This window comes from Streptomyces sp. NBC_00647 (genome assembly GCF_045207245.1).
Classification (GTDB): Bacteria; Actinomycetota; Actinomycetes; order Streptomycetales; family Streptomycetaceae; genus Streptomyces.
Genome location: NZ_CP109040.1, coordinates 10,495,882 through 10,552,576, shown reverse-complemented (window position 1 = coordinate 10,552,576; position 56,695 = coordinate 10,495,882). Strand labels below are relative to the sequence as shown.

Here is a 56,695-nt window from a genome sequence, read left to right as displayed (position 1 = left end):
TGGCCACCCTGAAGTCCTGGCGACTCCTGCGGACGCCGCGGGCCCGGTCTGCGGCCTGGCGTCCGGCGCGGCCGCCCAGGAGGCGCTGGACGGTGGCGGGCGGGATCGCGGCGAGCAGGCCGATGCGGTGGACGCCGTAGTCGTGCAGGGCCTGGGCCTGGCGGGGTCCGATGCCGTGCAGGGCCTCGACAGGAAGGGGTCCGAGCCAGTCCGCGACCTCGTCGGGGGTGATGGCGAGGACGCCGCCCGGGCCGGTGATCTGGCCGGAGGCGGTGGCGGCGACGGTGACTGACGGGCCGATCCCGACGCGGACGTCGACGCCCAGCCTCGAGATGGTCCGCACGCGCAGCACCTCTCCCAGTCGGGCGGCGTCCACGCCGTGGTAGCGCAGCGCGCCCTTGAGCTCTGCCAGGGCGGCTGTCGGGGGCAGTGCCTGGACGATCGGGGACAGCTCCGCCATCTGCTCCAGCACCTGCCGGTAGAGGTCCTCCGGCAGCCGGTCCGGGCAGCGCACGTGCATCACGCTCGCCCCCTGTCGTGCTTCGGTCCCTGTCTCCACAGCACTCACCTCCTCCACTCCACGTTATCGAACTAGAATTCGAACACGCGAGGTGGCGAACCCGATGGCCTCTGGATCTAGAATCGGATGCATGTTCGATGACCTGCCGCCTGACCTGGCGCGACTGCTCACCCTGCGGGTGTGGCACGCCATGTGGCTGCAGCGCATCGACACCAAGATCGCCGCCCTCCAGGAGCGGGAGGCCGAACAAGAGCAGGGCCGCCGAAACCGGCCCGCGGAACCGGACTGGGTCGTCGAACTCGGCATCGGCAACGGCCGCCCGCCCATCGAAGTGCACGTGGGCGGCTGCTACGCCGCGGGCAAACGACGGTGCCCCGTCCCGCGCGACGAAGCCCGCCGGCTCCTCACCTCGGGCGTGCGCGCCTGCGGTCACTGCCAGCCCGACACCGCGCTGGAGATCATCGACTTATCCGCCGGCTCAGCCCTCTCCATCGCGATGCGCTGACCGGCACCCTGCATCTTCTGGCCTCAGGCTGCTTTCGCGGTGACCAATCCACCCATCACCCGAAACAGGACACCCTGATGACCAGCACTCCCCCGCCACCAGTCAGCGAACCGGACCCCTCCACCTTCACCTGCCCCAGCAGCCTGGTCGGCCCGTGCTCCGGCTGCCAGCGACGCACCCACAAGTACGGCACCGGCGGCATGCCCCTGTGCCAGTGGTGCCTGGCCCCCGTCCAGCAGAACTGGGGCTCCACCGTCCGCTTCACCAGCAGCCGCCCGTAAACACCTAATGCGACGTGGCCCGACAGCCCTGCGCATCCTCGACCAACCGCCCACGGCCGAGGCCGCCTCTCCCCCGTTCAGCGGCGATGCCTCGCCGCGCTTGGGCCTGCGCCTGCTTCTAGGCTGAAGGCCTCGGGGCTTGTCGCGGAGGTCCCCCATGCCCCGAACCATCTGGTCCGGCGCCATCTCATTCGGCCTGGTCACCGTGCCGATCCACGTGGTCAACGCCCGGGAGGACCACTCCATCCACTTCCACCAGGTCCACCTGGAGGACATGGGCCGGGTGCGGAACCGCAAGATCTGCGAGATCGAGGACCGTGAAGTAGCGCAGTCCGAGATCGGCAAGGGCTACCAGTGGGGCAAGGACACGATCATCCCGGTCCTCGACGAGGAACTGCGGGAGATACCGCTGCCCACCGCGAAGGCCATCGAGATCGAGGCATTCGTGCCCCTGGACTCCATCGACCCGATCCAGATCGGCGAGGGCTACTACCTCGAGCCCGACGGCCAGGTCGCGGCCAAGCCGTACACACTCCTGAGGCAGGCCCTGGAGCGGTCGTCGAAGGTGGCCGTCGCAAAATACGCATGGTCGGGGCGCGAGAGGCTGGGCCTGCTCCGCGTCCGCGACAACGTCATCGTCCTGCACTCGATGCGCTGGGCCGACGAGATCCGCGACCCGTCCCAGCTGAAACCCGAAGAAGTGGAACTCACCGACGACGAGATCGCCCAGGCGGAGCAGCTCATCGACCGGCTGACCCGCGACGACCTGGAAGGCGAGGAGTTCACCGACCGGTACACGGAAGCCGTGGAGCAGCTCATCGACGCCAAACGGGAGCACCGCGAACCGCCCACGGCTGAGGAGCCCGAGGCACCGGGGCAGGTCGTCGACCTGATGGCCGCGCTGAAAGAGTCCGTGGCCAAGGCCAAGGCCTCCCGCGGCGAGGACGCCACCGTCCACGACATGCCCGGAAAGAAGACTGCAGCCAAAAAAGCGACGGCAAAGAAGACGGCAAAGAAGCAGCCTGCCAAGAAGGCAGCCAAGAAGACGACAGCGCGGAAACCGCGGCGCAGCGCCTGAAACTGCTCAGTACTCCAGCAGCGTTTCGCTGTCTGGGCTGGCCCGGGGTGCGCGTGGACGAGGCCACCGATGCCTGACGCGCCGGGGCAGTTGCTCGTCAAGCTCACGGCAGGAACGGGTTCACGAGGCAGGCTGATCGGAGAGCCACGATCGTCGTCGCCCCGGGGCCAGGGCCCGTCCGGCGGCTCGTCTGGAACGCGTGTCAGAGTTGGGCGTGCATCCCGACGGCTCGCAGCAGCCGGATCGCCGCGACCCGCTGGTGGCGCGGACGATCCTCGGTCAGCAGCTCGCGCAGCAACTTCTGCGGTACGCGGTCGGCCCACGGCAAGAGGGCCGCGGTCGCCTGCTGGAGCACTGCCGCCGATGGGTCGTCCAGGAGCGGTCGTACGTCATCGACGCGCACCGCGTCCAGTGCCCGCAGCCCGGCCACCGAGGAGGCACGAACGCCGGGGACCGGGTGCGCGAGGAGCGCCCGAATCCGGTCCGTGTCCTCGCGCGTCCCACACTCGCCGAGGCCCACCGCGGCGGCGGGCCGGCCCGCGGGGCCGGCCCGCGGGGTCGGCACACAGCGCGCGGTACAGAGGCACCGGGTCCGTGCCGCCCTGCCGCAGCACCCACCGGGCGCACGCGCGTACTACGGCGGACCGGTCGGTGAGATACGGCTCGGCATCGGCGTGCCGCCCGGCCCGGCGCAGGGCGGTCACCCCCGCCGACCTGACCCTGGGCCGCCGGGACCCGAGCAACGGCACCACGACCTCTGCGAACTCCTCGAAGGTGCCCTCGCCGAGGGCGGCCACAGCCGCTTCGGCGCACAAATTCTGCACCACAACGTCGCGGTGGCGGGCGGCAATCTGAGCGAGCCGCGCGATGGGGAGCAACCGCCGCTCGAAGGCGACGCGGTACGCGAGGCGAGCCGTGGCCCGGTCGCCGCTGTCGAGCAGCGCCTCGGCTTGCGCGGCCGGGCCCGCACGCAGCGCCCCGGTCAGCAGCTCCTGGGTGAAGCCGCCCCGTGAGCGGCCGCCGACCCGCAGGATCAGCGCGGCGTGCGCGGCCAGCTGGTGCGGGGGCGCCTCGGCCAAGAGCGCGCGGGCCCGATCGCGTACCGGCCCCGCCCAGTCCGCGCAGCGGATGACGACCAGCGCAAGCAGCGCGGGCCGCACTCGCCGCGGGGGACGGGAGAGGCGGAGCCGGTCTGGGGCGATGGTCAGGACGTGGCCGGGAGAGCCCAGCTTGGTCCGTCTGTCTTCTCGTAGTGCACGGTCTGGCGGGTCGGTGTGACGGTCAGGAGGAAGGCGTCGCGCTCGGGTTCGGCCCCGAAGATTTTCGAGCTGCTCAGTGGCCGCGAACTACGGGTCGGCGGCTGCGTCCAGACGTCAACGGCCGCGATCGGTTACGGCCCCCAACTGCCCCTGGGCGTGCACGGGCGGGTTGTCAGCTGTTCGCAGGGCGGTGATCTGCGAGGAGCAGGGCCAACGGCCCTGCGGGGAGGAGGAATCGCCCGTCGTGCACGGCCTGAAGGGCATCGGGCATCGGCCACCACATCAGCTTGAAGTCCTGCTCCGTCTCGGTGAGTTCCTGGGCGCCGAGGGTGAGGTCGCGGGCTTCGTAGATGTGGACGCGCGCCGGAGAGCTCAGCGTGATTGCGTGTGAGCCAAGCTGCCGCCATTGCCCGGCGGTTACTCCGGCTTCCTCTCGCAGCTCGCGGCGGGCGCAGTCCAGCGCGGTCTCTCCGTCTTCGCGGCGTCCGCCGGGCAGGAACAGGTACTCGCCTCCGTGGGCGGGAAAGTCGGTGCTCAGCAGTGCAACTAGGCCGTTTACGTCGAGTGCCACGACCACGGAGGCGTCACGCATTGATCCATCGCTCATACGGATCGAGCGTAGCGGTCAGTTGTGTACCCATGCGGCGAAAGGCACATTCCACACGGCAGGGTGGGCGATGCCACGGCCGTGGAAGCCGTCGTCTCCGTAGGCATCGCCGTGGTCGGCGCACATGATGACCAGCCAGCACCGACCCCGGCCGTAGAGCCCGTCGAGCAGCCGGCCCAGGTGAGCGTCAGCGTAGGCGAGCGCGGCCGCCTGTGAGGCGCTGCTGTCCGTGCTGTTACCGAGGTAGTGGCCGTGGGGGACGTGTGTGGCCGAGACGTTGACGAACAGCAGTAGCGGCTGGCGACCGTCGTAGTGGTCGGCGATGGCGAGGGCCTGGTCTGTCTGGTGGCGAGTGGAATCGGGCTCCGGGGAGCAGAACTCGGGCCGCCAGTGCGCCTCGTGGAACATTGCAGGCAGGACCGAGCCGAGCGGGGTCTCGTCGGAGAAGTAGGTGACCCCGCCCACGCACACGGTGCGGTAGCCGTGCAGGGCGAGTCCGTCGAGGAGATTGGGGGCGTCGAAGACGAACGTCTGGGGCGGCACCTTCTTGAAGGCCGGTGGGCGGCACTCCCACAGGCGGGCCGGCTGCTGGGGCTGAGGCAGTTTGGGCAGAAAGCCGGAGAAGAACGCCATGTGGGCGGGCAGTGTGAAGGTTCCGGGCGTCTGTCGGCGTTCCCACTGTCCGCCCGGAAGGAGCCCGGCAAGGCGCGGTGTGCGGCCGTCCTCGAGCGCACGGTGGGCGACGTCGTGGCGCAGGGAGTCGAGCGTGACGAACAGGATGTTGGTGCCGGACTCGATGATCTCTGCTGCGTTGATCACGGGCGGGCTCCGTCTGTCGACGTGGGGGGCCAGGGCTCGATCGTGCCCTTGGCCTGGGTGTTCACGGGGATCGGGATGCGGTCCCGGGCGATGAGGTCACGAATCACTGCGAGCCCGGTGGTGTCGTCCAGGAGCGTGCCGAGCGGGGTGTAGAGGCGGATCCGTACGGTGTCGGTGCGGTTGTCGGTTCTCGCGGACACCCACGCTGCCGGGGCTTCAAGGGCGTTTGCTGCGGCCAGCAGTTCCTCTTCGGGCTGTTGCCCGAGGTGGCGGACGTGGCAGGCGTAGTGCTCGGCGTTGATTGCGCCCTGGCACAGACGGTCGGCGAATTCGACGCTGACCGGGTGTCCGTCGTGGGCCACGGCGAGACGGGGGGTCTTTGTGGTGACGACCAGGCAGGCGCCCAGCCACCAGCCGACGGCCTCGTGGATCTGGCCGGGGTAGTGCCCGACGGCGCCGCCGTCGCGGATGACGGCGGCCGTGTCGATGGGGTTAAGCAAGGGGGCGCTCCAGATCGGCGATGACCCAGTTGGCGAGCTCGTCCGGCGTTTTGTCGTCGGTGTCGAGCCAGATCGCGGTGTCGTCGGCTTCGGCTACTTTGGCGAAGTTGGCGAGGAGGCGCGGGAGCCGGTCGGGGATGTCGAGCAGATCGGTGTCGTCGCTCTTCGTGTCTGTCTTGGTGGCCAGCCGCTCGCGCAGCTCGTCCTCCGCGCAGCGCAGGTAGTAGGTACGGGTGGGCGTTGCCACGTAGGGGCGGAAGGGTGCGAGCAGCGTGGTCACCGCATCGGTGGGGACGCGGTGGACGGCGGAGTGACAGGCGATGACGGACGACAGGTAGCGGTCAGCCACCACGGGCCCGTGTGCCTGGGCTTGCCGTATCCGGTCGGACGCGTGCAGCAGTCCGGACAGGTAGAACCCCAGCTGAGGCAGCGGCCGCAGGGTGCGTTCGATGAGCGGGGACCAGTCGGTGTGCGGGTCGGGCAGCGTGTGCAAGGTGGATGCCTTCAGGCGTGCGGCGAGCAGGCTGGCCAGCGTGGACTTGCCGACGCCGGACACGCCTTCCAGAACGACGATCGGGTGGTCGGTCTCGTAGGAGAAGGGCTGGTAGGGCGGCGGGATGTGGGTCATAGCGTCCCTTCGGTGAAGGATGTGACGTGCCCGGCGACGGCTGCCACGAGCCGTTCCGGGTCGGACAGGAGCTCGGTCACGCTCAGGCGCAGGTCATCGCGTAAGAGGCACGGCTGGATGCCGCCGTTGTGGTCGACGCGCAGGGCCCAGAAGCCCTCAACGCACTGGCTGCGTAGGAGGCAGGTGCCGCACTGGCCGAGGTGGTGCCGGCCGAGGTTGCGGTGGATCACGTCGATCTCTATGCCGTCGATGCGGAAGACGCGCCGGCCCTGGCCCACCCCGGCGACTTCGACGTGCTCGTCCGAGGTCAGGGTGCGCAGGTAGGTCAGGATCGCTTCGGCCGACACGGCTGAGGCGGCCCGGGCTTCGTTGAAGTCTGTTCCGACCAGTTCGATGAACTGCACGGGCAGGCGGCGTTCCAGGGCGAAGTCGAGGATGTGCTCCACCTCGTGGGCGTTCTCCTTCTGGAGCAGGGTGTTCAGTTCCACCCGCTGGAACATCTCCCGGGCCGCCTCGATGCCGTCGAGGACGGTGTCGATGCCGATGCGGGTCCCGGCGATGGCCTTCAGGCTCTCGTCGGAGAAGTAGTGGAGCGATACCTTCACCTTGTCCAGGGGGGTGCGCGACAGCCACGCCCGGTGAGTGCGGACCCGGGTCCCGTTGGTGATCAGCGTGTAAGAGCCGTCCGGCCCTTGCGCCGGCAGACCTTCCAGGATCGGCCGGGCCATAGGAGAGGACAGCGGCTCCCCGCCGGTGAAGTACACGCGTTTGAGGCCCTCGGCCGTCAGGGAGCGGATCAACGCCAGGTAGCTGTCCGGGTCCAGTGCTCGGGTGCGCGGCTGCCGGGAGCGGTCCGCCCTGGTCAGCGGGGGCGGGACGTCACCCTCGTTGTGGCAGAACCAGCACGCGATGTTGCACCGCGGCGTGAAGGAGACGCGGAGTTGCCCGCGCAGGGCCGCGAAGTTCTTCAGTGCTGTGAAGTCGACGGCGTCGGCTTCTACAGGATGAGTCAGCGGTTGCATACTGGCCTCCAGAGCATCCGTGAGATCGGGCCCTTCGCCGCCCCGTCGGGGGGAGGCAGGGCGGCGAAGGCAGTGGACCCGGCACGGGAATTCGCTGAGCCCGAGGGGGAATAGGGGCAGCGCCCCGCGCCTGGGTCGAGTCGGGAATCAGGGGCTGATGCCCCGCTCGTATTGCCTGCGGAGGTACTCCAACCGCGCATCACCAAGCAGGGGCGCAGCGGAGAACGCTGGGTGTCCGCTGTGTGGTCACGTCGTGAAACAGACCGCTCAGCTCGGCGGCAAGGGGCCGGCCGCGAGCTGCTCGCTTCGGACCTTTCCCCGCACCCGGCCCCACTCCCTGCCGCCGGGAACTTCGCCGATGTTCGCGATCGTCTGCCCGAAAACGGTGGGGATCCTGAGGTTGGTCATTGTTCCTCCGTGGTGTGGACGGTCAGATACAGGCGCGTGGGCCCCCTTCGTCGCGCCGGGGGATGCGCGGCGAAGGGGGTGAGCACCAGCGCGGGAAGGGAGAGCCGGGCCGTAGGGGATCGGCCGTCAGCTCCCTGCGCTGGGCGTACGGCCTGCCCGATGGCCTGGGCACGGACGGTCTTCCGGGCCACCGGACAGGGGTCTATGCGGCCGTCCCGAGTTCCTCAAGCAGCTCGCCGAGGTCCAGGACACGGAAGCTCGAGAGCCGGCGGACCACCTGCGAGGCCAGGAACGTGGCCAGGTCGGGGTTCCCGTAGGGCACGGCGATGTCCGGCCGGGCGACGACGTGCAGGCCCCCGCGGACGAGACGGCCGTAGAGGACTCCGCTCACGCCGTACAGGGGGGCGCTCTGGGCGAGGAACACCATCGGCTGCTTCTCCATGTGCGGGCACAGCACCGCAACGGTGCGGACGTGCCGGGCGCACACCGGGGGCTGGTTCGTCAGAATCTCCGTCTGGGTGGGGTTCTCGTCCCTGGGCCCCGCAAGGAAGATGAAGCCGGCCTTCGTCCGGGCGGGCTGTGCGCATACCTGGCAACGGAGAGTCTGCATGGTCATCATCTGCCGGTGCGGGTGCATGAACTTCCACTGCGGCTCCCCGGTCGGCATCCCGTCCACGCCCAGCGGATTCCAGCCGACCCGCGCGAACAGCACACCGCGGGGATCACGATCCCGGGGATCTTCGTCGAGGTAGTGGAGGCGGCTTCGGCCCGGCGCGCTGCGCCTGATGACCAGGTTGTCGGGCGCGGCCTCCTCCCCCACCCGCTGGATGACGTACGGGACTACGGCCGGTCCGGCTGCGGTGGAAGGCATGGAGCGATGCGTCCTTCTCGACGGGGCGGGCGGGCTGTACGGAAGCAGGGGACCCAGCATCAGGTCACCTCCCGCAGGCACTTGATCGCGCCGAGGCGCTCGTGAAGTTCGTTGGCCGACCAGGCCATCCGGCGCAGATGCCCCACAGCCTGAAGGTGGTCACCCGGCATTGCCTCGGTGCGTAACCAGCGGGCCCGCTCGATCAGTTGTTCCGCATACGGGTCCTTCTGGCCGGCCTCCGCGGCGACGGCGATAGCGACGAGTTGCATCAAATGGCCGCGGAGCCGCAGGGCGTGGTCATCGAGGGCTTCCTCGGCGGGGGTTACGTCGTCGAGGACCGCGCCAACGTCGTCGAGGAGCGATTCACCGTCGAACGGCTGCCACCCCCGGACTTTGGTCAGCACTGATTCCAAGGCTTCGGGGTCCAACGGCGGCGCCCAATCAGGCACGGGCATGGTGCAGCGCAGGATCGTAGGGCCGCTCATAACTGGTCCCCAGACGGGATGACGAGACGGCACCAGGTCATAGCGCCGATGTCGTTAGTTCCCCATGTGCCGCCGTTCTCCTTCACCAAAGCATCGACGAGAGCGAGACCGCGCCCCGACTCGGCGTCGGTGCCGGCCGCCTGCACGGGGGACGGCACGCCCGGAATACCGTCCGCAACAGAGAGGTACAGATCGCCGTCCTGCACGGCCATGGTCAAGCTGACCGTGGTGGTTCCGCTGTGCAGGATCGCGTTCGTGACCAGTTCGGAGACGATGAAGCCCACGTCGTCCTGGAGGGCGTCCAACCCGCGGTACTGCAGGCGTGCCATGGCAATGCGGCGCATGGCTCCTACCCACGCGCAGTCCTCGGGGCTCGGCGGGGTTCCGTCGCGGCGGCACGCAATCTCGAAGCTCACACCCATGACGTCACCATCGCGGTAGCGGACCTCGCGAGGCGTTTGTACGGCTGTCGTCAACACGTCCTCGTCCTCTCGGCCCGCACATCGGGCTCACGGTCACCGGCCGCACCAAATGTCGGCTCGGCGGTTCGCGTCCAGTCAACGAGCACTGAGCGGAGGGGAACAGGAAGGGTTCCGATTGCGTGCAGGCCCCCAACCGGAAGACTTTACGTTCGCATTACCTCGGGGCTAGATCGCACGATGGCGGCAGGACTACCGTCGGCGCATGGGAGCGAACCTCATCCTTCAAGGCCGGATGCAGGAACTCGGCCTCACGCAGGACGAGCTGGCAGGTCAGCTCAACAAAGCACTGCTGGAGATCACCGGCCGTCCCGGTGAAATATCGTCACGCACCATCCGCAACCTGCTGAGCGGCAGGCACAGCCGACCCATCGGTCGTACGTGCGCTGCACTGGAGCGCGTGTTCGGCTGCCGGGTAGAGGAATTAGGGTTCAGCGCACCACGCTCCATGCAAGACCCCCCGGAGGACCCAGTGCGGCGCCGCAATTTCATCGCCTCAACCACCGGAACAGCCGCCGCAGTACTACCGATCGTCAAGCAGCGCCGCTCTGTCGGCATGTCCGACGTGTCGCGTGTTGCCGCCAACATGAACCGGCTCGTCGAAGCAGACGACCACCAGGGCGGCCATGCCGGCCTAGCCGCAGCCGCCCTGCGAGGCCGCGCCGACGTACTGACACTGCAGCAGCGAAACGCGAGCGAGCGAGTACGCCGAGCCCTGTACGCCCTTGCCGCGGAATACACCACCATCGCAGCCTGGTCCTGCATCGACCTTCGCGACCTCGACCGCGCACAGAATTACTTGCACGAGTCGACCGCATTCGCCGGCCTCTCGCAGGACCCGTCAACCGGCATGCGTGTGTGGGTCAACATGGCCATGCTCGCCTACCAGCGGCGGAACTGGCCCGAGCAACTCGCTGCGGCTCAGGCCGCCGAGGCTTCTCCGGCCGCCCGCAGAGACCCGTTCTTCGGCTCTATGGGCGGCGTCCGCGTCGCCCTGGCTCACGCAACCCTCGGCGATACCAGGGCAGCCCAGCGCTCCCTTCGGGCAGCGCAGACCACGCTCCGCAAGGCCGTAGTAGTAGACCATCCGCGGTGGACGGCCTTCTACGGAGCAGCCGAGCTCGACCACCTCGCCGCGATCATCCTCAACCACAGCGGACTGCACGCCAATGCTGAAGCCATGGCGCACCAGGCGCTTGCCAGAATCCCCGGCACATTTCGACGCAACCGTGCCCTGGCGACCTGCCAGCTCGCACTTGCCCAGCTCCGCCAAGGCGAGCCCGAACAAGCCACAAAGACGGCTGCCAACGTCTTCGCCCTCATGGAGGGCTCCCCGCTGCCTGGACGGATGCGCACGCTGATCGGAGACTTCCACCGAGATCTCTTCAGCATGGCGCCGTCCACTACGTACGCCCGGGACTGGGCGGACCGTATGCGAGATGAATGGAGTCGAGCGTGACCAGCGTGATCAACCTGCGGCAGTACCGCCACGGTGAACTTCCGGCCGACTTCACGGAGATGCTGGTCGATGTCCACGCTGACGCTTACGCCGATGCCATGGACCTGGAGTTCAACCAGCGCTTCCCCTGGTTCGCCAATCACTGGTCGAACATGGAGGGATTCACGTGCGTCGTCGGTTTCGACGGTGAGGAGCCGACCGGCTTCGCCTACGGCGCGCCGCTCCAGTCCGGCCGTGAGTGGTGGCGCTCCACGGGCTACAAGCCGAACAACGGCTACAGCGCAACCTTCGCCGTCTCCGAGGTCTTGGTGCGGCCCGGATGGCGCAAGCAAGGCATAGCTGAGCGCCTCCACGAGGCACTGCTCTCCGAGCGCCCGGAGGACCTCGCCGTGCTCCTGGTCGACGTCACCCACCCCAAAGTCCAAGACCTCTACGATTCCTGGGGCTATACCAAGGTCGGTGAGCAACAGCCGTTCGCCGACTCCCCGCTGTACGCAGTCATGATCAAGGATCTGCACTGATCTACAACCCGTAGAGGCAGCCGTAGGAGCGGTGGCCTTACGGCCCGCACGCCGGCCTCCGGCTGGGCTTGCCGCGCTGGCGAACAGCCCCTGGGGGCGCCCGTCGCTGGACGCCATGCGTCCGCCGGTGCGTCCATGCAACGGTGCGCGGCACGCACTGGAGGGGCGTGAGGCAATGAGCGGCGTGATCTTGGATGCGCCGTGTCGGTTGTGCGGCAGAACTTGAATGTGACAGCCCCTACGATGGGCTACCGCTTCGGCCCGTGCGGTGCCGTTGATCACCAGGGGGATGTACGTGTCCAACCGTGTTCAGTCACTGCAGCCGGGCGATCCGCGCCGCGTGGGGCCCTACCGGATTGTGGGACGGCTCGGCTCGGGCGGCATGGGCACGGTGTTTGCCGCGCTGTCTGCGGCAAGCGAGCGGATGGCTGTAAAGGTCATTCATCCAGCGCAGGCTGCGGACGATGAATTCCGTGCGCGTTTCCGGCGAGAAGTGCAGCTCTCTCAGCGGGTCACCGGCCCATGCCTGGTGCCGTTCCGCGATGCCGACACCGAAGCTGCCCTGCCGTGGCTCGCCACGGCCTTTATCCCCGGCCTTACTCTTGACCGGCACGTGACGCTCAACGGTCCCCTGGTCGGGGCTCATCTGTACGCACTGGCAGCCGGTACCGCAGCCGCGCTCTGCGCCATCCACGCCGCGGACGTGGTCCATCGGGACGTGAAGCCGCCCAACGTGATCCTGGCTCCGTCCGGCCCGCAGGTGCTGGACTTCGGCATCGCCCACGCTTTGGACGGCACCTCGGTCACCCGTACCGGAGTGATGACGGGTACACCGGGCTGGATCAGCCCCGAGCACTACCGCACCGGCGCCGTCGGCCCCCACGGCGACGTGTTCGCCTGGGGAGCCCTCGTCGCCTACGCCGCGACCGGCCGTCTGCCCTTCGGCAACGGCGCTGCCGACGCTGTGGCCTTTCGCGTCATGTCGGCCGAGCCGGACCTGGACGGCGTGCCGGCCGACCTGCTGCCTCTGGTCGAAAATGCCCTGTCGAAGGAGCCAGCCGACCGTCCCAATGCCACGCAACTCGCTTCTTCGGCAGCCGAATTGCTCGCCTGCCAGGCAACCGCTGTCACCACGCCCGACGACGGCTGGCAGCCCACGCTGATATCCGACCTGATCGGCAGCCTGCGCTGGGATCCGGCACCCCAGGACGATGCCTCCTGGCCCGCCCCGACACGGCATCGCAACCGGGCCCAGCTCTACGTAGCCGTCGCCGCGGCCGCTGCGATCCTCGGCAGCATCGGCGGAGCCGTGGCCGCCTCCCAGTCGTCCGACGACGACCCCGGCGCGGGCCCTGCAGCACGCAGCGGCCAAACCACCTCGGCGGCCACCGTGGACGCCGTCACCAAAGAGTCCGCCCCTCAGTCCTCGAGTCCCGCCGGGTCCACACCCTCAGCGCGAGCCGCATCACAGACCCCGCAGCGCAGCGTTGCCCCCTCCCCCGCCTACACCCGCAGCGATACCACGCAGCCCACTATTGATGAATGGGCCGACGCTCGGATACCGGTCACCGTGGCTGAGAAGAAGGCGGCTCGGCAACTGATCAACGACGCAGCCCCCGTCCTCCAGGGACAGCAGTACCTGGACGATGCCATCACTGTCACCTTCAACCCCCAGGCGCAGACCATGTTCGTCACCTTCGGCCCCGGGACCTACCCCGAGGGGCAGGACTACCGCGACGACACCGAATGGACCGACGTCGTCCGCGGCCTGATGTTCGGCAGTTGCAGCGAAGCCCAGCAGGACTTCCACAACGACCCCACCTGGCCCTACGGCCGCGCCGCCGTCGTCTACCGCGAATCCATGGCCAGCCCCATCATCACCAACTTCCGCGACGTCACCCACATCGACAGCTGCCGCGTATAGAAGACCCCTGCCCGTGCGCCCGCATCGCGGGACGATCCCCGGACGTACGGGGGAGCTCTCCCCTCAGAGGCACTCTGTCCGGTGGCTGCGCGGTCAGTTCTCCGAGGGGATGCGCGCAGCGATCTCCCGCGCCAGCCTGTCCGCCTGCGGCGACAGCGGATGGCCGTCCTGCGCGATCGTCAGCAGGAGCCGGAGCTGGTCATGCGCCTCCTGCAACGTCAGCAGGGCCAGCCGCTCAGTGGTGCCGTCCAACGGCGCGAAGTCGATCGCGTCGAGATCGAGGTGGTCGTAGTCGTCCATGGCCTGGTCAACTCCCCCGCCCGGATGCGCGTCACGGGCCGACCGTACCTGCGCGGAGCTTCATCCATCAGATGGTCAGCCCTGGGTCGGGTCTTGTAGCTCCCGGCGGACCGCTGCCCGGAATTCGAGGGCGATCTGACGCATCTCGGCCACGTTGTCGGCATCGCTGGCAGTGATCCAACGGGCTGCCAGGTCTCTTACCGTGTCGCTTCCGAAGGCCCACAGCGCAGTGGCCGCCTCGGTGGTCAGTTCCACTCTCCTGACCTTGGTCCAGTGACCTTCCACTTCCTGCAGTTTCTGCAGCTGCCCGAGTTCCTTGTACCGCTCGCGCCGCAGGTCGAGATCGATCACGCGCAGAGCCCCGAAATACGCTTCCCGGCGTTCCTGCCACAGTCTGGCCCTGCGCTCCGCCTGCTGGGTACGCGCCAGCATGCGTTCCGCGTGCCGGCGTCCCTGCGCGCCAGCCAGCCACGTGAAGGCCGTCCCTGCCACACCGAAGAGCCCAGCTGCCGTTGTCCCCACCCAGTCCCACGCCACAACGGCATGGTGAAGGGCTCACCGCGCCCCGTCCAGAGCACCCGCACCTCGCGACATTTGCCGAAGCGGTACTCGAAACAGACTCCCTCGATTGGCTGCGCACAGCACTCGGCGAAGGCAACACAAAGCAGGCCTGATCCACCTGGTGTGGTCTCTCAGATGACGCGCGGCACGAGCAGGCGACCAGGTACCCGCCTGTACCCACTGCTGGCCGGACAGCGCGCTGGGATACATCGAGGGCTGACGCTAGGCTCGGCCCGCGGCAGGCGCGTCATCTGACATCCCTCGGGATGCGTGGGCTGTAGCCATACGCCTGCCGCACCTCACGCACTCCGCGGCTTCCGGCCGGTCTTCCGGACCATCCCCACACGTGCGGGGAGCAGACGTCGTCGCCGATGCCCCAGATGATCCCTCGCCCGGTTACACCGGGCCTGCACGTGTCGAACGGCTATCGAGGGCCGGAGCTGAACTTCGCTGCCTGGTGCACAAGTTGGAGCATCAGCGTCTCTCGGGCGATCAGCGCGGGCGAGACGGAGCGGGTGTCTTGGACCTGGAGCAGCATGGCGACGTCCCACATCAGGCCGTGTCCGATTTCGGCCGCGCGCCACAGTTCGTAACGGCTGTCGGTTGGGACGTCGAGGTGGAGGAGTTGGTCCTGCAGAGTGGCGAGGCGTTGTGTGTACTGGCAGGCGGCGTCGCCCTGGATGCGGCGGACGTGCGCAGCATCCTTGGCGTCCAGGTGGTCTTCCAGTCGCTCTATGAGCAGCGGGACGAGCGCCATGGCGGGCAGGGCGACGTCGACGGCGAGGCCGGCGTGGATGGAGAGCAGGCCGACGAGCAGGCTGACGATGACGGCGTAGGCGGTGGATCGGCGTATGGATCCGGGTAGCGCACGGCCCAGGGTGATGCGCCGGCCCGGACGTCCGGCCAGCCGGTAAAGGACGGCGCGTTGGGCGCGCGTGGTGCCGGGGGTGACGACGCCGATCTCGTGGGGGATTTCGGGGAGGGTGCCGTCGCTAGGAATGGTCCAGGAGATCCAGCCCCAGCGCGTGGGTTCCATCGCGAGTACGGGTTCGCACGCGGCGGAGCATGCGGCGCTGAGCTGATGGCCGGTTCGCAGAGCGCGGGCTTGCTTCGTGTCCCACCGGTTTGGGGCGTGTGGGAACGGGCGTAGGTCCTGATGCGTGTTGCGCATGTCGCCAGCTCACTCGTCGGCCCCGACCAGATTGGCGTCCACCGGACCCGACCGCCGGTCACGGTCTGACAACAGGCCAGGGTCGGGTTCGTGGTCGGGCTCATGGTCGGGCCGACCACGGGTGCGCAGGGTGCCGCCTCGCCCACAGTGCGCGGCCCGATTGCGCACCGCGGCGGCGGTGCGCAATGACGGCAGTGCGCGGCTGTTGCGCACCGAGTGGACGCCTGTGCGCATTGGCTCGGCCCGGTGGTTGCGCAACGGCTGTGGCACTCCGATCTGATCGCTCGCCATGGTGGCTGTCTCGTGCCGAGCGTGCGCCGCCCCGGGCCTCGTTTGGGGCGTGGTGGGGTCTGTGGTCGGGCCGACCATGGGGTTTGTGTCGTCATCGAGACCGTGGTCGGGGTCGGATGGTTGGTGGTCGGGTCGGGGTCGGTGGGTCTGCTTTAGGTCATCAACAGTCGTTCTGACCTGGGAGTTTGAGCATGCCTCCTGACAAGCTGGCATCCGAGGGCGCAGCTGGCCCCGTTGCCGCGGGCGTGGCGCTGGAGAGGATGCGGCGTCGCGTACGCCTTTCTCGCTTGGCGGCCTGGACCGCTATCGCGGCCGGCCCAATCGCCCTGTGCGTCGCCGTCACCTCAGCCCCGACCACGGTGCAGGCCGCGACCCCCCGCCCGGCCCTGGTGCGCACCGGGGCACCGAGTTCCGACCCCGCCGGGTATGCGCAGCTGTTTCTCGGCGCGTGGCTGCGCAGTACCGCGGATGACGCCACCAGTGCGCAGGCCCGGCTTGCGCAGTCGATGGCGCCGAATGTTGAGCTGCCCGACCTGGCCGAGGGTGCGCAGTCACGGCCGGAGTCGGTGACGGCGGTGCGCAGTGCGCAGCGCAAGGGCGGTGTGTGGTCGGTGACGGTGGCTGCGCAGTACGCGGACGGCCGGCTGTGCAACTACGCCGTGCCGGTGGTCGCCGACCGCGCGGGTGGTTCGTTCACGGTGACCGGCGCTCCTGGTGTGGTGGCCGGACCGGTACGGGCGGACGCGCCGCAGTCGCCGTACCGGGTGAGCGTCCCTGACGGTGATCTGTCGTCCTCGGTGGGCGAGTTCCTGTCCGCGTACCTGGCCGGTGCGGGAGAGGTGGACCGGTATCTCGCGCCTGGTGTGAGGCTGTCGGCGGTGACGCCTGCCCCGTATTCGAGGGTGATGGTGCAGCAGGTGCGGGCGGTCGAGGAGGCCGCGGCTGCCGAGAAGGTGGCTGTCGACGGTACGGCGGTGCACGTCCTCGTCGAGGTGGAAGCCCGCGACGAGGACGGGCGGTGGCCGCTGGCGTACGAGCTTGCGCTCACGGCCCGGTCGGGCCGGTGGGAGGTCACCGGCCTGGAGTCCGGGACCGTTCAGGACGGGGGCCGGTCATGACGCCGGTGCGCGATCTGATGCTGGCCGGTCAGCTCAACGATCTGGGCGACAGCTGGATCACCATGTTCAAGGACTGGGCGGACAAGGGCCTGCAGGCCGGGCTGGTCTGCATCGTGGTCGTCGTCATGATTCAGCGGTTCAGTATCAAGGCCGGTATCGCCGCCCTGCTGGCGCTGGTGGTCGCGTTGGGTTTGTACAACTCGCGCAACGACCTGGCGAAGATGTTCGAGGACGAGGTGAACAACCCGTCCCAAGGCGCCCCGGCGGTGCCGGGCCCCGCACCGGCGCCGGAGCCGGGTGAGCACGTCGCCGGTACGGAGGTCCGGCTGTGAGCGGTAGCGCGGCCGCTGGACGGTCGGGCCGGTTCTACACAGCTGCGCGCCGCCACCCGTGGGTGCTGGGCAGGGTCGCCGACTGGAAGATCCCCTTGGGGCCGTACACGCCTGCGCAGATCGCGGTCGCGGTCGGCGGCGGTTTCGTCCTGTTCAAGACGATCGCGGTGTGGTCGTGGATGGGGCCGGTGCCGGTCGTGGCGTGGGTGCTGGCGATCTGGGCGGTGCGCCGGCCGAAGGTCCGGGGCCGCGCGCCGTTGCAGGCGGCTCTCGGGTGGGTGCTGCTTGCCTGGCAGCCGTCCGGTGGCCGTCTCGGCGGTCGCGCCGCGCGCGACCGCGCGGCCCGTCCGTTCCTCGGGGTTTCACCATCGAGGACGCGCCCGCACCACCTCCTCCAGCGCGGTCGCCGTCCCGCACGCCTGAGCGGTCTGCCGGTCCTCGCCGTCACGCGGCAACGGCGCCTCCCCCTCAGGCCGCCCGGCCCGTGTCGGGTGTGCAGCAGCTGCTCGCGCTCGCCGAACAGGCCGGGGGTGCGCGGTGAGAGTGCCGATCCGTCACATCGCCGGGCACCTGGTCTGGTCGGCGCAGGGCAGTGTGTGGGCTGTGTACCGGCTGCACCCCGGTCCCGACGGGCAGGGGCGCCGTGAGGAGAGCGTGCAGGGCACCTATGTGCCGGGTGCGGTCCGTGACGAGCAGCTCGCCAAGATCACGCACCTGGTTCGGTCCCTGTCTGGGGCGCCGCGTCTGTTCGGGCTGTGCGCCCAGGTCGATCCGGGCGAGGTCGCACTGCGGATGATCGAGGGCATCGAGCCCGCCGACGCCATGCAGGATGACGGGCTGCATCCGTGGGTGGAGAACGTCGAAGCCACCTTGGATCTGCTCGGCGAGCAGGAGATGCACCACCGCACCCTGTGGCTGGCTGTGCCGCTGACGACGGAGACAGCTGGCTTGCGGATGGCGGCGTCGATGGGTTCGGTGTGGGCGGAGCTGGGGCCGGCGCTGGGGGTTCGGCCTGTCCCGGTGGGACGGCGTGAGGTGAACGCCTACCGGGAGCAGGCCTCCCGGGTGGAGGCGGCGCTCGCCGGCGGGATCGCGTTTCGGCCCGCCCGCCCCGCGGAGATCGTGTGGATGGTCCAGCACGCTCTGCAGCGCGGACTGGCGGAGCCACTGCTGGCCGAGGCCGAAGCGAGCGCACTGTACGGCGGGCAGGTCCGCGATGGTGTCCTGCACTCCCCCAGCTACGCCGACCTCGGACAGGTGCGACTGCAGGAGGGCGGCATCGACCCCGCTCTGGACGACGTCGACGACCTAAAGGGCGGGGGGCAGATCGCCCGGTCGGGCCGAGGCGCCTGGTGGCGACTGAACACCTCCTCGCCACTGCGGCGGCGCTGGCTCCAAGTCGAGTCCGACGCCGGCACGGGCTACCAGGCGCAGTTGGCGCTTGCCGAGTGTCCCCCCGTCGTCAGTCAGGATGCCGCGGACCTGTTCGCCCAACTGGAGATGCTCGACTTCCCGGTCGACTACACCGTCGACCTCACGCTGGTGCCGGCGGAGAAGGCGCGCGACCAGGTGCGGCGTAAGAAGAACGAGTTGATCGACCAGGCCGACCAGTACGACGCCCGCCCCACCGGCATGCCTTCCTCGCTGAGCGACGCGGCCCGCGACCTGGGCGAGCTGGATGCCCGGCTGTCGCGTACGTCGGTCGAGGTCGAGGTGCAGTCGGTGACCGTGCTGACGGTGTGGGGTCCGACCGCGGCCGTCTGCGACGCGCGGGCCCGCGCCCTGGCTGCGCTGCTCGGAGGCGCCGACTACCGGGCGGTGCGCCCGGCCGGTCTGCAGGAGGCGCTGTTCACTCTGGGTCTGCCCGGGACGGTACGGCCGGGTGCGGTGCGGGAGTTCACCCAACATCAGGTCTCCGAGGACTGGGCTTTGGGCGGGGCCTTCACCACAACGGAGGTCGGCGACCCGAACGGCATGTTCCTCGGCATCGATCTGGACTGCGGCACCACTCGCCCCGTGATGATCAATGTTGCGGATGCGCCGAAGCAGGACGCGTCTGCGTCGATGGGCGTCGTTGGTGACCTCGGAGCGGGCAAGAGTGTCCTGCAGAAACTCGTCGCGGAGTCGGTGTGGGCGCGGGGCGGCTGCGCGATCTGTATCGACCGCACGCCCGTCCGGGAGTGGGCGACGTTTGCCCGGACCGCGGCGAAGGGCCGGGTTCAGATTATCGACGCGGCCCAGGCCGAGGTCTCCATCGACCCGTTGCGCATGTTCGCGGGCCCCGAGGGACGCCACTACGCCCTGTCCTATCTCACCCTGCAGCTCGGGATCGGCCCGATGAGCACCCATGGGGAGGTGCTGCACCACGCGGTGGAGCAGGCTGCGGCGAGCGATGCCCCTTCCATGCACCGTGTCCTTGAGGTCCTCGAGGAGATGGGCGCGAGCGAGGCGGGCAAGCGGCAGGACGCGGCCGCCACCCTGGCCGGCCTCATCCGTGTGGTGGCTGGGAACTCCCTCGCCGCGATGGTGTTCGACCCGGGCCTGCCGCCGGTGCGGCTGGACGCCTCCAGCGCCTCCGACATGATCGTCATCACGACGACCGGTCTGACGCTGCCGCCCAAAGCCGCGTTCGACAAGCCCGAAGTCCTGCACCAGCAGCCGCTGGAGGCGCTGATCGGCCGCGCGGTGCTGTACCTGATCGCCGCGATCGCCCGGCAGACCGCGTTCGAGGACCCTGACCGGTTCACCGCCGTGGTCCTGGACGAGCTGTACTGGCTCACCTCGTCGGCGGAGGGCACCGCTCTGGTCCACGAGATCCTCCACGACGGGCGCAAGCACGGCGCCGGCCTGCTCGCCGGATCCCACGATGCCCGGGAGCTCGGCCCGGACAGTGGTCTCATGGCCTACCGGGCGCTGGCCCGCACCGCGGACCGTGAGCGCGCCCGCCGGGGCCTGGAGTTCGTGGGTCTCGACCCCAACGATCCGGCGCTGTTGCGACTGGTGACCACCGGCCTGTCCCCGGTGGGACAGCGGGGCCGGGAGGGCGAGTTCCTCCTAACCTGTCCCCGGCAGAACACCGGCCGGGTGAAGACCGTCATTCCCCGCATCGACCGCATCACCGCCTCCATCACCACCACGCCCGGGCGGCGCTGACATGGTGCGTCCAGACCGCGCAACCCTGCGCTCCGCCGGCTTCGTTCTGCTGCTCACCACGGTGTTCGTCGTGGTGAACAGCCAGGTCGTCTACGCGGCAAGCAACAGCAGCAGCGAGAGCGGCGACCTGCTGGCCCCGCTGAACATCACCTCCTCCGAGGGGGTGCCGATCAACGGGTACGAGCTGAGCTCTTCAGGCGGCTCCATCATCGCGTTCAAAACTCAGGCCCTGGCCTTTGCGCTCTCCGGTCTGTTCACGCTGATCCGGCTCCTGGTCGGACTGGCTGGGTGGGCGATCGAGTTGGCCTTCCGGTTCCCGCTGCTGAAGATCCTGACCCGTCCCGCGCAGAAGGTCGCGGACAGCTACAACACCGTGGTCGTCGACACGCTCGGCCTGAAGGGGCTGCTGCTGGCCTGGGCGTTCGTGTTCGCCGGATTCATGATCGTGCGCGGCAAGGTGGGCCGGGGTCTGGGCGAGATCTTCTTGACGCTGCTGATCGCGGCGTTCGCGGCGTCGACGTTCGTGCGCCCCGACTACCTGCTCGCGCAGGACGGGCCGCTCGGTCAGGGCCAGCAGGTGGCCGCCGAGGTCGCCCAGCAAAGCGTCAACTCCTATAACTGGGGCGGCAAACTCGCCAGCATGGGGCCGTGCGACGGGATGGCCGGCAACGCTGAGCTCAAGTGCCTGGAACGTGAAGGGGAAAGCCCGGTCTCGGCCGCCGAAGTGGCCCGCCCCATCCAGGACTCGATCACCAACGCGCTGATCGTCAAGCCGTACATGCTCCTGCAGTACGGACGCATCCTCGACCCGGCCAGGACAGGCGACCGCAAGGCTTACGCCCTCCACCTGAAGTGGATCACCGGCGGGTACATGGCCCCAGAGGGACCACCCTCGGACAAGGCGAAGCGCGCCTGCAGTCTGATCCGCGGACCAGGCAAGAAGTTCTGCGAGAGGGACGCCGACGGCAAGCCGCCGACCAGCAGCCACGACATCGACGATCTCCCGGCGTTCACGCCCGGAGGCGAACTCCTCGGCGCTTCCAACGCGATCATCACCGACGAGGACCAGGCCTTCGCGGCGTTCCTCGGCGACATGAAGAAGGCTGGCCCGGTCGGCAAGTCGTGCGCCGCCTACGCGGAGAAGCCGACCTGGTGGCGGGTCGGGGGCGCCGCCCTGCTGCTGATCGCAGCGTTGTTCATCTGCGGCATGCTGCTGTCCTCCGCCATCGTGATGCTGGGCACGCAGGCCGCGTGTGCGGCGGCCGCGGCCGCCGGGGGCGTCACGTTCGTCGCGGGCATGTTGCCCGGGCCAGCCCGCCAGAGCGTGTGGAAGTGGCTGTCGGTATGGGGCATTTCCGTGCTGACGCTCGTCGGAGTCTGCGCCTTCGTCCCCTTCTTCGGTATCGCTGTGGATGCCACCATCACCGACGGGCCCGACCTGATGGTGGAGCGGATCCTGCTGATCGATGTGCTGGCCATCGCTGGTGCGGCCGGTCACCGTCGGCTGCTGACGGGCATCACGTCCTTCGGCCGGCGCATGGCGATGCGGATGCGCTACGCCAAGGTCGGCGGCTCGCACATGCCCGGCGACACCTCCGAACTCGGCGCCGCTCTCGCTATGAACTCCCCCGCTGGGCTCGGTGGATACGGCGGTGGCCTGCGCTCTTTGACCGGCGGTGGGGGCGGCCGGTTCGGGCTGCTCGGCACCCGCCACAGGCTCATGGGTGCGCTGTCCTCGCTGGCCGATGGGACGGGTATGCCGGTGGACACCGGTCGCATGGTCGCCGATGCCACGGCGGAAGCCGGGCGTGGGCTCGCCCCGCTCACCGCGGCGGCCGCCGTCGGCGGGGCCGGGGCGCGGCTCGGTATCAAGGGCGCTCACTGGCTGCTGATCGGCCGGCGGCCCGACCGGGAGCAGTTGGCCAAGTGGCGCAAGCCGACCGGCGCCGGTGACCCGGCTGCGGGCGGCCCCTCGGACGGTGGGGGAACCGGTTCGGGCGGTGGCGGTCCGCGCAGGCCTGGCGGTCCGCCCGACCGGTACCGCACTAGGGACGGCAAAATCGTCAACCGCCGCTCGGGAGAGACCCTGCACGACCAGAACAGCGACCGCACGCTGCTCTCCACACGCGCCCACAACCGGCTGGTCCGCTTTCGCGGGTATCGCATCCTGCGCCGGGGTGGCCGTACCGCGTATGGGGCGACCGTCGGTCTGCCGGCCAACGTCCGCCGGGCAGGTTCGCAGTACGCGCAGGATGCCCGACAGCAGGTACGGGTGTGGGGTAACACCGTCCGTGAGGACGGCCGCGCCTGGGGGGACACGGGCCGTCACGTCTCCCGGGTCCTGCGGGAACACACCGATGACAGCGGCGGGACCGGTCCGTTCGTTAGCCGCCGCCTACCGACCGCAACCTCGCCGACCGCAACGTCGCCAGCCGCGACTACCCGCCCGCCTGCGCCGGCACGACCTGCCAGGTACGGCGGATCCACGGGCGGCACCGTCCCGCCTGCCTCACCGACCCGTGCCCCAGCCTCTGGAGCCGATAGCACCGCGGCACCGCCGCCTGCCCCCACGCCGCCGCTGCGGGGAGGCAACCCACCGCGGCCTGCGGTGAGCCGTCGGCCGCAGGGGTCGGCTCTTCCCGGGATCGGGAGCGTACGCAGCAGTACACGCGCCGAGGCGACGGCCCAGTGGCAGGAACTGATGCGGAGGACCGCGCCGCCCGAGGCCGAACAGGTGCGGCTGAAGCAGGAGCGGGCCCGGCGGCGGGCCGAGGCCGGTGAGGACACGTGAGGCCGCCCGGGCGTCGTGTCCGGCGGTGGGGATGCATGGTGGCGCTGCTGATGTTCGCCGCCGTGTGCTGCGCCGCGCCGGTGTCGAATGCGATCAGCGCGTACGTCGCGCTGAAGACGGGTGCACAGGGCGACGGCGGAATCGCCGAGGGCGGCAGCGCCGCCGACATCCCAGCGCGCATGCTCACCGCCTATAAGAAGGCGGTCCAGCAGGTCGGAAAGCATGTGCCGAAGTGCCAGGGCATGCGCTGGCCGATCCTGGCCGGGATCGCCAAGGTCGAGTCCAACCACGCCGTGGGCCGGGGGATCGCTGACAACGGCGACATCCGCCCGCGCATCTACGGCGTCCTCCTCAATGGCTCCGGGGCCGGCGGTAACACCACCGTCTTCCCGGACACCGACAACGGCCGCTGGGACGGCACCGCGAATGGCGAGCGGGCGGTCGGCCCGTTCCAATTCCTGCCCTCCACGTGGGAAGGGATCGGCAACGACGCCAACGGGGACAAGCGAGCCGACCCGCACAACGCCGACGACGCCGCCCTCGGTGCCGCCATCTACCTGTGCGGAGGCGGCCGTGACCTCGCCCAGCGCTCTCAACTCAAGTCGGCGATCTTGCAGTACAACCACTCCGACGAGTACGTGGCCAACGTGCTGGGCTGGATCGATCAGTACACGGCGGCCGCCAAAAGTCCGGACCTGGGGAACGTGTCTGGGAAGGCCCGCACCGTCATCGATGCGGCGCTCTCCCAGCGGGGGGTGCCCTACTCGTGGGGCGGTGGCAACGCGGCCGGCACGTCGTACGGGATCTGCTGCTCCCCGAGCGGGAAGAGCGGCGCGAGCATCAAGGGCTTTGACTGCTCCGGGCTGACCAGTTACGCGTTTGCCCGGGCCGGGATTCGGCTGCCGCGTACCGCGGCCGCGCAGGCCGGTGTCGGCACTCGCATTCCCGCCAGCCTCGGCAAGAGCGCCCTACGCCCCGGCGACCTTGTCTTCTACGCCTACGCGCCGGGCCGCGATTCGACGATCTACCACGTCGGGATCTACGTCGGTGGCGGCCAGATGGTCAACGCGCCTCGCCCGGGCACGGTCGTGCGCCTGGACGCGGTCGCCGCCATGTCCGGCTATGCAGGAGGGGCCCGCCCGCTATGACCATGACAGGCTGTTTCCGGCTCACGATGGCGGCACCCCAGGTGCCGTGTTGCCAGCCGGTTGGTCGACCGGCCTTCCCTGCGCTAGCGGTCCCAGCCGGGTCCCTCCCGACAAGAGTCGGGGTCCTTCCTGGCTCAGCGACAGAGCGCCATGATCGTGTCGTCGAAGTTCGGAAATTCCTGGGTGGCCTGCTCGATCACCGTCGCGGCCGGCTGTTCCCGATCCGGGGCGAAATGCCTTGCCACGGCCGCGAATGTCTCGTTGGGATGCGGAGCCCAGTCGGGTTCGTAGTCGGTGGCCGCCTCCCAGGGGCCAAACCCGCCGGCAAGCAGCCACAGGAGATCACCCAGGCTCCGAGCCACCACGCCGGTCTCGCCTTCGGAACCGAGGAAGACAACAGGCTGGCTGACGAGCGGCTCACCGGAGCGCACCAGCCAGAGCGCCGCGTATCCGCCCGAGCCGTCCTGGCCGAACACGCGAAAGGCGTCCCCGTTCAGTTCCGGGTTACCGGTCCACGCCCGGAACCAGTCAGTGGTGTCCTCGGCGGTCAAGAAGGCCGGGAAAGGCTCGAAGTCGATCCCCTCGCCGCCGTTGTATGCGAAGGGCACGGCAAGGGCAGCCGCAAGCGCGGCGGGAACCTGACGATCATCGGTGGAAGGCACGCCGTCAGGCTAGCGATCACCACTGACACCAGCCGAGGGGCACCCGGTGCGACGGTGATCAGCCAGGCAGTCGCCTGTCCGAGGGCCCCGAGCTGGCGTGCTCGAACGCGAAAGTGCTCCCCTCCGCACGCGCCTCGGACGGCGACAGACCACGCAGACATAGCCGCTCACAACTCACCTGGACACCTGCTCATCGCCGCACGCCACGGAGCACGGCGATGAACCGTGAAAGCGAAACCCCCACCTCGCCGCGCTCTCGGCGCCTGCTCATCATCGCCACCGTGCTCCTGACCCTGACCGGACTGTTCATCCTGCTCCTGCCACCCAACAGCCCACGTCCTACCGCTGCCTCGCCCAGACCGCCCGCCACCGTCTCACCCCTGCCATCCGGCTCCGACCCCGCGAAGGACGACACCTTCGGGGCCGCCCGGCCAACGAAACCATCCAGCGCCAACGCATCGGCACTGCCTGCCCACGGCGAGGGCGTCGCCGGTGATCGAGCCATCCAGCAGGCGCTGGACAAAGCATGGCCCGCGGACCTCTCCCCCACTGACGAACGCCAGCTGTGCACGCAAGGCCGATCCCTGCTCCGCGCGGACGCCACCGGGATCGGCCGGGCCCACTGGCCGCACATCTTCGACGACCTGGATCAGGCGCTCGCGCCCGCGTTCGCCAGCGCCCGCTTCCGCGTCCAGGCCGTCATCGCCCGCCGAAACGGAGCGACCGGCCGGGCGGTGGTGCATCTGGTGTGGGCGGGCGCCGACCGGGGCGGCACCTTCACCGACGGCCGCATCACCGACTGGTACTTCACCCGCACCCTCTCGAAGAAGGGAGCCTCGACGTGGAATCCGCAGCCCCGGCACTAGGTGCAACGGCAACCGGCCCTGTCGTCGACCTGCTCACCGAGCTGCTCGCCGCGGCCGGCTGGCTGAGCACGCACTGGTACCTGCTCGCGGCCGCCGCCGCCCTCACGACGATGGTCGGGGAGGCCGTGGTGCGCCGGTACGCGGCGCGGGCATCGTCGCAGCGCATGGCGCTGGAACTGGTGGCGAACCGGCACTTCGAGCCGACTATGGAGGAGATCTTCCGCCACGGTCTGCAGCTCGCCCGTGCATCGGCCGCCCTGCCGTGGTGGGCGCCCCGGCGCGCGAGGGCGGTGCAGATCCGGCTGCGGGCGGACGGCAGCACTCCGCTGCGCTACCGCCTCGAGGGCCCGGCGAGCAGCGAACGGCTGCTGTCCATCAACCCGTTCGGACCGGACGTCACGGTCACGAAAGCCAAGCCGATCGCTGACACGCCGCGCAAGCACACGGTACGCGCGGAGTTCGTCTTGCGTGGCAGGCCGGTGGCGCCGCTGCGGGAGGTGCCGCTGGAGCCGGATCCGTTGCAGCCGCTCATCGACGCGGTGTCCGACCTGAAAGCAGAGCTCGGCGAACTTGCCGAGATCCGGCTCGACATTCAGCAGCCGCCCCGGTGGGCGCTGCGTCTACGCCGCCGTCAGCTGCTCGCCGGCGCGCACCAGGCTGCCCGCGCCGAGGCACAGCGCTCTGCCCGCTGGCTGCGTCAAGGGGCCGGCGGCCAGGATTCGGTGCTCGCGCATCTTCAGGAGCAGCTCAGCAACAGGGCCTCGGGGGCGGGATCGTCGCGGCGGTTGTTCGTCGCGCCGGCGCCGCAGCGGGTGGATGAGAAAGAGGCGTTGGGCAAGCTCGCCGAAGACGACCAGCTGATGCGGGTGCAGTTGCTGGTGGTGTGCGCGGCAAACCAGGAGGGCCGCGCCACGGAGCGGCTTGCGCAGGTGCAGGCCGGACTCGACGTGTTCGGGGGCGGCTCGCGGTGGTTGATGCGCGGGTGGCGGCTGGGTCCGTGGCGGATAGCCGGTGACCACTGGCTCTACCGGTCCAGCTTCGAGCGGCGTTGGCGGCTGGGTCACTGCCGGCCGCCGCGGGCGAACTGGGTGCGGATGCAGGAGCTGACCGGCCTGCTCAAGCCCCCGACCATGCATTGCAGGCTGCCGCTGCTCGCCGCGGAGTTGCCCTCGTTCGCTTTCGGGGACCCGCAGTTGCTGTTGCAGGGCACCTACCGCAGTCCGGACGGGCGGGAGCGTGTGGTGGCCACATACGCGCAGGAGACGTTCTTCGAGGTGGGGGTCGGCAAGGCCGGCGGCGGGAAGACGGAGCGGGCCTTGGCGCAGGCGATCGGCTGGGCGCATGCCGGCGGCGGGCTGATGTTCGTCGATCCGCACCGCGACTCCTGGCCGCGCGCGACCACGTTCCTGGCTCACGAGTCGCTGATGGAGCGCACCTCGCTGATCGACCTCAACGGGCTCGGTCCCTCGCCGCGGGTGAGTTCGTGGAATCCGCTGGGCATGCAGCACGGCCAGGAGGCGCACGAGGTCGTCGAGGCGATCGCAGACGCCTATGCGTCCGCGTTGGGTTGGGACGACGCGACAGCCCCGCGCGCGATCACCATCCTGACCGCTGCGCTGGCCGTCCTGGTCGCTGTCAACGCGGCCGCCTGCCAGGCCGGGCGACCAGAGGACCAGGCCACGCTCTTTCATGTGCGGGCGATGGTCACCGACCCGGCGTTTCGTGCGCTGGCGCTCGCGGTCGCACAGGACCGGCTCGATGAGGAGATCCATTCCTGGTGGCGGACGGTGTTCCCCACCCTGCCGCCCGACGCGTGCGCGGTGGTCCTCAACCCGATGGTCCGCCTGGCCGCCAATCCCGTCACCCGCGCGTTTTTGGGGCAGCCCGTCGGGGTCTACGACATCCGTACGGCGATGGACTCCCGGATGATCGTGTGGGTGTGCCCGGGCGGCAGCGGGCCCACCGACCGGCTGCTGACCGCGCTGCTGGCCCGTGATCTGCTGCGGGCCGGGCGCTCGCGCCGCGACATTCCCGAAGCCCAGCGAGTGCCGTTTCGCCCGTACTTCGACGAGCTGATCACGCTGACTGGTTCGGCGCCGGAGACCATCGCCGCCATGTTCGAGGACTTCCGCAAGTACAAGGTGCACGTCCACGGCATGACCCAGCTACTGGCCCGCCTGCCGACGCCGGTACGGCTGTCTCTGATGCAAAACGCCTCCACCCTGGCCACCACTGCAGGATCGACCTCCGCGATCGCGCCGGTCACCGCCGAGTGGGGCGATGACCCCAGCCCCGAGCGGGTCGCCACCATGGAGCGCTTCGCGCACTACGTGTCCATGAACGTGCACGGCCGCCGCGTCGGCCCGGTGAAGGTACGCGGTCCGCACCTCGACACCGTCTTCGCCGCCCAAGCCCGACCGAAGCAGGTCCCCGATCTGGAACAGGCCGCCCTCACAAACGCCGGCGCCCTTCCCCTGCACCAGCTCACCGAGCGCGCCACCGGCCAGCTCGGACGCGTCCGCTCCTTCCTCGCCGAACACGCCCCCGCCGCAAGCCGAGTCCATCTGTCGAAGGGATACGAATGACCACCGCCCAGCCCCCGCAGAACATCGTGGCGGGGTTCACGCCCAGCCCCGTCGAGCCGCTCGCCCACCAGCTGCTGGCCACCCTCGCCCAGCACCGCATGGCCACCACCCACCAGCTGCACGTCCTGCTCCGCCCGGACCGCACCCGCCAGTCGGTCTCCCAACAGCTCAACACCCTGCGCCGCGAGCACCTGGTCGACTTCGCCGTGCTGCCCCAGGCCCACCGCACCCGCGTCTGGTTCCTCACCCCGAAAGCCGCACGGCTGACGCGGGACTGGCCCGCGCTGCGGGGCCGCCCGCCCTATCCGATCGCCTCGGGCTCCGCCGCCTCGCTGAAAACGCCACACACGCTCACCGTGCTCCGTGCCCACCTGGCGTTCGTTGCCGACGCTCGCCGGCGCGGTGACGAACACGGGCACCTGGACTGGACCCCCGAGGTCTCCCACACGATCGGCGAGGGAGAGCGCGTCGTCGCCGACGCAGTCATGCACTACACCGTCACCAGCGGCGAACACCGCCGCAAATTAAGGGCGTTCGTGGAGGTCGACCGCACGACCATGAGCAGTGAGCGTCTCGCGGCGAAGCTGATCGAGTACGCGCGCCTGTGGTCCTACGAGCCCCCGCCCATGGGCCGGCGCCGGGCAGCCGGGCCGGGATGGCTGCGCTGGTATCCAGTCTTCCCGCGCGTCCTGTTCGTGCTCACCGGAGCCACCCCTTACGTCCTGAACAACCGGATCAGCGATCTGCAGGCCATGGTCGCGCAGCACCCTCTCGTGGGCGCGCTGGCCCAGCAGGTGCCGCTCGGCGCAGCAGTCCTGGACAGCCTCGAACACCAGGGCCCCAGCGGCGATGTCTGGGTGCCTCTGGTCGGCGGCCAGCCGCAGCCATGGACCCAGCTGTGAGTCGGCGGCCTGCCGCGATGGAGTGTCGCAGCCTTGCAACTGCCCCACAAACCACTTGATATTTGCTTTCGCGAACTAGTAATTTACATCCGTACAACGCAGAGCGCGATCCCAATCGCCGCACATGCGCTGAACTTAGGGGATGCCGGATGAAGCAAGCCACTGACACCATTCGCAACCATGAAGGGTGGGCCGAGGATGGATGGCCTGCCGGGACGCGGGCCGTCTCGCACATCGGGAGCGCCTGCGTGGTCTAGGGGATCGGGGACTTCAACCTGGACGACCTGAACCTGGTACGCCACCGATTCCCGGGCCGGCGCGTCACGCTCGACGGAGACGTGATCACCGTGTGGCCGACCCGCGCACCGACCGCACGCCCCCTCCGCGAGGGCACCATCACGCCATACCGCCCCTCGTACGAAAAAAACCGGACGGCCGAAATTTCCGAGCAAAGGGACACGACTACAAATCGACTTCCAGTTTCGGAAGTGACCGAATACGTCCCGAGTTATGCATGTGAACTCGCTTACTCAGGTGGGAAGTTGACTGGCATATGCGTAACCTTGCGATCACTCAGCATTACCGCGGCTGGACCAGGCCGCGGTTCTGGGCCCCCTCACGTCGGAGGCCCAGGGGCAGCGGTCGACCGCACCGCGTCGTACGGGGAGACAACGTGACAGCTACACAACGACGCTCATCAGAGCCCAATAGCGCCGCTGTTCCCGCTAGGAAGCAGGCAACCGCACTGCTGCTCGCCGGAAGTCTGCTGGTACTGGCCGGGTGCAGCGACAGTAACGGCGACTCGGACGCGTCGTCCAAGCCCAGCACTAAACCGTCAGACGTCTCGCCGTCCCCCAGTTCCACCGTCGGTGCCGAAGATGCCGCCGTCCTCGCGGCGTACACCAGGTCCTGGGATGCGCAGACTCAGGCCTACAGCAAAGCCTCGTCCGCGGGCACCGACTTGAAGAAGACCACCACCTTGAGGGCGCTGTTCGATATTGAGCACGACCTCACGGTCATGCGGAGTGACGGACAAGTGACGACCGGAAAGCCGGTGATCAATCCGAACGTCGTCAAGGTGACCAAGGCCAAGATCCCCAAGGCCACGCTCACGGACTGCGTCGACACGACCCACTGGATCCTGATCGACAAGGCCTCGAAGAAGCCGGTCCCGCTGCCCACGACGCGGCTCATCAAATACGTCAGCACCGCAACGCTGGAAAAGTGGGGGAAGACGTGGATGGTCACGAAGTTGACCGCTCAGGAGCAAGCCTGTTAGTCCGACGTCTCGCCGCTGTCACCGGCGCTCTTGCCCTGGCCTCGGCGGGCGTCGCACACGCTGACGGTGATCCCGACATCGGTGCCGGAAAGTGCAAGGTCGTCAAGTTCTGCGTCGACGTCGGCGTCGATGACAAGACCGGAGGCAGCGGCGGGCAGGCGGGCGGCTCACAAGGCGGTAGCGAAAGCGGCGATAGCAACGTGAAGTGCAAGTACACCAAAGTCGATCCGAAGCCGCCGGCTGAATTCCCGGCCTGGAAGGGCGCCGACCCCAAGAAGAACGACCTGTACTTCTACGGGTGCACGGACGGCGGCCTCGACAATGCGGACGGCTTCGTCGTCGTGCCGACGGGTCAACAACCTCCGGTTGCGCAGGTTGACCCTCAGGTGCTGGCCCAGCGGGCGGCGGACTCCATGACTCTGCTCGGTCCGGACATAGCCAGTCCGCGCGCGGCCGGGAAGTACAGCGTGGGTGTCCCGATGTGGATGTGGGTCACCCAGAGCACCACGACGTACGGGCCGAACACCGCGTCGGCCTCGGCGGGCGGAGTCACCGTCACCGCGACCGCGAAGGTGTCGAAGCTCGTGTGGACGATGGGCGACGGCGCCTCCGTGACGTGCACCGGCCCCGGCACGCCCTACACGTCATCCGAGGGCATGGCCCAGTCCCCGACCTGCGGACACCAGTACTCCAAGACCTCAGCTGTTGGCCAGAGCGGCAAGTTCCCGGTGACTGCGACCTCGACGTGGACGATCAATTGGCAGGGCGGCGGACAAGCCGGCCAGCTCACCGAGATCCGGCAAACCAATGTGCAGGTGGCGGTCGGCGAAGTCCAGGTCGTCAGGTAACGCGCCCGGGAGGATTACGACGTTGAGTAAGACCCAGGAAACAACAGCGGTGGCCGACCGCGGGCTGCTGCAGTCGGCCGGTGTAGCCGGCCCTCTCAGTCCGTCCCGGGTGTCGGCCTGCCGCCGACCGGGCGTGATCGCCCTGTCGACGGGGCTGATCGCGGCCGGGCTGATGGCGCTGTCGGCGTGCAGTTCATCCGACGGAAAGGATGAGGCGACGGACAAGCCCTCGACGGTCTCGAAGTCGTCGACAGCGCCCGCCACCTCTGATCCGAAGGAGGCTGCGCAGAAGGAAGCGATCGCAGCGTACGAGGCGTACTGGCGGGAGATGGAAAAGCTCTACGCCGACTCCAGTGGCAAGGGCGCACGTCTTGATAGGTACGCGGCGTCCGCGGCCTTGAAGAAGGCCGAGACAGACGCCAAGCGCGCTCGTGACGGCGGCCTCATCTACGTCGGCCACGTCACGGTCACCGACCCTACGGTCACCAAGGTCGACGTCTCGGGGAAGATCCCGAACGCGACCATCTCCAACTGCCTGGACATCTCACGTTGGCGGACCGTCGACGCCAAATCCAAGAAGCCGGTGAAACTCCCGGCCAACCGGCTGACGAAGTACGTAGTCGTCTCCACCGTCGAGAAGTACCCGGCAGGCTGGCGGGTCACCAGTGATGATCCCCAGGGGAAGTCATGCTGACCGCCCGTATCGCGATCACCACGGTGACTGTCTTAGGCGCAGCGCTCGCCGCCCCCTCGACAGCTACGCGGCAGGCACCGCGGAGGGCGACGGCGGAGTCAAGTGCGGCAGGTGGAACTGCGAGGTCGAGGTCGACATCCCAGGGCAGGGCTCCGGTGGCCAAGCCGGTGGCAACGGCAGCACGGGAGGAAAGAACGGCTCGTCACACGGCAACGACGACGGTTCTGACGAGAACGCTGACGGTAACCGCCAAAGTGTCGAAATCGTCTGGACGATGGGCGACGACTCCATCGTGACGTGCACCGGCCCCGGTACGCCCTACACAGCGTCGAAGGGCATGGCCGAGTCTCCAACCTGCAGACACCTGTACTCCAAGACCTCGGCTGGTAGCCAGAGCGGCAAGTTCCCGGTGACCGCGACCTCGACGTGGACGATGCAATTGGCAGGGCGGCGGACAAGCCGGCCAGCTCACCGAGATCCGGCAAACCAATGTGCAGGTGGCCGTCGGCGAAGTTCAGGTCGTCAGGTAACGCGCCCGGGAGGACAGTACAGTGCGCAAGACCGAAGAACGTGTAGGTACAGCCCCGAACGACGTCCCTCAGCAGGGATGCGCGACAGGACCGGTGGCACCGCCCCGGGTGTCGGCCCGCCGCCGTCCGGGCGTGTTTTCCCTATCGCTGGGGCTGATCACGGCTGGCCTGATGGCGCTGTCCGCGTGTAGCAGTGACGGGGGTTCCGACAGCCCCGCAAAGCAGCCATCGGCCACGAGCAGTTCGGCACACCCGTCGGCGTCGCCGAGCGCCGACCCCCAGACCGCTGGACGCAAGGATGTGCTGGCGACCTACAGCGCGTTCTGGGACGAGCAAGTCAAGGCCTACAACCAGGCGGACATCAAAGGCACCGACCTGAAGAAGTACGCCACCAAGAAGGCGCTAGGCCAGGCCATGGTCGACGTCCTGGTCATGCAGCAGGCGGGCACCGCCACTAAGGGCGCCCCCACGCACCGGGCCGAGGTCACGTCCCTGACGCTGACCGAATCGGTCCCCAAGGCGACTGTGCGGGACTGCCTGGACATCTCTCACTGGAACACGATCAAGAAGAAGTCGGGGCAGGTGAAGCCATTCCCGTCGGCGCAGCCCCTGCGCTACATGACCACGGCCAAGGCGGAGAGATGGGGGAAACAGTGGCTGATCGCAGAGGTCACACCGGATGGGAAGCAGACATGCTGAGACGCCCCGTTTTAGCGCTCTTCTTAGCGGATGCCGCCACCGCCGTCTGCATCGCCCCCAGCGTCGCGAGTGACGACGATCCTGTCATCGGCGGTGACTGCGAGGGCGTGGGCCAGTACGTAACCGTGTGCCGGGAGCAGCCCGGATCGCCAGGCGGAGCCCATCCCAGCGGAGATCCGGGCAAGCATTCTGGCAAGAGAAGCCCAAGCCGCAGATCTGTGCGGTGGAGCGCCTCGATCCCCAGCCTCCCGCGAGCGGTCCGGCGTGGAAGGGGCACAAGCCGGGTGACGGCGCCATCTACACACGGGTCTGCATCAGTGATGCCCTCGGGGCGAGGAATTGGACGTTGAGCGAGCGGTGCCGGGACGCGGGCCGTCTCGCGCATCGGGAGTGCCTGCGTGGTCGAGGGGATCGGGGACTTCAACCTGGACGACCTGAACCTGGTACGCCACCGGTTCCCGGGCAGGCGCGTCACGCTCGACGGAGACGTGATCACCGTGTGGCCGACCGCCCACCGACCACTCATCGCTTCCGGTGAATGCTCGCGTTCATCCACCCCCTTCATTCGACATTCAACTGCCGAAATTCCCGAGCAAAGGTACACGACTACAAATCGACTTCTGGTTTCGGAAGTGACCGAATACGTCCCGAGTTATGCACGTGAACTCGCTTACTCAGGTGGGAAGTTGACTGGCATCTGCGTAATCTTGCGGCTACGCAAACGCATCACCGCAGCTCGACCAGGCCGCGGAGGGTGCACCGTCGCCCTGCCCAGGCGTTCAGGGCAGCGGCCATCTCGCACCGCGTCTCACGGGGGGACAACGTGACACAAGCACCACGACGCCCGTCAGGGCCTGCTTCTGTTCGCATCCAAGCGACCGCCGCGCTACTCGTGAGCGGGCTGATGGCCTTGGCCGCCTGCGGAAGTGGCGACGACTCCGGGAGAACCGAGGAGAGTCCCTCCACGCGAACCAGCGCCCCGGCCCCCGCAACATCTTCGGCCGACCCAGAGGCGACCGCCAGGCTGCAACTCCTGAGCACCTATCGGCACTACTGGGACGAGAAGGCCGCCGCCTACTCCAAGGCGAGCATGAGCGGCACCGAGCTGGAGAGGTACGCCAAGGGCAACGCGCTGGGCCTGGCGCAGAGCGATCTGAAGAACCTCAAGACGTCCGGGCAGATAACGGCGGGCAAACCCCGGATCGATCCGAAGGTCACCAGCCTGGATCTGCAGAAGAAGGTTCCACTGGCAAAGATCACCGACTGTGTTGACGTCTCGACATGGAAGGTCCTGGACGCCAAGACGAAGAGCGAAGTGGCCCTGCCCAAGAACCGCCGCACCAAGTACGTGAGCAACGTGACCGCAGAGAAGTGGGGGAAGCGGTGGATCGTTCTGGACGTCAAACCGCAAGACCACGCATGCTGAGCCACATTGCAGACACCGTCGGCGCCGCGCTCTTACTGGCCGCGGCGGCCACGACGACCGCGGCCGCCGCTCCTGATCCGAAGCCGTCGACCGGCGTCGGTAGTTGCACCATCGTCGAGATCTGCGTCGGCGCCGGGGTCGGCGGATCGCAAGGATCGGACGACGGCAAATCCCCGCCCCCGGGCAAGGGCACTGGCAAGCCGCCCGTGCCGGGACCGTGCATCGTGACCCGGATGGATCCGCAGCCCCCGGCCGGAAGTTCGGTGTGGGATGGGCACGATCCCGGCGACGGCGCCATCTACACCCGGATCTGCCCGCTGGCCATCGCCGGCGCGGGAGCCGCCGGAGGTCTGATGGGACCGCCGGAAACCTTCTGGTCGGCCACCCCGCCCGCCGCCACCATCGACCCTGCACAACTGGCACAGCAGGCGCTCGACAAGATGACGCTCCTAGGACCGGACATCGCCAGCCCGGCCACGGCCGGCAAGTACGTCGTCGGTCTGCCGATGTGGATGTGGGTGAACAAAAGCCAGACCTCTTACGGCCCGAACACCGCCAGTGCATCCGCTGGCGGTGTGACCGTGACCGCAACCGCCACCGTCGCAAAGATCGTCTGGAAGACGGGCGACGGCTCAGCCGTCACCTGTAACGGGCCTGGCACGCCGTACAAAGCCGCCTACGGCAAACAGGAGTCCCCTACCTGCGGCCACACCTACACCAGTACCTCGGCCTCGCAGGCCGACGGCAAATACACGGTGACCGCTACGTCGACGTGGACGGTGGACTGGCAGGTGGCCGGCGGCGGCGAGACCGGCCAACTCAGCGCGATCAGGCAGTCTCAGGAACAGGTAGCGATCGGCGAACTGCAGGTCGTCAGGTAGGGCCGCCGGAAGGAATACGACGTTGAGCAAGACGAAGGAATCAACAGCGGTGGCCGACCGTGGGCTGCCACCGCAGGGCAAAGCGGCTGGCCCCGCCAGCCCGCCCCGAGTGTCGGCCCGCCGCCGTCCGGGCGTGATCGCTCTGTCGCTGGGGCTGATCACGGCCGGCCTGACGGCGCTGTCTGCGTGCAGCAACGACAGAGACTCGGGCGACAGCGCCAAGCCGTCAGCCATGCCGCCGTCTGCCGTGTCGCCGAACTCGCCGTCGCCGAGTCCGAGCACTTCTGAGTCGGTAGACCAAGCCGCCGTCCTTAACGCGTACAGCCGTATGTGGGACGAGCAGGTCAAGGCGTATGCGAAGGGTGACACGAAAGGAACAGACCTCAGCCAGTACGCCGCGGCGCTCGCATTGTCGGGCACCGAGGACGATCTGAAGGACCTGCGGTCGAAGGGCATCGTGACCACCGGCGCGCCTGCGCACAAGACCGCGGTCGACGCGCTGGAGATGGACAAGAAGGTTCCCCACGCGATGCTGACGGACTGCATGGACAGCGCCAACTGGGAGTTCGTCTACCGCAAGTCCGGCAAGCCCGTGGAAATGCCGAAGGACCGGCTCGTTCGCTACGTGACGAAGGTCGAAGCAGAGAAGTGGGGGAAGCAGTGGAAGATCGTGGACGTCGTTCCACAGCAGCGCGCCTGCTGACACACGTTGGCCTCGGTCTGGCCACTGCGGTGGTGGCGTCGCTAGTTGCTCCGGCGCAGGCCTTAGCCAGCCCGCCGGAAGGCGGCGGCTGTGGCAGCGCGGGCAAGTGGGTGGTGTGCGAAGCGGACGACGGCTCATCGGCCTCGGGATCTGGTTCACAGCCTGCCGATACCGGAAGTGGCAACACCAGCAAACCCGTATGTAGCGTCAAGAAGCTGCAGCCGCAGCCCCCGCCGGGAAGCATGTATTGGGAGGACAAGTCCTCCAAGGACGGGGCCGTGTACGAGCGCAGATGCGAGAACGGCCCAGGCGGAGCCCCGGTCATCGACACGTTCGTCGCCGACACACCACCAGGTGAACCCGCCGTCGACCCTGCCGTGGTCGCGCAACAGGCCGTCGCAAAGATGAAACTCGCCGGCCCCGAGATCGCCAGCCCGCGCGCAGCCGGCACGTACATCGTGGGCGTCCCGATGTGGATGTGGGTGCACAAGGGCCCCACCACGTACGGGCCGAATACCGCCTCAGCCACGGCGGGAGGCGTGACGGTGACCGCGACAGCCAAGGTGACGAAGATCGTCTGGCGGATGGGTGACGGATCAACCGTGACCTGCAACGGACCCGGTACGAGGTACACGGCTTTCTACGGCAAGCAGGCGTCGCCGACCTGCGGCCACACCTACAGCCGCACGTCCGCCGACCAGAAAGGTGGGAAGTACCCCGTCGCCGCGACCGCTACCTGGGCGGTCGACTGGCAGGTCAACGGCGGTGGTGGGACGGGCCAGTTCACCGAGGCCAGGCAGTCGCAGGCGCAGGTAGCAATCGGCGAGGTACAGGTCGTCAGGTAGGCCGCCGGAAGGAATACGACGTTGAGTAAGACGAAGGAATCAACAGCGGTGGCCGACCGTGGGCTGCCACCGCAGGGCAGAGCGGCTGGCCCCGTCAGCCCGCCCCGAGTGTCGGCGCGCCGCCGCCGTCCCGGCGTGATCGCCCTGTCTTTGGGGCTGATCGCGGCGGGCGGTGCTGGCGTGGCGGTCCTGCTGCTCCAGGTTGGGCACCGCACCGAGGTCGTCACTGTGGTCCGTGACGTGCAGGTCGGCCAGGTTCTCACCGAGCAGGACCTGGGCAAGGCGTCCATCGCCCTGGACCCGGCGGTGAAGGCGGTTCATGCCAGTGACCTGGACCAGGTGGTGGGCAAGCGGGCCGCCGTAGAGCTCAGGCCCGGCTCGATTCTGGCCCCGTCGCAGGTGACCAAGGACAGTCTCGTGAAGGCGGGCGAGCAGCTGGTGCCGATCGGGCTCAAGCCGGAGCAGATCCCGGCGACGGTGCTGGTGCCGGGCCAGAAGGTCCAGCTGGTCCATGTGCCCGTCCAGGGCGAGACCGGGACGGGCAAGGCATCGGATAGCCCGCCGCAGACGCTCCCCGGCCGCGTGGTGAAGGCCTCCGGCGCAGCCCCGGGTACTGGGGTCGTGGTCGTCGACGTCGCGACGTCGGCCGATGATGGGCCGACTGTGGCGGCGTGGGTGTCGGCTGGCACGCTGCGTCTGGTCCTCGCTGCTCCGGACGGCCGCTGATGGCGGTGATAGCACTCGCCGGGTGCAGCGGGGCGCCTGGTGTGACGACGAGCGCGCTCGCGCTGCTGCTGGCCTGGCCGTTGGAGCCGGGGCGGCGGATGATTTTGGCCGAGTGTGATCCGGACGGCGGGGCTGTGTTGCACGGGTTGTTGCAGGGCACGCTCGGTGACCGGTACGGGCTGCCCAATCTGTCGGTGGCGGCGCGCAAGGGCGAGTTCGGTGAGGCGTTCTGGCGCCAGTTGATCGACTTGAACGGCGAGGACGGTCCGCGGGACTCGTCGCCTGACCGGCTGCTGCTGCCGGGCATCACCGATCCCGGGCAGGCCGCGAGTCTCGGTTCGGTGTGGAAGGCCCTGGCGCAGATGTTCCGCGGTATCGAAGCGGAGCACGGCCACGATGTCCTGCTCGACCTCGGCCGCCGCGGCGCGTTCGGCCCGTCCGGTGTCCTGGCCGAGCAGGCCGACGCGGTGCTGGTGGTGGTGCGCAACACCTTGCGCTGCCTGCAGGCGGCGCAAGGGCGGGTGCGCCAGTTGGAGGAGCGGGTCGGAGACGTGGGGCTGTTGGTCATCGATGAGGGTCCCTACCCGGCGGGCGAAGTCCAGCGGGTGCTGCAGGCTCCGGTGGTGGCGACGCTGCCCTACGCGCCGAAGGACGCCCGTGTTCTGTCCGATGGTGATGAGCAGTCGCGGCACTTCACCAGGTCAAATCTGATGAAGGCGGCTCGAACGACTGGCGCCCTGCTGGTGCAGCGGGCTGCTGTCCGGCGTGCTCGCCTCGATCCGCGTGCCGCGTTCGCTTCGGGGGTGCCCGGTGCGCGGTAGGCCCTTGCACGCCGACCCTACGGTGGCCCCGCCGCCCGGTCCTCGCCCGGCCAAGGCGGCACCTGCCGGTGCCGGTGCTGCCGCAAGTACGCACGCACTCGGCAGCTCAACGCCGCAGGTCACGGTGGACTATCGGGTTGCCCGGCACATTGCCGCCCAAGTGGCCAAGCAGCGTGAGGAACTGCTGAAGAGCACGCCGGACATGGACCGGGCCGGCGAGGAGCAGCGCTGTCTGGACTGGATCAATGAGGCGGTCGCGCTGTGGTCGGATGCCCAGGCGATGACGCCGCAGCAGGACGAGGCTCTGCGCCGTGGCGTCTATGACCTGCTCTTTAGGGCGGGCCGGCTTCAGCCGTACTTGGACGATGAGCGGGTCGAGGACATCATCATCCAGGGCCCGAGTGAGGTGTGGCTGGACTACGGCGACGGTGAGCGCCGCATGGTCGGGCCGATCGCCGACTCGGAGGAGGAATTGCTCGAGTTGTTGCGGGAGTTGGCTCGGGGTTCGGGGCACAACGAGCGGACTATCTCCACCGCGAACCCAACGCTCGCCCTGTCGTTGCAGGATGGTTCTCGCCTTCAGGCGATTACGGGTCTGGGGCCGATGACGTATGCGGTTATCCGCCGGCACCGGGTCTCCCAGGCCGATCTGGATCATCTGGTTCGTCTCGGCACGATCGATCCGGTGCTGCGGGAGTTCCTCGGGGCGTGCGTGCGCGCGGAGAAGAACATCATGATCGCGGGCAAGCAGAAGGCGGGTAAGACGACTCTGCTGCGGGCGATGCTTAAGGAGTTCGACCCAGAGACGCGGTTCGCGACCATTCAGACTGAGGATGAGCTGTTCGCCCATGCCAACGGCTATCACCGCCAGGTCGTCTCCCTGGTCGGCCGCGAGTCCAACGGCGAGCGCGACGTCACCGGTCGCAGTGCCGGTGAGGTCACTCTGCTGGACTTGATGCATCCGGCTTTGCGGATGTCGTTGGAGCGGATTGTGGTCGGTGAGGTCCGTGGCCCCGAGGTCGTGGCGATGATGCAGGCGCTGACGAATGGATCCGGCGGCAATCTGTGCACCATCCACGCTCGCCGACCCGACATCGTCTTCGACAGGATCGCCGAGCTGTACGCGCTCGCCCAGGAGAACCTGTCCGAGGCTCTGGCCTACCGGCAGACTGCGAACGGTCTGGACTTCGTCGTGTACGTCGACATGACTGATGAGACGCAGATCGGTGGCCGCCGTCACCGTTACGTCTCTCACGTCTTGGAGTTGACCGGGATCGGCGAGAACGGACGCCCGGCTACGAACGAGATCTTCTCCCCCGGCGCCGAGTTCGGTGAGTTGCGGGCGGTGCCGCGGATGGACCCGGGGTGCGTCGACGATCTGCGCCGCGTCGGCTTCGATTCCACCTTGCTCCAGCAGCCCTACGGGGCCTGGTCTGCGCCCTTGCCGCTCAGGGTGGTGGCTGGGCGATGACGCTGCTGTGGGCGCTGCTCAGCGGCATGACCCTGGTTGCCGGGCTGATCGGTGTCGTGGCGGGCCTGGTGGGTACAACGGCTCCGCGTCGGGCTCCGCTGCGCCAGCGATGGCTGGGCAGGCGGAACGGGCCCGGCCAGAGCGAGAATGCCCGGCTGCGCCGGCGGACTTTCACTGCCGCGGCGGTCGCTGTGTTCGTTGTGGTGTGGCTGGTCTCGGGGAACTTCGTGGGCGGTGCGCTGCTCGGTGCGGCCACGGTCGGCGTGCCGTGGCTGATCAGCCCGGCGCAGCTTGCGCAGGAACGCATCGGTGCGCTGGAGGGTTTGTCCGAGTGGACTCAGCGGCTGGCGGGTCTGCTCCGTCTGGGCATGGGCCTGGAGCAGGCGATGATCACCAGCCGTCAGGGGGCGCCGGAGGAACTCGCCGGGCAGATCACCAACCTGTCGGATCGGCTGAGGCTGGGCTGGCGGCCGCAGGAAGCGCTCCGCGCGTTCGCTGAGGAACTCGGCGACGTCACTGCGGACAAGGTGGTTGCCGCGCTCATCTTGTCGGTCAACGACCGGGGGCCGGGTCTGGCGCAGGCGTTGGAGGACCTGGCGGGCACGGTCCGTGAGGAGGTCGCCAAGAAGCGCGCCATCGAGGCGGACCGGGCGAAGCCTCGCACGACGGTGCGGTGGATGACCATCATCACGGTCGGTGTGGTGGTGGCCGGGTTCTTCGTCCCGTCCTACACACGCCCCTACTCCACGCTTCTCGGGCAGCTCGTACTCGCCTTCTTGACGGCCGGGTTCGTCGGTGTCCTCGCTCTGATGCGGCAGTTGGGCAACTTTCGCCGCATCCCGCGCTTCCTGGTCGCCGACCCGGCAAGCACCGTTCGGCTGCCCGCCCCCGCCCCCGCCTCGGAGCCGGACCAGCTGCAAAAGCCTGGCCGGTTGCCCGAAGGAGCCACCCCGTGAATCTGCTTCCTGTCGTGGCGTCCGGTGGCACAGTCGGCGCGGGCCTGGCCCTGCTGATTCGTGAACTGCTGCGCCCTCAGCCCGCATTGGCGCCGGCTCTCGCACGCAGCGCCCCGGCGACGTTGACCATGCCGGAGCCGGAGCTGGACCGTGACGAGGTGTGGGGCCGGTGGCTGCTGGCTCGCCTTGAACGGCTTCCGGGTGTTCGGGTGCCTGCCGTCAATCTGGCGTTGATCGGGCAGGGTCCGGGTCAGTTCATGCTCAAGAAGGTGGCGTTGGCCGCGCTGGGCCTGCTGTGCCCGGTGATCGCGACGATTCCGTGGATCATCGCCGGGGTGGGCCTGCCGTTCTACGTTCCCGCCGGCGTCGGACTCATCGTCGCCGGCCTGCTGTTCATCACCCCGGACCTCGCGGTGCGGGACCAGGCGAAGCGGGCGCGGGAGGAGTTCGCGCACGCCCTGTCCGCCTACTTGGACCTGGTCGCGCTCAAGCGCGCTGCTGACGCCGGCCCTGCGGAGGCGCTGGAGAAGGCCGCCGAGGTCGGCCGCGGCTGGCCCTTCCTGTTCCTGCAAGGTGCGCTGCGCCGGGCCAGGTTGGAGAAGATCCCGCCGTATCAGGCACTCACGGAGCTCGCCGCCGAATACAACCTGCCCGTCCTGGGCGACGTCGCCGACATCATGCGCGGCTCGGCGACCGACGGCGCCGCCGTCTACAAAGCGCTACGCGCCCGCACTGCCGCGCTCAATGCCGAACTCCTGGCCGATCAGGCCGCTGAGGCGAATGCCGCCAGCGAGAAGATGACCGCCCCGGGCGCCCTGCTCGCCGTGCTGGTGATGCTGCTGATGGCCTTCCCCGCGGTGATCCGCATGCTGACCGTCTGAGACCAAGTCGACCCACCCATGCTTCAGAGAGGAAGAGGAAGAGATCATGAGGAACACCGCAGCCCGCACGTACCGTGCCGTGTACTGGCTGACGAGCCGTCTGCAGGACGGGCTGGAGGAGGCCAGGCGCCGGCCGGACCGTGGGGACATCAGCACGACCACCGTCATCATCTGGGTGGCTGCCGTCACCGGTGCTGTGCTCATCGCGGGAAGCATCGCCGTGGTGATTGCCAAGTACAACGGCAAGCTCTCGGGCCTTTGATGTCGGCTCCCGCACGGCTGATGGATTGGTGGCAGGGGCGGCGCTGGAGCGATGACCGGGGTGACACGTCCATCCAGATGGCGATCGTCTTCCCCTTCGTACTGCTCGCCACGATCGCCGTCGTCCAGGCGTCCATGTGGTACTTCGCCCGGCAGATCGCCCTGACCGCTGCCCGCGAAGGGGCCGGCGTCGCCCGCGCTTACCAGGCCGGCCCCGGTGACGGAGCGGCCCGGGCACGGGACGTCCTGGAACGGACAGCGGGTGACAGCCTGCGCGGCTACAGCGTCGCTGCTGGCAGCGACGGGCAGCGGGTGCGGGTGCAGGTCTCCGGGACAGCCATGTCGATGATCCCTGGCGTGGCCGGGTTGCAGGTCACCCAGTCCGCGTCCGGAGCGGTGGAACGCTGGACGGTCCCAGGGGAGTGAGCAGTATGCGAGTGGCCTGGTGGCCTGGCGGTCGCCGCGATGATGGCAGTGTCGCGATTGAGGCTGCCATCGTCCTCCCGTCCTTGATCATGTTCTTGTGTCTGGCCATCGCCGGCGGGCGGATCGTCACCTCGAGCGCAAAGGTTGACGCGGCTGCCGAGGATGCAGCGCGGGAGGCGTCCATCCACCGCACTGCGGCCTCCGCACAGAGTGCTGCGCGGGCAGCGGCAGCAGAATCCCTGAACGACCAGGGCATCGCCTGCTCGTCAACGAGCGTGCACGTCAACACCGGTGGCCTCAGTGTGCCGGTGGGCCAGGTCGGGACGGTGACCGTGACGGTGAGCTGCACCGTCCAGTTGTCCGATCTTCTGCTGCCGGGGGCGCCGGGTGCCCGGACGCTGACGTCCACGGCGACGTCGGTCGTGGATCTGTACCGGCAGCGGGGGGCCTGATGATCTTCCGGTGTGCGATAGGCCCCTGCGCGCGTGATGACCGTGGGGGTGTCACGGTGTTCGTCGCCGTGTGCGTGCTCGCGCTGATCGGCATCATCGGCGTGGCTGTCGATGGCGGGGCGAAGATGGCCGCCACCGAACGCGCCGACTACGTGGCGGGTGAGGCCGCCCGGGCGGGTGGCCAGGCCATCGATCCCGCCCGGGCCATCACGGGCAAGGCGATCACCGTCGATCCGCAGGACGCGCTGGCCGCCGCGCAGGCTTATCTGCGCTCTGTCGGGGCCGCGGGCACCGTCAGCGTGTCCGGTGACGGCAAGAAGGTCACTGTCACCGTGAACGGCTCCAGCGACACGGCCTTCCTGTCGGCCGTCGGGATCGGCTCGCTGCCGGTGACCGGCCATGCCACCGCCACCCTCTTGCACGGCGTCACAGCACCCGAAGGAACCTGATGCGCAACCGCACCCTTGGCCGGCTGTTCAAGGCCGTCGTGAGTCTGCTCGTCCTGGTCGTCGCGGTCGGCGGGCTGCCGCTGCTGCTGGCCTGGGTCACCCCGGTGATTTGGGCGTCCAGTCACGACGACCTGGCGCACCTGCTGGACCGGCAGGACACCGGGGCCGTGTTCTTGCTCGTGCTGGTCGTGGTCGGCTGGATCGGGTGGGCGCAGTTCACGTTCTGTACGCTGCGGGAGCTGGTCGCGCAGTTGCGCGGCCGCCGTTGGCAGGCCCCGCGCGGGCTGGGCGCCTCGCAGCGCGCCGCTGCTCTTCTGGTCGGGAGCATCCTGGTCTTGTTGCCTACGGGTTCGGCTCTGGCTTCCGATGCGCAGGCTGCGACAACCGCCTCGGCCACCCGCGTCCCTGGCCAGGCTCCTCAGACCTCACAGTCCTCCCGGGTTGTCCAAGCGTCTTCTGCTGCACAGGCGTCGAGCCCGTCGTACACGGTGCGCGAGATGCGGCCTGCGGAGAGCTTGTGGAGCATCGCTGAGCGGGAGTTGGGCGATGGGGAACGGTGGCGGGAGATCGCCGACCTGAACGAGGGGCATGCCATGGCCGGCGGGCACGTCTTTCGGTCCAACAGCTTCCTGCAGCCGGGCTGGAAGCTGGCCATGCCTGAAAGTCTGGGGCCTCAGGGACTGCGGGCGCAGACCGATGGGCGTGCGTCGGTGGCTGCTGAGAAGGGCGAGCGCGTCGTCACGGTTCATTCCGGTGACTCCCTGTCGAAGATTGCCGAGAATGAGGTCGGCGACGGCGGCGCGTGGCCCGCCCTGTTCGAGGCCAGCAAGGGCCAGCGGCAGCCGGACGGGCTGCCTGCTATCACCGATCCCGACATGATCTATGCGGGCCAGCACGTCACTGTGCCGGGCGCCCGCCCCGACCAGGACAGCCCGCCGGTGGACCGCCCGGGGAGCAACGGCAGCGAGCCGCCCTCCGCGTCACACACTCCGCCCGACCAAAAGCCCTCCGAGGGCCCCGGCGGGCAGGACGACATGCCAGCCGCAACGCCGAGTCAGAGCGCCGCGCCCCCATCGTCAGCCCCGAGGACGCCGTCAGCCTCGAGCACGCCGTCGGCCGCCAGCGCAGCCCCGCACGAGTCGGCGGAGCCCGCCGCCCCCACATCGCAGCCCGCCACCCCTTCTCCCGAGGGCGCCGAGCCGGCCCCGGCCACCAGCCTGCTGAATCTGCGTACCGTCGTGGGTGCCGGCGCGCTGTTGGCGGCCGCCGTTACTGCGGCCCTCGCGCTGCGTAGGACGCTGCAGCGCAGGCGCCGCAAGCCGGGCGAGACGATCGCCATCACAGCGCAGACCGCGCCCGCCGAGGCGCAGCTCGCGGCGGCCGCCGAACCCTCCGGTGTGGCTCACCTTGACGTGGTGCTGCGCACGATGGTCCACGCCGCTGAGCAGGACGGCCGGGCGGTGCCGGTCCTGCGGGCTGCGCGTCTGGATGCCCGCACCGTCCATGTGCTGCCCGATGACCTTGCGTCCGCACCGCAGGTGCCGTTCGTGGCGGGTGCAGCCGGTTGGTGGCGACTCGATGCCGGCGTCGAGCTCTTGGATGAGGAGAAGGCCCGCACGATTGCGGCGCCGTGTCCGGCCTTGGTCACGGTGGGCAGTGCGGAGTCCGGTGATCTCGTCCTGGCCGATCTGGCCCGGATGCCCGTCGTGTTGCTGGACGGCAATCCGGTGCATATCAGCGAGGTGTGCACGTCGCTGGCGCTGGAGTTGGGCATGAGCCCGTGGGCGCGGGATGTCGAGGTTGTCGCGGTCGGGTTCGGCGAGGACCTCCCGCACCTGCTGCCGAATTCCCGGATCGCGCACATGCGCCAGCCCGCGCACGCGCTGCGTGATCTGACCGAGCGGCTGCTGGAAGTTCACCAGATGCCCGAGACCGCCGACCACCCGTATGTGGTGCTGTGTGCGAGCGCGCTGGATGACGACACGGCCTGGCAGTTCGCCGACGTCCTGGGAAAGGCCCCGCAGATTCCGGTCACGTTGATCGCCCCGACCGGCACCACCGCAGGTCACTTCCCGGAGGCGGACATCCTCGCCGTCTCCGCGCAGACACCGCAGCGCTTCGACCCACTCGGCATCGACATCACCGTGCAGCGTCTGGAACACGCCGCCTACCAGCAGATCATCACCGCCCTCGCCGTCTCCGGGCAGCCCGCAAACGAGGCGGAGGGAGCCTGGCAGCACGTTCCTGGCGAGCCCAGCGCCACGGGGCGGCGGGCCGAGCCGAGCTCGCAGGAGGATCTGCCCGGCGACAACGGCACGATGTCCCCACCGGTCCAAAACGGCTCAGGAGCGGCCGGCTCGGACGCCGACGATGCCGTGTTCCCTGCCTTGTTGAAGGCGTCAGCCGATCCTGGCGCACTGTCGCTTGCGCACGCATTGCCTGCCGCCACCGGCGGCATCGAGCCCCTGCTGACGGTCGAAGAGGCGAGCACAGGCGAGGCAGACGCCAGCGGCGCACAACGAACGCAGACCCAGGCGCCCGCTGATGAGGATGCCGGCGAGGCGAGCGTCTCGCTGGACAGCGGTCCGGAGATCCGGGTGCTGGGGCCGGTGGATGTGGACGGTCTTGGCCGCACCGGTCATGGACCGCGCACCGCTCAGCTCGCCGCACTCCTCTACTTCCGCCCCAACCGCACTGCCGACGTCCTGTGCGCCGATATGGACCCGATCAGTCCCTGGTCGACTGCCACGCTCAACGCCCGTCTGCAGGGCCTGCGCCGAGCGTTGGGCAACGATGCGAACGGCGAGGCGTACGTGCCGCGCCGCCGCCACGCAGACGACCCCTACACGCTCGCCGACGGCGTGCGGTGCGACTGGACCCGCTTCGTCCAACTCGCCGAACGGGCACTGCCCCAGGGTCCGCTAGGGCTGGCGGACCTGGAGGAGGCTCTGTCCCTCGTGCGGGGGCGCCCCTTCGGTACTCGGGCGCCGGCGTGGGCCGAGCCGCACCAGCAGGAGATGACCACCCGCATCATCGACGTCGCCCACACCATCGCCACCCACCGCACGCAGAAGGGCGTTCACTACGATCTCGGCGCCGCACGCAAAGCCATCGTGACCGGCCTTGACGTTGATGAGACAGCGGAACTGCTGTACCGGGACTGGCTGATCGTCGAATGGATGGCCGGGAACCGGCCCGGCCTGCACACCGCGATCACCCGCATCCAACACGTCACGCAGGCTCTCGACTGCGACCTCGAGCTGGAAACCGAACAGCTCATCCAAGAGCTCCTCACCACCAGCCGCAAGGCCCCCACCCCATGATCACTTCTCAGTGGATCGGCCACCCAGGCCAGACCGAGGCCCAGACTCCCACCCCCACCCATGGCACAGCCCAACACGCACCAATAGCAGCCATGCAGAAGGGCCAGCAGCGCGTGACACCAAAACCTAGAACAACCGTACGACTGGGCCGGATGCACAAGATTCTCATCGGCGTGGTCGTCGCCGGTGCGGTCTCAATCGCCGGGATCGGCTTCGCCGGTTCGTACGCGGCGGTCCGTGAGCTGGCGATCCAGAAGGGGTTCGGGAACTTCAGTTACGTCTTCCCGATCGGCATCGACGCGGGTATCTGTGTCCTGCTCGCCCTCGACCTGCTGCTGACGTGGATCCGTATCCCGTTCCCCCTGCTGCGCCAGACCGCGTGGGTGCTGACGGCGGCGACGATCGCCTTCAACGGCGCGGCGGCCTGGCCGGACCCGCTGGGCGTGGGTATGCACGCCGTCATCCCGATCCTGTTCGTGGTCTCGGTCGAGGCGGCCCGGCACGCGATCGGCCGCATCGCCGACATCACGGCCGACAAGCACATGGAGGGGGTCCGCCTCACCCGCTGGCTGCTCTCTCCGCTCCCGACGTTCCTGCTGTGGCGCCGGATGAAGCTGTGGGAGCTGCGCTCCTACGAGCAGGTCATCAAGCTGGAGCAGGAGCGGCTGGTCTACCAGGCGCGGCTGCGTTCCCGTTTCGGCCGGGCGTGGCGTCGCAAGGCCCCGGTGGAGTCGCTGATGCCGCTGCGCCTGGCGCGCTACGGCGTCCCGCTCGCGGAGACGGCGCCGTCCGGTCTGGCGGCGGCGGGCATCGAGCCCGCCGTGCTCCCGCCGGCACCCACGCCGGTGGCGGTGCAGGCGTCCGTCCCGGCTCCCGCCGCTCCCGCGGCGCCCGAGCACCTGGAGTTGGAGGCGAGCCAGCTGCTGGCCGGATACGTCCAGCAGACCCCAGAGCAGAACCCGGGGCAGACCGAGGCGCAGGCCCGGGCATGGGCGCAGATGCCGCAGGCGCAGATGTCGGCTCCGGCATTCCAGGATGCTAGTGACAGTGGTCTGTTTGCGGACGCCTATCAGTCGTGGGTTGCTCAGTTCCTTGTGGCGCCCACGCCGGGCCAGTTCGCCCTGTTCCTCCGTGACCAGTTCGCCATCACAACAGCAGCAGGCGACCCACTGTCCGATGAACAACTCTCCCCCATTTTGGCCAGCCTGCAGCAGCGCTACGAGCCGACCACCACCGCTGACGCTGCTGAGGGCGGGCGTGCCGGTGACGACGTGGACTGGGAGGAGTTCTTCTACCGGGCCTGGACCGACTTCGCGTATGAGTACGGCAGATACCCGGACGCGGCCACCCTGGCCCGCTACGTCTTCGAGCGCGACGGCATCACCACCGCGACGGGTGAACCCCTCGTCGCGCAAGACCTCCACACCTTCGTCCACGCCTTCCAGCAGCGCGACTTCGGTGACGGCGGGCCTCCAACCGCCGAGACAGTGACCAACCCCGGCGAAGCGAAAGAGACGCTGGAGCCTGCCTCCACCGTGGCGCCTGCCGCCAGCACAGGGACGCACGCAGCCGAGGAGATACCCGGCCCGAAGGTGAACGCATCCATCGACGAGCAGCAGCCACCCGTGAGCGAGGACAACGCCCTCACTGTGGTCGACCGGTACTACCTCGCGTGGAAGAACTACCAGAACGTGCACGGCCAGGAGCCCACAGACAAGCAGCTCTCCTCAAGCCTCGCCAGCGAAGGCGTGACCAGCCGCGGCGGCAACCCCGTCAGCCCCTCCACGCTGCGCCGCTACTTCCTCACCTTTCGTATGTACCACGTCTGGGCCAACCACCGGATGGGCTCGGACAGTCCCTCTGCCGAGAGCGTGGCCCAGGACTGCGCCCAGCAGGGAATCACCGCCCAATACAACAGACCCATTACCGCCGAGGACATCGCCAAGCAGGCCGACGACTTCGAACGCCGCTGGAACGCCGCCAGGTAGATGGCCAGGTGGCGTCTCGGTAGCGCTCCGCCCTTCATTACGGCTCACCCGGTATAGGTCGTTCCTGTCTCCCCCTGAAGCACGTACTGATCCTCGTGCTCTTCACCAGGGCTGGGCCCGGACCGAAAGGGCAACCCCAGGACGTCAGCGGGCCATCGGACGGACAGCGGGCGCGCAACAGTGAGGCGAAGGGCCTCTTCTGAGCCTGCGGCTCGCCCGATACGGTTGAGGCCTAGGGGAGGGCGACACGGTGAACATCTTCACGTGCCCGAATTGCGGACAGCTGTACAACGCCGGAGTGTCCTTGGCGAAACGTCACACCTGCAGGGAGCGGCAGACGGGCGCTGGCCAGCAGAGTGCCGCCGCATGGCGGTACAGCATGGGATGGCGGGAGGGACACGGATTCGCTGGGGCACGCCGTCGGTCGCGAGACGACCAGCGGGACAGGCGGATCACTGCGGCCTGGGCAGTTCTGTCAGGTCTGGGGGCCGCCGCGTCGATGCTGTCCGGTATCCGAGTACGCCGCCGTACTAACTGGATCAAAGCTGCACAGCAGCCGCGGGCGGGCGGGTTCGGCGCGGGTGGTGACGGTGGCAGCTCCGGCAACTGATGCGTTTCACCCTCCGCCCAGCTCCGGGTCGCACCGCCACAGCACCTTCCCGCAGGCCGCCAATTGTCCAGCCGCCCCGCCCGCCGGCACACGACAGCACTCCCCCGGCGGCAGCCTGCAGCGTCGGTCCGAGGCCGGCAGAGGGCACCAGCGCAGCCTTCCCCGTGTTCGGAATACCTCACCCGAGGTGACGTCTCGACGAAAGAACGGGCGCCGCGGGCAGCAAGCCCGGGATACTTCTGGGATGCCAGAGATGGTTCTCCCTGCCACGCGAGCGGCGTTGCGTGCTCAAAACCCGACGGCTCTCCTGGAGTTGCCCGAGGGACAGTGGCTGGACGCCAAGGGGGCCCCGTACGAGCTGCGTAATCCTCGCGCCGTCCAGGAGCTCTGAGCGCGAGCTTTCTGCTGATGAAGTAGTCGATCAGGCCCTGGCGTATCGGCCAATCACTTTGTGAGGTCGGTGCTCAACAGCGTTACCGCAACCGGGGGGTGGCAGGGGCGCTGCTGGCGTGCTCGGTCAGTGGGCCTGGGCACGCACGGTGTAGTGCTCCTGCAGTCGGCGCAGCATGCTGTTGCAGTACTGGGCCAGGGGTCGGTGCTGGTCCTCGTCAATGACCAGGGCCAGGGTGTGGATGCCGTTGTCTGCCGGGAAGGCGGCGTAGGGCTGGGAGGCCCTGAGGTTGGGCCAGTAGCGGCCGTGCGCGAATCCGGAGGCTGCCCGCCAGACGGCGCCCACCTTGACGGCGGTCAGGCCGGCCGAGGGCGCGGCGGCGAGCAGGATCTGGAGGGTGCCGGGCCGGGTGAGCGGGGGGCAGGCCGAGAACGCGGCAAGCTCCTCCTCGAACTGTGGCCACATCTTCCCGATGCGGGGGAAGCGGCGCACCAAGTCGTCGATGTCCGGGACGATCCGCGCTTCGGAGACGACCCCTCCCCCGCTCCCGGTCTCCGCCTCCACCAAGCCGCGGTACAGCCCGGTGCGGGCGGCACGAAACCACCGGACCAGCGATGCCCCAGGACTGCCCGACGCAGCCGCATCCAACGAGGCTTCAACGCATACGTTCATCCCGCGCACCCTACTGGTGCCCGGCAATAGGAAATCCTGCGACGATCACCACATTCCGAAGCGATCACTGAACTCGCACTTCAGGAGCCTCTGGCTCCTGAACCTCTGCCAAAACCCCAGCCCCGGTCGACACGTCACAACAACCAGAAATCCTGCAGTGATCACTAGACCAACATCTCAGCGCATCAATCATGCAGTGATCCTTAGCGGATTTGTCACAGGCGGCGGCGGTTGTAGAAGGTCTCGATGAAGTTGAAGACCTCGGCGCGGGCGGTGGCCGACCGGGTCGGGCCAGATCCGGGTGCCGATTTCCTCCTTGAGCAGGGCCCAGAAACTCTCCGCTGCGGCATTGTTCGAAACATGATCCTGTGCGCCCGCAGCTCTGCCGAAGCCCCAACTCCCGCATTCGGGCGCGGAATTGGGTCGATGTGTACTCGGTGCCTCGATCGCTGTGGATCACACAGTCCGGCTCCAGCCCACCCCGGCCATGGGCCATGTCCAGGGCGTCCACGACGAGTTCGGCGCGGTGGTGATCGGCCATGGCATAGCCGACGACCTCGCGGGTGGCCAGGTCCAGCCAGCAGGCGAGGTAGAGCCGGCCCTCCGCGGTGGGCAGATAGGTGATGTCGCCGACCAACTTGGTGGCGGGGCGCTCGGCGTGGCGGCCAAGGCAACACTCTCGGCTGGTGTGCGGAATCCCAGGCACTTGCGCGGACGGTTGTTGAGCTTTGCCGCAATGGCATCAAGCACGAGCGATGCCGCTCGTCACTTCAGGAACATCTTCCCCATGAGTCGCCCCCATCGACATCGCCCACCCCCAGCTCGACAAAGGGCCTCTTCGATCGATCCAGCCCGCCTCTGACCAGCAGGATCGCCCCTCTGGACCACCCCACCGTCGGGCCGGTAATCAACTGAAAATCCCCCGAATTGGGCAACGGGGTCATCGAGGGCTGGTACAACTCGCACCGTCTGCACAGCAGCCTCGGCTATCGCAGTCCCGCCGAATACGAGACCGCACTCGCAGCCTGACCACCACACCGATAGTGTCCGTCAAATCGGAACAAGCTCACGACGATTACAGGAACCTTTTCGATCCTTCAACACTGGCGGATCTCCATGACCTGATTCCAGTTGGGCAAGCGCAACTCGGGGGAGTCACACCGGGTGTCAACGACGCCAACGTGCCGCAGATTCGCAAGATGCGCGCAGGAGACATCGCCTTCTTCAGCGGGCAGGGCTTCGGCGTAGTTGCATGATCATGCAGTGACCTCTACGAGAGCCCTTGAGGCAATCTCTCCAAAATCTCCCTAAGCTGGAGAACATCACTGTCAAGACTCCAACCCCGCTGCCGACACGCGTCCAGCAGGAGTCTCCCCGCCGCCGTCACGTCGGCCACCAAATCACTGTATTCCATTTCGCTCGAAATGAAGTCGGGAACTCCCTTCGGCACGATCTGGATCCGTCCCGCTGTGGGCCGCAGTTCGACCGAATACTGGCCATCGAAAAATTCCACGTCAGCCGCCCGCCCATACGCGACCTCGAAAACCCCATCCGCTAGAGCAACCACGTACGGGACGATCATGTCATTCCATCTCTGATGTGGAAAATGCTGACCTTCGACCTCATGCCAGACATTCCCCCAAATAGTCCCGTAATCCGTTCGTTCCAGTGACTCCACTTCGACGCACGTACAAAACATCATCCACGCCCCACAGGATAGGCAGTTTCGATCAAATCTAGATCCCTATTGAACCACATCTCGATAGTCAGACCATTGCTCACACCTCTCATCCTAACGCGCTCACGCTGCCCCTTTAGCGCGGGTCCAGCATATCGATAGGCTTGACGAATCGTCGATTCAATCTGCGCAGGACTCATATCGTCATGATACTTATCCTTGAAGCGAGTTCCACCCTTCCGCTCAACGTCTCTTACATTCTGACGATAACCCACCCCTCCCGCGGCATGATTCGCAATGATATGCGGCGTGCCTATTTTCACCTTTTTCCATCCGGGGAGATTGTAATTCTTCGGCCTCGTCCCTGACGGCCTGTGCGCAAAAACAGCGGCCAAGAATGTCGGCACTTGGTACGCATCCCCGGATACGTCATAGCCGTTCTTCGCCGCCCAATTGTCAAATTGGGTTCCATAGTCGCATCCGGGGGCGCCAGCTCCTCCATTCCAGCAGTCGCCGTCGAACAGTACACCGAAATACTCGGCGAAATGAGGGACGTTGGAAATCAAGCCGACGACCAAATTCCCTGCTAAGGACTGTCCCGTAAGTGATCTTGCTCTGCGATGATCTTGCATGTGTCAGGTGTGATCACGGCGTCCGAGCCGTCCTGGATAGCCCCGTTCACCGGGCTGAGCCCGCGCGCCTTCGGCAAGTTGGTGACCGCGCTGCGTCGTGAGGGTGCCGACTCCCCGGGCCGGGGCCGGCCGTGGAAGCTGTCGCTGGAGGACCGGGTGCTGCTGGTCGCCGCGTACTGGCGGACGAACTTGACGATGCGGCAACTGGCCCCGCTGTTCGGGGTGTCGAAGTCGGCCGCGGACCGGGTGATCGATGACTTCGGCCCGAGGCTCGCGCTGCATCCCCGCCAGCGGTTCGCCAAGGACGCGGTACTGATTGTGGACGGCACCCTGGTGCCTACCCGGGACCACAAGGTGGCCGAGCAGTCGAAGAACTATCGCTATTCCACCAACCATCAGGTGGTCATCGACGCCGACACCCGCTTGGTCGTGGTGGTCGGCCGGCCGCTGCCGGGCAATCGCAACGACTGCCGGGCCTGGGCGGAGTCCGGTGCAAAGGCCGCCGTCGGCAACACGATGACCATCGCCGACGGCGGCTACCCGGGCACCGGGCTTGTGATGCCGCACCGCCGCCGCAAGGGAGAGGTTCTGCCCGACTGGAAACAGGCCCACAACAAGTCCCACAAGCAGGTTCGCGCCCGCGTCGAGCACGCCTTCGCCCGGATGAAGACCTGGAAGATCCTGCGCGACTGCCGACTGCGAGGCGACGGAGTGCACCACGCGATGCACGGCATCGCTCGCTTACATAACCTTGCCCTCACCGGATAGCCCGCCACGCAGGCCAGCGGTCAATAGAGTTGACACTCCCAGGGCTCGATATCCGGCTCCCCGGGGGGCAGCTTCCCGGTGCAGTATCGGTAGAGCCAGACTGCAGCCCGGCGCTCTGCGTGCTTCTCGTTGACCGGTTGTCCCTGGTCATCAAGTTCGAGGACGTTGGCAAAGATCGCGACGCAGATCTCCATTTGGGAGGGCGACTCGCGCAACTCCTCCCAGTAGTCGACCCCTTCCAGCATCGGGTGGCCCACCGACCCCCGGGCAAGCCATCCAGCGAAGCGTCGCAGGGCTCCCGAAGCGCCAGGACTGAGATGCGAAGACATGCAAAGAATCTAGTCCCAGCCCTCCCCGGTTGATCGTTGGGCTCCCACACCAAGGGGCAACGGGCTCTTCGAGAGTGGCGCGGATGGTTACGGGACAACTCTTAGGCCTGCGCCTCCGGGGGGACTCTGGCCGCTCGTCCCAGCTCCGGTGTTCTGGTCTGTGTCTCCTGGCCCCGCCGCGTCCCACCGACGCAATCCAGCCTTACCGCAGAAGGCCGCCTCGCCAGGTGGTCACCAGGTGTAGCCGTGAACTCCATGAAATTTGGCTGCGACTCGGCCCGGAGCTGCGAACTCAACGGTGGCAAAAATTTGCCAGGTTGAACGTGTGCAACCTCCTGCCCCAAGACCGCTACAAGCGGGTCGGACGGGCGCGAACGTTCGCCATGGCCAGCATCGACGACGGCGCCCCACCTCTCCCCCAAACCATCCAAAGCGGCTCGAGACGGCGCACTCGGTGCGCCCGGCGGCCCGGCAGAGCGCCATCGGACCTTTCGCGCCCAGCCGGAACAGCAGCAGACTGCTCACCGAGAGGTTGGGGGCAAGGTCAAGCGGTCGCCTCCGCCCGGGCATGGTCCTGGGTCTCCTGCCGTACGACTCGCCGGCGCCGGGACGGCAGGCCCGCCGTCGGGTTGGCGACGCCCCAAGCGGCGCCCTTGCAGATCAGCTCCTTGTAGAGGGCGGCCATACGGCCCGTCAGGGCGCTGTCGACCGCTCGGTCGTCGGCGGTGACGAACTGGATCAGACCCTGCCTGCGGCCGAGGGAGATGCACTGCTGGAAGTAGCGGATGGAGACGTGGGGGACCTTGGTGCCGGCGAGCCGGGCGGCGATGGCGTCGGCGGCCTGCCAGGCCATGGGGATGCCCGAGGCGCAGGACATGCGCAGGGGCTTGCCGTGGGGGCCGATCGCCAGCGCGGCGTCGCCCACGGCGTACACATCGGGGTGGGAGACCGATCGCATCGTGGTGTCGACCACGATCTGGCCTCGCTCGGTGATCTCCAGGGTGGTGTTCTGGGCGATCGGGTGGACGGCGAAGCCGGTGGTCCAGACGGTGACTGCGGCGGGGACGGTCCGGCCGTCGGCGGTCGTCACGTTGTCCGCCGCCACGGCGGTGACCGCCGCGTGCTCGTGAACTTCGATGCCGAGCCGGTCGGTCACCTTGCGCAGGTGAGCGCGGCCCTTCGCCGAGAGCCAGTCGCCGAGGGCGCCGTGGGCGGCCAGGGAGACGTTGAGGTCCGGGCGGGCTTCGGCGATCTCAGTCGCGGCCTCCAGGCCGGTCAGGCCGCCGCCTACGACGACCACGGGCTTGCCGGCCTCCAGGGCGGCGAGGCGGTCGCGGAGGCGGCGGGCGCCCGGGCGGCTGGCCACCTGGTCGGCGTGTACGGCCGTGCCGGGGACGCCTTGGTCGTTCCAGCCGCTGCCGAGGGCGTACACCAGAGTGTCGTACGCGAGCTCGGCCGGGCCGTCGGCGCCGGTGACGGAGACCGTCCTGCGGTCCACGTCCACGGCTGTGACCCTCGCGAGCTTCAGCTCCACGCCCGTACCGGCGAACATCTTGCTGAACGGTCGGGACTTGAAGTCCTGGCCCGTGGCGAGCTGGTGCAGGCGGACGCGCTCGACGAAGTCGGGCTCGGGGTTGACCAGGGTGATGGTGACGTCCTCGCGGTGCAGCCTCTTGGCGAGGCGGCCGGCGGCGGTGGCTCCGGTGTAGCCGGCGCCGAGGACGACGATGCGGTGCTGCATGTCCGTGCTCCTGTCTGGACGGGGCGCCGTTGTCCGGCGTGGTGTCGCCCCTTGAACCGGGCAGCCCGGCGTTTCCTGACAGGATCGCGACGTGACCCGCGTCACATCGCGTCAGAGGGTGCAGAGCGGGCCCTCCCCGTGGTCCGTGGCAGCCCACAGCTCGGTCGCGCGGACGAGTTTGTCGGGGTTGACCTGGCTGCGGACCGCCACGATGCCTTCCGCGGTGACCTCCAGGCAGGTGATCCCGACGACCCGGCCGTCCACGACCGCGACGATCGCGGGCCCGCCGTTGGCGGTGGTGGCGTAGATCCCGGGCGCACCGCCGATGTATTTCCGCTTGGCATCGCTGGGCTTGAACAGGCCACGCAGGAAGGTGGCAACCGCGAGCGCGCCCTCGAAGGCCTTCGCGCGGGCCGGGACCTTGCCGCCGCCGTCGCCGACCGAGACGGCGTCCTGGGTGAGCAGGCGGATCAGGGGTTCGGTATGGCCACTGGTCGCCGCCGCGAGGAACTCCTCGACGATCCGCCGGGCGGTGGCCTCGTCGACCTCGGTGCGCGCTTTGCCGTCGGCGACGTGCTTCTTGGCCCGGTGGTAGATCTGCTGGCCGGCCGCCTCGGTGATGTCCAGGATCTCGGCGATCTCCCGGTGGGGGTAGTCGAAGGCCTCCCGCAGGACATACACCGCCCGTTCCTTGGGCGACAGGCGCTCCAGGAGGACGAGGACGGCATACGACACCGACTCGCGCTGCTCGGCGGTGTCGGCGGGGCCGAGCATCGCGTCCCCGGCGAGCAGCGGCTCGGGAAGCCACCGTCCCACGTACGTCTCGCGCCGCGCGCGGGCCGAAGTCAGCTGGTTGAGGCAGAAGTTGGTGAGGACCTTGGTCAGCCAGGCCTCGAGCACCTCGATCCGGCCGATGTCGGCCGCCTGCCAGCGCAGGAATGTCTCCTGCACGGCGTCCTCCGCCTCGCC

57 protein-coding genes and 4 pseudogenes (2 of these 61 running past the window's edge) are annotated in these 56,695 nt (G+C 68.5%); 38 read left to right on the top strand and 23 right to left on the bottom strand.

The window, feature by feature from the left end; genetic code table 11:
* Positions 1-41: pseudogene (locus tag OG788_RS46485) on the top strand (transposase family protein) (its annotated part extends 510 nt beyond the left edge of the window); the annotation flags it as partial.
* Here the strand turns inward: OG788_RS46485 and OG788_RS46480 are convergent.
* Positions 32-520, bottom strand: a pseudogene (locus tag OG788_RS46480) (hypothetical protein); the annotation flags it as partial. The pseudogenes OG788_RS46485 and OG788_RS46480 sit on opposite strands and share 10 nt — an antisense overlap.
* A 130-nt stretch (positions 521-650) precedes the next feature.
* Between OG788_RS46480 and OG788_RS46475 the strand changes: the two are divergent.
* The 3 genes from OG788_RS46475 (at position 651) to OG788_RS46465 (ending at position 2,384) form a co-directional block, all read left to right on the top strand.
* The gene (locus OG788_RS46475) at positions 651-1,025 is read left to right on the top strand and encodes a DUF6233 domain-containing protein (protein WP_406368336.1); all 375 of its coding nucleotides are present in this window, start codon (positions 651-653) and stop codon (positions 1,023-1,025) included.
* Between the two features lie 77 nt (positions 1,026-1,102).
* Positions 1,103-1,306, top strand: a complete 204-nt coding sequence (locus OG788_RS46470; RefSeq protein WP_406368338.1) for a hypothetical protein — start codon at positions 1,103-1,105, stop codon at positions 1,304-1,306.
* 157 nt (positions 1,307-1,463) lie between these two features.
* Positions 1,464-2,384, top strand: a complete 921-nt coding sequence (locus tag OG788_RS46465; RefSeq protein ID WP_406368340.1) for a Ku protein — start codon at positions 1,464-1,466, stop codon at positions 2,382-2,384.
* Positions 2,385-2,586: 202 nt separating this feature from the next.
* Here OG788_RS46465 and OG788_RS46460 read toward each other — a convergent pair whose 3' ends face one another.
* The 11 genes from OG788_RS46460 to OG788_RS46410 form a co-directional block, all read right to left on the bottom strand.
* Positions 2,587-2,787 carry a hypothetical protein gene (locus OG788_RS46460; RefSeq protein WP_406368341.1) on the bottom strand — a complete coding sequence of 67 codons (201 nt, stop codon included), beginning with the start codon at positions 2,785-2,787 and terminating at the stop codon, positions 2,587-2,589.
* Positions 2,774-3,544, bottom strand: coding sequence for a hypothetical protein (locus OG788_RS46455; RefSeq protein ID WP_406368343.1), 771 nt, complete (start codon positions 3,542-3,544; stop codon positions 2,774-2,776). Before OG788_RS46455 ends, OG788_RS46460 begins: the two co-directional genes overlap by 14 nt.
* Before the next feature lie 271 nt (positions 3,545-3,815).
* Positions 3,816-4,250, bottom strand: coding sequence for an NUDIX domain-containing protein (locus OG788_RS46450; protein ID WP_406368345.1), 435 nt, complete (start codon positions 4,248-4,250; stop codon positions 3,816-3,818).
* Positions 4,251-4,268: 18 nt separating this feature from the next.
* The gene (locus OG788_RS46445) at positions 4,269-5,069 is read right to left on the bottom strand and encodes an STM4013/SEN3800 family hydrolase (protein WP_406368346.1); all 801 of its coding nucleotides are present in this window, start codon (positions 5,067-5,069) and stop codon (positions 4,269-4,271) included.
* On the bottom strand, positions 5,066-5,569 hold the full coding sequence (locus tag OG788_RS46440) for a hypothetical protein (RefSeq protein ID WP_406368348.1): 504 nt from the start codon (positions 5,567-5,569) through the stop codon (positions 5,066-5,068). The genes OG788_RS46445 and OG788_RS46440 overlap by 4 nt, the downstream gene beginning before the upstream one ends.
* Positions 5,562-6,197, bottom strand: a complete 636-nt coding sequence (locus OG788_RS46435; RefSeq protein ID WP_406368350.1) for a dTMP kinase — start codon at positions 6,195-6,197, stop codon at positions 5,562-5,564. Before OG788_RS46435 ends, OG788_RS46440 begins: the two co-directional genes overlap by 8 nt.
* On the bottom strand, positions 6,194-7,219 hold the full coding sequence (locus OG788_RS46430; RefSeq protein WP_406368351.1) for a radical SAM protein: 1,026 nt from the start codon (positions 7,217-7,219) through the stop codon (positions 6,194-6,196). Before OG788_RS46430 ends, OG788_RS46435 begins: the two co-directional genes overlap by 4 nt.
* 267 nt (positions 7,220-7,486) lie before the next feature.
* A complete protein-coding gene (locus OG788_RS46425) occupies positions 7,487-7,627 on the bottom strand; it encodes a hypothetical protein (RefSeq protein WP_406368353.1) in 141 nt (46 codons plus the stop codon).
* A gap of 202 nt (positions 7,628-7,829) precedes the next feature.
* A complete protein-coding gene (locus OG788_RS46420) occupies positions 7,830-8,498 on the bottom strand; it encodes a hypothetical protein (protein ID WP_406368355.1) in 669 nt (222 codons plus the stop codon).
* A 59-nt stretch (positions 8,499-8,557) separates the two neighbouring features.
* Positions 8,558-8,902, bottom strand: coding sequence for a DUF6415 family natural product biosynthesis protein (locus tag OG788_RS46415; RefSeq protein WP_406368356.1), 345 nt, complete (start codon positions 8,900-8,902; stop codon positions 8,558-8,560).
* Between the two features lie 77 nt (positions 8,903-8,979).
* Positions 8,980-9,462, bottom strand: coding sequence for an ATP-binding protein (locus OG788_RS46410; RefSeq protein ID WP_406368358.1), 483 nt, complete (start codon positions 9,460-9,462; stop codon positions 8,980-8,982).
* 205 nt (positions 9,463-9,667) lie between these two features.
* On the opposite strand from OG788_RS46410, the gene OG788_RS46405 reads away from it, so the two are divergent.
* The 3 genes from OG788_RS46405 to OG788_RS46395 all read left to right on the top strand — a co-directional run bounded on the left by OG788_RS46405 (position 9,668) and on the right by OG788_RS46395 (position 13,366).
* The gene (locus OG788_RS46405) at positions 9,668-10,921 is read left to right on the top strand and encodes an XRE family transcriptional regulator (protein WP_406368360.1); all 1,254 of its coding nucleotides are present in this window, start codon (positions 9,668-9,670) and stop codon (positions 10,919-10,921) included.
* Complete coding sequence (locus tag OG788_RS46400; protein ID WP_406368361.1) at positions 10,918-11,442, top strand: GNAT family N-acetyltransferase; 525 nt, start codon at positions 10,918-10,920, stop codon at positions 11,440-11,442. Before OG788_RS46405 ends, OG788_RS46400 begins: the two co-directional genes overlap by 4 nt.
* Positions 11,443-11,731: 289 nt before the next feature.
* Positions 11,732-13,366, top strand: a complete 1,635-nt coding sequence (locus OG788_RS46395) for a protein kinase domain-containing protein (protein WP_406368363.1) — start codon at positions 11,732-11,734, stop codon at positions 13,364-13,366.
* Positions 13,367-13,459: 93 nt separating this feature from the next.
* Here the strand turns inward: OG788_RS46395 and OG788_RS46390 are convergent, their stop codons facing one another.
* The 3 genes from OG788_RS46390 to OG788_RS46380 form a co-directional block, all read right to left on the bottom strand.
* Entirely contained in the window at positions 13,460-13,666 is a 207-nt protein-coding gene (locus tag OG788_RS46390; protein ID WP_406368364.1) for a DUF6417 family protein, read from the bottom strand.
* Positions 13,667-13,741: 75 nt separating this feature from the next.
* Positions 13,742-14,098 carry a hypothetical protein gene (locus OG788_RS46385; RefSeq protein WP_406368365.1) on the bottom strand — a complete coding sequence of 119 codons (357 nt, stop codon included), beginning with the start codon at positions 14,096-14,098 and terminating at the stop codon, positions 13,742-13,744.
* A 553-nt stretch (positions 14,099-14,651) separates the two neighbouring features.
* Complete coding sequence (locus tag OG788_RS46380) at positions 14,652-15,263, bottom strand: hypothetical protein (RefSeq protein WP_406368367.1); 612 nt, start codon at positions 15,261-15,263, stop codon at positions 14,652-14,654.
* A gap of 617 nt (positions 15,264-15,880) precedes the next feature.
* On the opposite strand from OG788_RS46380, the gene OG788_RS46375 reads away from it, so the two are divergent.
* The 6 genes and pseudogenes from OG788_RS46375 (at position 15,881) to OG788_RS46350 (ending at position 24,231) form a co-directional block, all read left to right on the top strand.
* Entirely contained in the window at positions 15,881-16,807 is a 927-nt protein-coding gene (locus OG788_RS46375; protein ID WP_406368369.1) for a conjugal transfer protein, read from the top strand.
* The gene (locus tag OG788_RS46370) at positions 16,804-17,139 is read left to right on the top strand and encodes a hypothetical protein (RefSeq protein ID WP_406368371.1); all 336 of its coding nucleotides are present in this window, start codon (positions 16,804-16,806) and stop codon (positions 17,137-17,139) included. The genes OG788_RS46375 and OG788_RS46370 overlap by 4 nt, the downstream gene beginning before the upstream one ends.
* A pseudogene (locus tag OG788_RS46365) lies at positions 17,136-17,680 on the top strand (hypothetical protein). Before OG788_RS46370 ends, OG788_RS46365 begins: the two are co-directional and overlap by 4 nt.
* The gene (locus OG788_RS46360; protein WP_406368375.1) at positions 17,677-20,292 is read left to right on the top strand and encodes an ATP-binding protein; all 2,616 of its coding nucleotides are present in this window, start codon (positions 17,677-17,679) and stop codon (positions 20,290-20,292) included. Before OG788_RS46365 ends, OG788_RS46360 begins: the two are co-directional and overlap by 4 nt.
* A 1-nt stretch (position 20,293) precedes the next feature.
* Positions 20,294-23,083 carry a hypothetical protein gene (locus OG788_RS46355; RefSeq protein ID WP_406368377.1) on the top strand — a complete coding sequence of 930 codons (2,790 nt, stop codon included), beginning with the start codon at positions 20,294-20,296 and terminating at the stop codon, positions 23,081-23,083.
* A 35-nt stretch (positions 23,084-23,118) separates the two neighbouring features.
* Positions 23,119-24,231, top strand: coding sequence for an NlpC/P60 family protein (locus OG788_RS46350; protein WP_406368378.1), 1,113 nt, complete (start codon positions 23,119-23,121; stop codon positions 24,229-24,231).
* Between the two features lie 134 nt (positions 24,232-24,365).
* Here the strand turns inward: OG788_RS46350 and OG788_RS46345 are convergent, their stop codons facing one another.
* Positions 24,366-24,893, bottom strand: a complete 528-nt coding sequence (locus tag OG788_RS46345) for an SMI1/KNR4 family protein (RefSeq protein WP_406368380.1) — start codon at positions 24,891-24,893, stop codon at positions 24,366-24,368.
* Between the two features lie 218 nt (positions 24,894-25,111).
* Here OG788_RS46345 and OG788_RS46340 point away from each other — a divergent pair, with 218 nt between their 5' ends.
* From OG788_RS46340 to OG788_RS46230, 23 genes and pseudogenes are all read left to right on the top strand, one after another.
* Complete coding sequence (locus OG788_RS46340) at positions 25,112-25,759, top strand: hypothetical protein (RefSeq protein WP_406368381.1); 648 nt, start codon at positions 25,112-25,114, stop codon at positions 25,757-25,759.
* Positions 25,735-28,344, top strand: coding sequence for an ATP/GTP-binding protein (locus tag OG788_RS46335; protein ID WP_406368383.1), 2,610 nt, complete (start codon positions 25,735-25,737; stop codon positions 28,342-28,344). Before OG788_RS46340 ends, OG788_RS46335 begins: the two co-directional genes overlap by 25 nt.
* Entirely contained in the window at positions 28,341-29,246 is a 906-nt protein-coding gene (locus OG788_RS46330; protein WP_406368385.1) for a replication-relaxation family protein, read from the top strand. The genes OG788_RS46335 and OG788_RS46330 overlap by 4 nt, the downstream gene beginning before the upstream one ends.
* Before the next feature lie 673 nt (positions 29,247-29,919).
* Entirely contained in the window at positions 29,920-30,525 is a 606-nt protein-coding gene (locus OG788_RS46325; RefSeq protein ID WP_406368387.1) for a hypothetical protein, read from the top strand.
* On the top strand, positions 30,471-31,373 hold the full coding sequence (locus OG788_RS46320; protein WP_406368389.1) for an ATP/GTP-binding protein: 903 nt from the start codon (positions 30,471-30,473) through the stop codon (positions 31,371-31,373). The genes OG788_RS46325 and OG788_RS46320 overlap by 55 nt, the downstream gene beginning before the upstream one ends.
* A gap of 133 nt (positions 31,374-31,506) precedes the next feature.
* Positions 31,507-32,067, top strand: a complete 561-nt coding sequence (locus tag OG788_RS46315) for a hypothetical protein (RefSeq protein ID WP_406368390.1) — start codon at positions 31,507-31,509, stop codon at positions 32,065-32,067.
* A gap of 830 nt (positions 32,068-32,897) precedes the next feature.
* Positions 32,898-33,296 (top strand): hypothetical protein, encoded by a 399-nt coding sequence (locus OG788_RS46310; protein ID WP_406368392.1) that lies wholly within the window; start codon positions 32,898-32,900, stop codon positions 33,294-33,296.
* A gap of 904 nt (positions 33,297-34,200) precedes the next feature.
* On the top strand, positions 34,201-34,722 hold the full coding sequence (locus tag OG788_RS46305) for a hypothetical protein (RefSeq protein ID WP_406368394.1): 522 nt from the start codon (positions 34,201-34,203) through the stop codon (positions 34,720-34,722).
* On the top strand, positions 34,716-35,603 hold the full coding sequence (locus OG788_RS46300) for an ATP/GTP-binding protein (RefSeq protein WP_406368396.1): 888 nt from the start codon (positions 34,716-34,718) through the stop codon (positions 35,601-35,603). Before OG788_RS46305 ends, OG788_RS46300 begins: the two co-directional genes overlap by 7 nt.
* 22 nt (positions 35,604-35,625) lie before the next feature.
* Positions 35,626-36,306, top strand: a complete 681-nt coding sequence (locus tag OG788_RS46295) for a hypothetical protein (RefSeq protein ID WP_406368397.1) — start codon at positions 35,626-35,628, stop codon at positions 36,304-36,306.
* Between the two features lie 278 nt (positions 36,307-36,584).
* Positions 36,585-37,151, top strand: coding sequence for an ATP/GTP-binding protein (locus OG788_RS46290; protein WP_406368399.1), 567 nt, complete (start codon positions 36,585-36,587; stop codon positions 37,149-37,151).
* Between the two features lie 135 nt (positions 37,152-37,286).
* Positions 37,287-37,877, top strand: a complete 591-nt coding sequence (locus OG788_RS46285) for an SAF domain-containing protein (RefSeq protein ID WP_406368401.1) — start codon at positions 37,287-37,289, stop codon at positions 37,875-37,877.
* Entirely contained in the window at positions 37,877-38,698 is an 822-nt protein-coding gene (locus OG788_RS46280; RefSeq protein ID WP_406368402.1) for a hypothetical protein, read from the top strand. Before OG788_RS46285 ends, OG788_RS46280 begins: the two co-directional genes overlap by 1 nt.
* Positions 38,688-40,169 carry a CpaF family protein gene (locus OG788_RS46275; protein ID WP_406376640.1) on the top strand — a complete coding sequence of 494 codons (1,482 nt, stop codon included), beginning with the start codon at positions 38,688-38,690 and terminating at the stop codon, positions 40,167-40,169. The genes OG788_RS46280 and OG788_RS46275 overlap by 11 nt, the downstream gene beginning before the upstream one ends.
* The gene (locus OG788_RS46270) at positions 40,166-41,125 is read left to right on the top strand and encodes a type II secretion system F family protein (protein WP_406368404.1); all 960 of its coding nucleotides are present in this window, start codon (positions 40,166-40,168) and stop codon (positions 41,123-41,125) included. Before OG788_RS46275 ends, OG788_RS46270 begins: the two co-directional genes overlap by 4 nt.
* Positions 41,122-42,006: a type II secretion system F family protein gene (locus OG788_RS46265; RefSeq protein WP_406368406.1), complete on the top strand. Its 885-nt coding sequence runs from the start codon at positions 41,122-41,124 to the stop codon at positions 42,004-42,006. Before OG788_RS46270 ends, OG788_RS46265 begins: the two co-directional genes overlap by 4 nt.
* 46 nt (positions 42,007-42,052) lie before the next feature.
* Positions 42,053-42,268: a hypothetical protein gene (locus OG788_RS46260; protein WP_266766103.1), complete on the top strand. Its 216-nt coding sequence runs from the start codon at positions 42,053-42,055 to the stop codon at positions 42,266-42,268.
* Positions 42,269-42,288: 20 nt separating this feature from the next.
* Positions 42,289-42,693: a TadE family protein gene (locus OG788_RS46255; RefSeq protein ID WP_406368408.1), complete on the top strand. Its 405-nt coding sequence runs from the start codon at positions 42,289-42,291 to the stop codon at positions 42,691-42,693.
* 5 nt (positions 42,694-42,698) lie between these two features.
* On the top strand, positions 42,699-43,145 hold the full coding sequence (locus OG788_RS46250; protein ID WP_406368410.1) for a TadE family protein: 447 nt from the start codon (positions 42,699-42,701) through the stop codon (positions 43,143-43,145).
* Positions 43,145-43,594 (top strand): TadE/TadG family type IV pilus assembly protein, encoded by a 450-nt coding sequence (locus OG788_RS46245; RefSeq protein ID WP_406368411.1) that lies wholly within the window; start codon positions 43,145-43,147, stop codon positions 43,592-43,594. Before OG788_RS46250 ends, OG788_RS46245 begins: the two co-directional genes overlap by 1 nt.
* Positions 43,594-46,917: a hypothetical protein gene (locus tag OG788_RS46240; RefSeq protein ID WP_406368413.1), complete on the top strand. Its 3,324-nt coding sequence runs from the start codon at positions 43,594-43,596 to the stop codon at positions 46,915-46,917. Before OG788_RS46245 ends, OG788_RS46240 begins: the two co-directional genes overlap by 1 nt.
* Positions 46,918-47,069: 152 nt before the next feature.
* Positions 47,070-47,807, top strand: a pseudogene (locus OG788_RS46235) (DUF2637 domain-containing protein); the annotation flags it as partial.
* A 1,952-nt stretch (positions 47,808-49,759) separates the two neighbouring features.
* Positions 49,760-49,906, top strand: coding sequence for a hypothetical protein (locus OG788_RS46230; RefSeq protein ID WP_406368415.1), 147 nt, complete (start codon positions 49,760-49,762; stop codon positions 49,904-49,906).
* Between the two features lie 126 nt (positions 49,907-50,032).
* Here OG788_RS46230 and OG788_RS46225 read toward each other — a convergent pair whose 3' ends face one another.
* Both OG788_RS46225 and OG788_RS46220 read right to left on the bottom strand, forming a co-directional pair.
* Complete coding sequence (locus tag OG788_RS46225) at positions 50,033-50,470, bottom strand: hypothetical protein (protein ID WP_406368417.1); 438 nt, start codon at positions 50,468-50,470, stop codon at positions 50,033-50,035.
* A gap of 172 nt (positions 50,471-50,642) precedes the next feature.
* Entirely contained in the window at positions 50,643-51,284 is a 642-nt protein-coding gene (locus tag OG788_RS46220; RefSeq protein WP_406368419.1) for a transposase, read from the bottom strand.
* A gap of 337 nt (positions 51,285-51,621) precedes the next feature.
* Here OG788_RS46220 and OG788_RS46215 point away from each other — a divergent pair, with 337 nt between their 5' ends.
* Positions 51,622-51,834, top strand: a complete 213-nt coding sequence (locus OG788_RS46215; protein ID WP_406368421.1) for a hypothetical protein — start codon at positions 51,622-51,624, stop codon at positions 51,832-51,834.
* 14 nt (positions 51,835-51,848) lie between these two features.
* Here the strand turns inward: OG788_RS46215 and OG788_RS46210 are convergent, their stop codons facing one another.
* Together OG788_RS46210 and OG788_RS46205 are read right to left on the bottom strand one after the other, a co-directional pair.
* Positions 51,849-52,160: a hypothetical protein gene (locus tag OG788_RS46210; RefSeq protein WP_351549066.1), complete on the bottom strand. Its 312-nt coding sequence runs from the start codon at positions 52,158-52,160 to the stop codon at positions 51,849-51,851.
* A 116-nt stretch (positions 52,161-52,276) separates the two neighbouring features.
* The gene (locus tag OG788_RS46205; protein WP_406368423.1) at positions 52,277-52,822 is read right to left on the bottom strand and encodes a hypothetical protein; all 546 of its coding nucleotides are present in this window, start codon (positions 52,820-52,822) and stop codon (positions 52,277-52,279) included.
* A gap of 66 nt (positions 52,823-52,888) precedes the next feature.
* On the opposite strand from OG788_RS46205, the gene OG788_RS46200 reads away from it, so the two are divergent.
* Entirely contained in the window at positions 52,889-53,656 is a 768-nt protein-coding gene (locus OG788_RS46200) for a transposase (RefSeq protein ID WP_406368424.1), read from the top strand.
* Between the two features lie 20 nt (positions 53,657-53,676).
* Here the strand turns inward: OG788_RS46200 and OG788_RS46195 are convergent, their stop codons facing one another.
* The 3 genes from OG788_RS46195 to sigJ form a co-directional block, all read right to left on the bottom strand.
* A complete protein-coding gene (locus tag OG788_RS46195; protein WP_406368426.1) occupies positions 53,677-53,985 on the bottom strand; it encodes a hypothetical protein in 309 nt (102 codons plus the stop codon).
* A 544-nt stretch (positions 53,986-54,529) separates the two neighbouring features.
* Entirely contained in the window at positions 54,530-55,726 is a 1,197-nt protein-coding gene (locus OG788_RS46190) for an NAD(P)/FAD-dependent oxidoreductase (protein ID WP_406368428.1), read from the bottom strand.
* Between the two features lie 111 nt (positions 55,727-55,837).
* Positions 55,838-56,695 carry the 3' portion of an RNA polymerase sigma factor SigJ gene (gene sigJ / locus OG788_RS46185; protein WP_406368430.1) on the bottom strand. 87 nt of this gene lie beyond the right edge of the window, so the window shows 858 of its 945 coding nt (coding positions 88-945); the start codon falls outside the window, past its right edge; it ends in the stop codon at positions 55,838-55,840.

Excerpts from the sequence above, each read along its gene's own strand:
- OG788_RS46190 (WP_406368428.1), bottom strand. The coding sequence starts at position 55,726 with ATGCAGCACCGCATCGTCGTCCTCGGCGCCGGCTACACCGGAGCCACC.
- OG788_RS46435 (WP_406368350.1), bottom strand. The coding sequence starts at position 6,197 with ATGACCCACATCCCGCCGCCCTACCAGCCCTTCTCCTACGAGACCGAC.
- OG788_RS46370 (WP_406368371.1), top strand. The coding sequence starts at position 16,804 with ATGACGCCGGTGCGCGATCTGATGCTGGCCGGTCAGCTCAACGATCTG.
- OG788_RS46390 (WP_406368364.1), bottom strand. The coding sequence starts at position 13,666 with ATGGACGACTACGACCACCTCGATCTCGACGCGATCGACTTCGCGCCG.
- OG788_RS46280 (WP_406368402.1), top strand. The coding sequence starts at position 37,877 with ATGGCGGTGATAGCACTCGCCGGGTGCAGCGGGGCGCCTGGTGTGACG.
- OG788_RS46405 (WP_406368360.1), top strand. The coding sequence starts at position 9,668 with ATGGGAGCGAACCTCATCCTTCAAGGCCGGATGCAGGAACTCGGCCTC.
- OG788_RS46330 (WP_406368385.1), top strand. The coding sequence starts at position 28,341 with ATGACCACCGCCCAGCCCCCGCAGAACATCGTGGCGGGGTTCACGCCC.
- OG788_RS46355 (WP_406368377.1), top strand. The coding sequence starts at position 20,294 with ATGGTGCGTCCAGACCGCGCAACCCTGCGCTCCGCCGGCTTCGTTCTG.
- OG788_RS46210 (WP_351549066.1), bottom strand. The coding sequence starts at position 52,160 with ATGATCGTCCCGTACGTGGTTGCTCTAGCGGATGGGGTTTTCGAGGTC.
- OG788_RS46450 (WP_406368345.1), bottom strand. The coding sequence starts at position 4,250 with ATGAGCGATGGATCAATGCGTGACGCCTCCGTGGTCGTGGCACTCGAC.
- OG788_RS46350 (WP_406368378.1), top strand. The coding sequence starts at position 23,119 with ATGGTGGCGCTGCTGATGTTCGCCGCCGTGTGCTGCGCCGCGCCGGTG.
- OG788_RS46380 (WP_406368367.1), bottom strand. The coding sequence starts at position 15,263 with ATGGAACCCACGCGCTGGGGCTGGATCTCCTGGACCATTCCTAGCGAC.
- OG788_RS46465 (WP_406368340.1), top strand. The coding sequence starts at position 1,464 with ATGCCCCGAACCATCTGGTCCGGCGCCATCTCATTCGGCCTGGTCACC.
- OG788_RS46470 (WP_406368338.1), top strand. The coding sequence starts at position 1,103 with ATGACCAGCACTCCCCCGCCACCAGTCAGCGAACCGGACCCCTCCACC.
- OG788_RS46375 (WP_406368369.1), top strand. The coding sequence starts at position 15,881 with ATGCCTCCTGACAAGCTGGCATCCGAGGGCGCAGCTGGCCCCGTTGCC.
- OG788_RS46385 (WP_406368365.1), bottom strand. The coding sequence starts at position 14,098 with ATGCTGGCGCGTACCCAGCAGGCGGAGCGCAGGGCCAGACTGTGGCAG.
- OG788_RS46300 (WP_406368396.1), top strand. The coding sequence starts at position 34,716 with ATGCTGAGCCACATTGCAGACACCGTCGGCGCCGCGCTCTTACTGGCC.
- OG788_RS46270 (WP_406368404.1), top strand. The coding sequence starts at position 40,166 with ATGACGCTGCTGTGGGCGCTGCTCAGCGGCATGACCCTGGTTGCCGGG.
- OG788_RS46230 (WP_406368415.1), top strand. The coding sequence starts at position 49,760 with ATGCCAGAGATGGTTCTCCCTGCCACGCGAGCGGCGTTGCGTGCTCAA.
- OG788_RS46305 (WP_406368394.1), top strand. The coding sequence starts at position 34,201 with ATGGCCTTGGCCGCCTGCGGAAGTGGCGACGACTCCGGGAGAACCGAG.
- OG788_RS46475 (WP_406368336.1), top strand. The coding sequence starts at position 651 with ATGTTCGATGACCTGCCGCCTGACCTGGCGCGACTGCTCACCCTGCGG.
- OG788_RS46245 (WP_406368411.1), top strand. The coding sequence starts at position 43,145 with ATGATCTTCCGGTGTGCGATAGGCCCCTGCGCGCGTGATGACCGTGGG.
- OG788_RS46430 (WP_406368351.1), bottom strand. The coding sequence starts at position 7,219 with ATGCAACCGCTGACTCATCCTGTAGAAGCCGACGCCGTCGACTTCACA.
- OG788_RS46240 (WP_406368413.1), top strand. The coding sequence starts at position 43,594 with ATGCGCAACCGCACCCTTGGCCGGCTGTTCAAGGCCGTCGTGAGTCTG.
- OG788_RS46425 (WP_406368353.1), bottom strand. The coding sequence starts at position 7,627 with ATGACCAACCTCAGGATCCCCACCGTTTTCGGGCAGACGATCGCGAAC.
- OG788_RS46420 (WP_406368355.1), bottom strand. The coding sequence starts at position 8,498 with ATGCCTTCCACCGCAGCCGGACCGGCCGTAGTCCCGTACGTCATCCAG.
- OG788_RS46195 (WP_406368426.1), bottom strand. The coding sequence starts at position 53,985 with ATGTCTTCGCATCTCAGTCCTGGCGCTTCGGGAGCCCTGCGACGCTTC.
- OG788_RS46250 (WP_406368410.1), top strand. The coding sequence starts at position 42,699 with ATGCGAGTGGCCTGGTGGCCTGGCGGTCGCCGCGATGATGGCAGTGTC.
- OG788_RS46260 (WP_266766103.1), top strand. The coding sequence starts at position 42,053 with ATGAGGAACACCGCAGCCCGCACGTACCGTGCCGTGTACTGGCTGACG.
- OG788_RS46340 (WP_406368381.1), top strand. The coding sequence starts at position 25,112 with ATGAACCGTGAAAGCGAAACCCCCACCTCGCCGCGCTCTCGGCGCCTG.
- OG788_RS46255 (WP_406368408.1), top strand. The coding sequence starts at position 42,289 with ATGGATTGGTGGCAGGGGCGGCGCTGGAGCGATGACCGGGGTGACACG.
- OG788_RS46395 (WP_406368363.1), top strand. The coding sequence starts at position 11,732 with ATGTACGTGTCCAACCGTGTTCAGTCACTGCAGCCGGGCGATCCGCGC.